General features: G+C 43.2%; 40 protein-coding genes (2 of these 40 cut by a window edge). 23 read left to right on the top strand and 17 right to left on the bottom strand.

Annotation, left to right across the window (positions count from 1 at the left end; translation table 11 throughout):
• Together ACEN82_RS18000 and ACEN82_RS17995 are read left to right on the top strand one after the other, a co-directional pair.
• On the top strand, positions 1-1,192 hold the end of the coding sequence (locus ACEN82_RS18000; protein ID WP_413320380.1) for a glycoside hydrolase family 2 TIM barrel-domain containing protein. Its footprint begins 1,241 nt before the window's first position; only the last 1,192 of its 2,433 coding nucleotides appear in the window; the start codon falls outside the window, past its left edge; its stop codon occupies positions 1,190-1,192.
• Positions 1,193-1,241: 49 nt separating this feature from the next.
• Entirely contained in the window at positions 1,242-3,080 is a 1,839-nt protein-coding gene (locus ACEN82_RS17995) for a glycoside hydrolase family 35 protein (RefSeq protein ID WP_413320382.1), read from the top strand.
• Between the two features lie 82 nt (positions 3,081-3,162).
• Here the strand turns inward: ACEN82_RS17995 and ACEN82_RS17990 are convergent, their stop codons facing one another.
• From ACEN82_RS17990 to ACEN82_RS17970, 5 genes are all read right to left on the bottom strand, one after another.
• Entirely contained in the window at positions 3,163-4,005 is an 843-nt protein-coding gene (locus tag ACEN82_RS17990) for a hypothetical protein (RefSeq protein ID WP_413320384.1), read from the bottom strand.
• Between the two features lie 21 nt (positions 4,006-4,026).
• Positions 4,027-4,608, bottom strand: coding sequence for a cupin domain-containing protein (locus tag ACEN82_RS17985; RefSeq protein ID WP_413320386.1), 582 nt, complete (start codon positions 4,606-4,608; stop codon positions 4,027-4,029).
• A gap of 283 nt (positions 4,609-4,891) precedes the next feature.
• Positions 4,892-5,071, bottom strand: coding sequence for a BF3379 family histone-like protein (locus ACEN82_RS17980; protein ID WP_090532015.1), 180 nt, complete (start codon positions 5,069-5,071; stop codon positions 4,892-4,894).
• 153 nt (positions 5,072-5,224) lie between these two features.
• Positions 5,225-7,627: a glycoside hydrolase family 127 protein gene (locus tag ACEN82_RS17975; RefSeq protein WP_413320388.1), complete on the bottom strand. Its 2,403-nt coding sequence runs from the start codon at positions 7,625-7,627 to the stop codon at positions 5,225-5,227.
• 27 nt (positions 7,628-7,654) lie between these two features.
• On the bottom strand, positions 7,655-10,024 hold the full coding sequence (locus ACEN82_RS17970) for a beta-L-arabinofuranosidase domain-containing protein (protein WP_413320390.1): 2,370 nt from the start codon (positions 10,022-10,024) through the stop codon (positions 7,655-7,657).
• Positions 10,025-10,371: 347 nt separating this feature from the next.
• Between ACEN82_RS17970 and ACEN82_RS17965 the strand changes: the two genes are divergently transcribed.
• The 13 genes from ACEN82_RS17965 to ACEN82_RS17905 all read left to right on the top strand — a co-directional run bounded on the left by ACEN82_RS17965 (position 10,372) and on the right by ACEN82_RS17905 (position 34,964).
• Entirely contained in the window at positions 10,372-13,398 is a 3,027-nt protein-coding gene (locus ACEN82_RS17965) for a SusC/RagA family TonB-linked outer membrane protein (protein WP_413320392.1), read from the top strand.
• A 25-nt stretch (positions 13,399-13,423) separates the two neighbouring features.
• Positions 13,424-14,821, top strand: coding sequence for a SusD/RagB family nutrient-binding outer membrane lipoprotein (locus ACEN82_RS17960; RefSeq protein WP_413320394.1), 1,398 nt, complete (start codon positions 13,424-13,426; stop codon positions 14,819-14,821).
• A 121-nt stretch (positions 14,822-14,942) separates the two neighbouring features.
• Positions 14,943-15,881, top strand: coding sequence for a dihydrodipicolinate synthase family protein (locus ACEN82_RS17955; RefSeq protein ID WP_413320396.1), 939 nt, complete (start codon positions 14,943-14,945; stop codon positions 15,879-15,881).
• A gap of 6 nt (positions 15,882-15,887) precedes the next feature.
• Positions 15,888-16,889, top strand: coding sequence for a 4-hydroxyproline epimerase (locus ACEN82_RS17950; RefSeq protein WP_413320398.1), 1,002 nt, complete (start codon positions 15,888-15,890; stop codon positions 16,887-16,889).
• 167 nt (positions 16,890-17,056) lie between these two features.
• Complete coding sequence (locus ACEN82_RS17945) at positions 17,057-18,301, top strand: NAD(P)/FAD-dependent oxidoreductase (protein ID WP_413320400.1); 1,245 nt, start codon at positions 17,057-17,059, stop codon at positions 18,299-18,301.
• Positions 18,302-18,726: 425 nt separating this feature from the next.
• Entirely contained in the window at positions 18,727-19,629 is a 903-nt protein-coding gene (locus ACEN82_RS17940; protein ID WP_091162996.1) for an AraC family transcriptional regulator, read from the top strand.
• A 39-nt stretch (positions 19,630-19,668) separates the two neighbouring features.
• Entirely contained in the window at positions 19,669-21,468 is a 1,800-nt protein-coding gene (locus ACEN82_RS17935) for a DUF885 family protein (RefSeq protein ID WP_413320402.1), read from the top strand.
• 65 nt (positions 21,469-21,533) lie between these two features.
• Complete coding sequence (locus ACEN82_RS17930; RefSeq protein WP_413320404.1) at positions 21,534-22,967, top strand: APC family permease; 1,434 nt, start codon at positions 21,534-21,536, stop codon at positions 22,965-22,967.
• 27 nt (positions 22,968-22,994) lie between these two features.
• Positions 22,995-25,217 carry a putative Ig domain-containing protein gene (locus ACEN82_RS17925; protein WP_413320406.1) on the top strand — a complete coding sequence of 741 codons (2,223 nt, stop codon included), beginning with the start codon at positions 22,995-22,997 and terminating at the stop codon, positions 25,215-25,217.
• 196 nt (positions 25,218-25,413) lie between these two features.
• Complete coding sequence (locus ACEN82_RS17920) at positions 25,414-26,898, top strand: aldehyde dehydrogenase (NADP(+)) (RefSeq protein WP_413320408.1); 1,485 nt, start codon at positions 25,414-25,416, stop codon at positions 26,896-26,898.
• Positions 26,899-26,988: 90 nt separating this feature from the next.
• On the top strand, positions 26,989-28,392 hold the full coding sequence (locus ACEN82_RS17915; RefSeq protein WP_413320410.1) for an aminopeptidase P family protein: 1,404 nt from the start codon (positions 26,989-26,991) through the stop codon (positions 28,390-28,392).
• Positions 28,393-28,990: 598 nt separating this feature from the next.
• Positions 28,991-31,288 carry a S9 family peptidase gene (locus ACEN82_RS17910; protein WP_413320412.1) on the top strand — a complete coding sequence of 766 codons (2,298 nt, stop codon included), beginning with the start codon at positions 28,991-28,993 and terminating at the stop codon, positions 31,286-31,288.
• A gap of 97 nt (positions 31,289-31,385) precedes the next feature.
• Positions 31,386-34,964 carry a family 43 glycosylhydrolase gene (locus ACEN82_RS17905; RefSeq protein ID WP_413320414.1) on the top strand — a complete coding sequence of 1,193 codons (3,579 nt, stop codon included), beginning with the start codon at positions 31,386-31,388 and terminating at the stop codon, positions 34,962-34,964.
• Positions 34,965-35,058: 94 nt separating this feature from the next.
• Here the strand turns inward: ACEN82_RS17905 and ACEN82_RS17900 are convergent, their stop codons facing one another.
• From ACEN82_RS17900 to ACEN82_RS17855, 10 genes are all read right to left on the bottom strand, one after another.
• Positions 35,059-35,964, bottom strand: coding sequence for a PepSY-like domain-containing protein (locus ACEN82_RS17900; RefSeq protein ID WP_413320416.1), 906 nt, complete (start codon positions 35,962-35,964; stop codon positions 35,059-35,061).
• 248 nt (positions 35,965-36,212) lie between these two features.
• Positions 36,213-36,833, bottom strand: coding sequence for a tetratricopeptide repeat protein (locus tag ACEN82_RS17895; protein ID WP_413320418.1), 621 nt, complete (start codon positions 36,831-36,833; stop codon positions 36,213-36,215).
• Complete coding sequence (locus ACEN82_RS17890) at positions 36,821-37,999, bottom strand: tetratricopeptide repeat protein (protein ID WP_413320420.1); 1,179 nt, start codon at positions 37,997-37,999, stop codon at positions 36,821-36,823. The genes ACEN82_RS17895 and ACEN82_RS17890 overlap by 13 nt, the downstream gene beginning before the upstream one ends.
• Complete coding sequence (locus ACEN82_RS17885) at positions 37,981-40,137, bottom strand: urea transporter (protein ID WP_413320421.1); 2,157 nt, start codon at positions 40,135-40,137, stop codon at positions 37,981-37,983. The genes ACEN82_RS17890 and ACEN82_RS17885 overlap by 19 nt, the downstream gene beginning before the upstream one ends.
• Positions 40,134-41,489, bottom strand: coding sequence for a type III PLP-dependent enzyme domain-containing protein (locus tag ACEN82_RS17880; protein ID WP_413320423.1), 1,356 nt, complete (start codon positions 41,487-41,489; stop codon positions 40,134-40,136). The genes ACEN82_RS17885 and ACEN82_RS17880 overlap by 4 nt, the downstream gene beginning before the upstream one ends.
• Positions 41,490-41,498: 9 nt before the next feature.
• Positions 41,499-42,554, bottom strand: coding sequence for an ATP-grasp domain-containing protein (locus ACEN82_RS17875; RefSeq protein ID WP_495643990.1), 1,056 nt, complete (start codon positions 42,552-42,554; stop codon positions 41,499-41,501).
• Between the two features lie 2 nt (positions 42,555-42,556).
• A complete protein-coding gene (locus ACEN82_RS17870) occupies positions 42,557-42,799 on the bottom strand; it encodes a PqqD family protein (protein ID WP_090531431.1) in 243 nt (80 codons plus the stop codon).
• A gap of 72 nt (positions 42,800-42,871) precedes the next feature.
• A complete protein-coding gene (locus ACEN82_RS17865) occupies positions 42,872-43,249 on the bottom strand; it encodes a response regulator (protein WP_413320427.1) in 378 nt (125 codons plus the stop codon).
• 104 nt (positions 43,250-43,353) lie between these two features.
• The gene (locus ACEN82_RS17860; RefSeq protein WP_413320429.1) at positions 43,354-44,049 is read right to left on the bottom strand and encodes a LytR/AlgR family response regulator transcription factor; all 696 of its coding nucleotides are present in this window, start codon (positions 44,047-44,049) and stop codon (positions 43,354-43,356) included.
• A 10-nt stretch (positions 44,050-44,059) separates the two neighbouring features.
• Complete coding sequence (locus ACEN82_RS17855; RefSeq protein WP_413320431.1) at positions 44,060-45,253, bottom strand: sensor histidine kinase; 1,194 nt, start codon at positions 45,251-45,253, stop codon at positions 44,060-44,062.
• Positions 45,254-45,734: 481 nt separating this feature from the next.
• On the opposite strand from ACEN82_RS17855, the gene ACEN82_RS17850 reads away from it, so the two are divergent.
• Positions 45,735-46,430 (top strand): Type 1 glutamine amidotransferase-like domain-containing protein, encoded by a 696-nt coding sequence (locus ACEN82_RS17850; RefSeq protein ID WP_413320433.1) that lies wholly within the window; start codon positions 45,735-45,737, stop codon positions 46,428-46,430.
• Here the strand turns inward: ACEN82_RS17850 and ACEN82_RS17845 are convergent.
• Both ACEN82_RS17845 and ACEN82_RS17840 read right to left on the bottom strand, forming a co-directional pair.
• Positions 46,427-47,041, bottom strand: coding sequence for a hypothetical protein (locus tag ACEN82_RS17845; protein WP_413320435.1), 615 nt, complete (start codon positions 47,039-47,041; stop codon positions 46,427-46,429). The genes ACEN82_RS17850 and ACEN82_RS17845 overlap by 4 nt on opposite strands.
• A gap of 47 nt (positions 47,042-47,088) precedes the next feature.
• The gene (locus tag ACEN82_RS17840) at positions 47,089-47,808 is read right to left on the bottom strand and encodes a 2OG-Fe(II) oxygenase (RefSeq protein WP_413320437.1); all 720 of its coding nucleotides are present in this window, start codon (positions 47,806-47,808) and stop codon (positions 47,089-47,091) included.
• 115 nt (positions 47,809-47,923) lie between these two features.
• Between ACEN82_RS17840 and ACEN82_RS17835 the strand changes: the two genes are divergently transcribed.
• The 7 genes from ACEN82_RS17835 to smc all read left to right on the top strand — a co-directional run.
• Positions 47,924-48,277, top strand: a complete 354-nt coding sequence (locus tag ACEN82_RS17835; RefSeq protein WP_413320439.1) for a DUF488 domain-containing protein — start codon at positions 47,924-47,926, stop codon at positions 48,275-48,277.
• 97 nt (positions 48,278-48,374) lie between these two features.
• Entirely contained in the window at positions 48,375-49,226 is an 852-nt protein-coding gene (locus tag ACEN82_RS17830) for a methylated-DNA--[protein]-cysteine S-methyltransferase (RefSeq protein ID WP_413320441.1), read from the top strand.
• Positions 49,227-49,824: 598 nt separating this feature from the next.
• Positions 49,825-50,490, top strand: a complete 666-nt coding sequence (locus ACEN82_RS17825) for an ATP-binding cassette domain-containing protein (protein WP_413320443.1) — start codon at positions 49,825-49,827, stop codon at positions 50,488-50,490.
• 61 nt (positions 50,491-50,551) lie between these two features.
• Positions 50,552-51,526, top strand: a complete 975-nt coding sequence (locus ACEN82_RS17820; RefSeq protein ID WP_090531448.1) for an aspartyl protease family protein — start codon at positions 50,552-50,554, stop codon at positions 51,524-51,526.
• 1 nt (position 51,527) lies between these two features.
• Positions 51,528-52,961, top strand: a complete 1,434-nt coding sequence (locus tag ACEN82_RS17815; RefSeq protein WP_413320445.1) for an early set domain-containing protein — start codon at positions 51,528-51,530, stop codon at positions 52,959-52,961.
• A 180-nt stretch (positions 52,962-53,141) separates the two neighbouring features.
• The gene (locus tag ACEN82_RS17810) at positions 53,142-53,927 is read left to right on the top strand and encodes a PhzF family phenazine biosynthesis protein (RefSeq protein ID WP_413320447.1); all 786 of its coding nucleotides are present in this window, start codon (positions 53,142-53,144) and stop codon (positions 53,925-53,927) included.
• A 323-nt stretch (positions 53,928-54,250) separates the two neighbouring features.
• Positions 54,251-57,671: the 5' portion of a chromosome segregation protein SMC gene (gene smc / locus ACEN82_RS17805; protein ID WP_413320449.1), read on the top strand. Its footprint extends 122 nt past the window's final position; the window shows 3,421 of its 3,543 coding nt (coding positions 1-3,421); its start codon is at positions 54,251-54,253; its stop codon lies beyond the right edge, outside the window.

The following is a 57,671-nucleotide window of genomic DNA, read 5'->3' as shown; positions in this document are numbered from 1 at the left end:
ACTGCGAGCGCGTAACCATCCATCTATCATTATGTGGAGCATTGGTAACGAAATAGATTACCCCAACGACCCATATACCCATGAGGTGTTAAACACGGGCCGCAACCCGCAGATCTATGGTAAGGGCTACCTGCCTGATCATCCAGCGGCAAGCGGGCTAACACCGATAGCCAAACAATTAGTTAAAGCTGTAAAAGCCGTTGATCAAACCCGCCCGGTAACGGCCGCGCTGGCCGGTGTGGTGATGTCGAACGAAATAGGCTACCCTGATGTATTAGATGTTGTGGGCTATAATTACCAGGAATACAGGTACCCTGAAGATCATAAAAAATACCCCAACCGGATCATTTACGGCAGTGAGAACGGCATGCAAAAACAAGCCTGGAACGCTGTTGACAGTAACGAATATATTTCGGCCCAATACCTGTGGACTGGTATAGATTACCTGGGTGAAGCCGGCAAATGGCCGCAACGCAGTAACGGAGCAGGACTTATTGACCTGGCCGGCTTTAAAAAGCCTGAATATTTCTTCAGGCAAAGTCTTTGGTCGGACAAGCCCATGGCTTATATAGGTGCACGTCCTATAACCGGGACCGATGACAAAGGGATCTGGAGCCACCGTACTGCCGAGCCTGTTTGGAATTGGCAATCTGGCAGTAAAGTAAAAGTTGATTGCTTTACCAATTGCCAGGAAACAGAATTGTTCCTGAACGGCAAATCCCTTGGCAAACAAACACGCGGCGCTGCAAGAGGGCAAGTTCCATCATGGCAGGTTGACTATGAGCCGGGCGAGCTGGTTGTTAAAGGTTTCAACAACGGCATTGAAGTATGTACCAATAGCATAAAAACAGCCGGCGATGCTTATCAACTTAAAACGGTAGCTGATAATACCCTGTTTAACCATAACACAAAAGGCTTGAGCCAGATTGAGGTTTACATTACCGATAAAAACGGGAACCCTGTATTTACTGCTACCGATGAGATAACAGTAACAATTAACGGTGCGGCTAAACTATTAGGCCTTGAAAGTGGCAGCAACAGCAGTCATGAAAGCTACCAATCAAATAAACGTAAAGCATTGCATGGGCGCTTGTTGGCCTACGTGCAAACTACAGGTAAACCTGGCGTTGTACAGGTTCAGTTTAGTGCCGGTAATCTTAAATCATCAACTATAAAATTAACCGTAAAATAGTCAACCCCTTTATACAAATAAAAACTAAAACCCTGCATTTTTTCAATTTATGAAACTTATAAAACTACTGTTCCTCTTTGTTATCCTGTTTGCATCCGCAAAGCTGCAGGCGCAAAATGCCAAGCATACTTTTGCTCTTGGCGATACCACATTTCTGCTTGATGGTAAACCGCTGCAGATCATTTCAGGCGAAATGCACTATACCCGCGTTCCGCGCGAGGCTTGGCGCCAGCGTATGAAAATGGCCAAAGCAATGGGTTTAAATACTATTGGCACCTATGTTTTCTGGAATGTTCACGAGCCACAAAAAGGGCATTATGATTTTACAGGCAATCATGATATTGCTGAGTTTGTTAAAATAGCAAAGGAGGAAGGCCTTTGGGTGATACTGCGCCCAAGCCCGTACGTTTGCGCCGAATGGGAGTTTGGCGGCTATCCTTACTGGCTTGAAAAAGAGCAGGGCTTAGTGGTGCGCAGCAAGGAGCCTAAATACCTGGAAGCTTATAAAAAATATCTTACCCAGGTAGGTAAGCAGCTGTCACCCCTGCTGGTGAACCACGGCGGCAATATTTTAATGGTACAGATAGAGAATGAATACGGGTCGTACGGCAGCGATAAAGATTATCTGGCCCTTAACCGCAAAATGTTTATAGACGCCGGTTTTGACGGCCAGCTTTACACCTGCGACCCTGAACCAGCTATAAAGGATGGTCATTTACCGGGCTTGCTGCCTGCTATAAACGGTGTTGATGATGTAACAAAAGTTAAAAAATTGATCGGCGAAAATTATAATGGCAAAGGCCCTTATTTTATTGCCGAATGGTACCCGGCCTGGTTTGACTGGTGGGGAACCGCGCATCATACTGTACCGGCGGCTAAATTTATACCAAAGCTTGATTCTGTATTGGCAGCAGGTATTTCCATTAACATGTATATGTTTCATGGCGGTACAACACGCGGCTTCATGAACGGTGCAAACTATAATGATCAAAATCCATATGAACCGCAAATCAGTAGTTATGATTATGATGCCCCGCTTGACGAGGCAGGTAACGCTACCGACAAGTTCATGAAGTTTAGAGAGGTGATTAGTAAACACCTTCCGGCAGGCGTAACCCTGCCCGAAGTTCCGGCTGCTAAACCTGCTATGGGTTTGCCTGCAATTAAATTTACCAAATCAACCAGTTTGTTTAATGTGTTGCCGCTCGCGAAGACCAACAACACTCCGCTTACTTTTGAAGACCTGAACCAGGCTTACGGTTTTGTGTTGTATCGTACAACCATTAACGGCGGCAAATCTGGTCTGCTTAAACTGAAAGACCTGCGCGATTATGGTATGATCTTCGTAAATGGTAAACGTGTAGGGATACTCGACAGGCGCAAATACCAGGACAGCTTGATGATCAGCTTACCAAAAGGAAAGGTGACACTGGATATTTTGGTTGAAAACCTTGGCCGCATCAATTTTGGGCCTTATCTGCTGAAAAACAAAAAGGGTGTTACCGAAAAAGTACTTTTTGGCGGTACTGAGCTGAAAAACTGGAAAATGTATTCACTGCCTTTTGATGATATCAATAAAGTGAAAACAAATCCGGCAATTAAAAAGGTTGCAGCTAACAACACACCACAATTGAAAAAAGCAGTTTTCAAGGTTGATAAATTGGCCGATACCTATCTTGATATGAGTACATGGGGTAAGGGCATTGTTTGGCTCAACGGACACAACTTAGGCCGCTATTGGAATTGCGGTCCGCAGCAAACCCTGTATGTGCCGGTTGAATGGCTCAAAAAAGGTAACAATGAAATTACCGTACTTGAACTGATAAAACCATCAGAAAATACATTGAATGCTATTGATCACCCTGTTTTGGATGTTTTAGGGAAATAGGGCCAGGGTAGTCAATTAAAAAGAGGGGGCTGTTACTTTAAAGAAAAAGTAGCAGCTCCTTTTTTTTTATATTACAATTCAGCTAATCAGCTTTAGCATGCTTTAACAGGTGTATACCAATGAGGTATGGCATTATAAAAGGAATGGCCGGTATAGCAACAAGAAAACCGGCGGTGCCGAATGGCTCGGGCCAGTAGGATGGTAATAAAACCAGCACCATGCCGATTAAACCGAAGATGATATAATACCGGCAGGCAACCGGATTAAAAAGCCCGGTGACTTTAAGTGAAACGGCAAAAAATACGGTACCAAGGTACATCAGTAATACTTCGGCTATACTGATCACATAAAATAAACTTTTTATTGGCCCATGCAAGTCCGGACGTTTTGAAACACCTGATTGTATAAACACCCGGAATGCATCGGTTAGGTAATACCCCCAAAAAGCCATGTTGATGATAAAGAGTGGCAATGAAAGATTAATCGCTGCTGAAGCCATTACCGAATATAGATTTTCGCCTGCCGCCTGTAATTTTACTTTCAACAATGCCGAACCCAGCGCGAATAAAATACCGCCGGCAATGAGTATAGTATACCGGATCTGCTGCTCGGCAGCGGAATTAACCCAACCTTGTAAGGTTGCAGGAGGTGGCCCCATTCCCGCGAAAATGGAAAGGAATAGCCAGGGCATAAACAACATTAAAGCTGTAACTACCTGATGTTTTGTTTCCCGGTTATCACTACTAAAGTTGCGCGCACCCAGGTTCCATATCGCGGTTATCATGAAACAGGCGTTAACAATCCAAACCGGTAAATAAATTTTATAGCTTATATGGCCCACGCCAAAGCCAATAGCCATAACTACTAATGGCACCAGGCATAAGTAAACCAGGCTCAGTTTCTGTTTAAAAGTAAGCGACTTCATAATCGTTAGTTAAACGGGTAGTTAAAATTTTTTATAAACATCAAGCGGTGGGCCCACCCGCTCAAAACCATGTTGTTTCCTGAATTCATCAAGTTCGGCTTCGGATTTACCTTTCATCAAACCATCGCTCAGTGCCTGGAAACAAGCTTCCATTTTACCGGCCGGCTGAAACGTGGTAATCATTTTGGCAGGCGTATCATCGCCTATTTTCGTAAACGCATGCGGAACGCCCCGCGGTCCAAATACGCTGTCGCCCGGTTTGGCATGGAATAGCTGGTCGCCTACTTTTATTTGAAATTCACCTTCTAAAATATACCACCATTCGTCCTGTTCATAATGTACGTGCAGGTTAGGCCCGCCTTTTTTAACCCGGGTTGATTCATAAACATACATATCACCATCAGTATCCCTGGTTGAAACTTTGGTATAGAAAGTATCACCATCAAATAAGTGCATTGGATTTTCAGCGCGATCAGCTCCTGCATCGGTTTTACAGCCTTTCTTTTCCCTGGTTTTGAGTATGTTGTCGGCAACTCCATCAAATGGAATGGCTAAAAATGTGGCAGCGCCCATCAAAGTGCGTACAAATGTATTCCGTTTCATATCGGATTGTTTTGATTATAAATATTGCTTCAGAAGGTATACAAAGAAAGATCAGCGGGAGTGAAAATACTTTTGAGTTTGTTACAAATACTTTCTGGTTCGTAACATTTTAAACCTGTGTGTTGGGCAGTCGGTTGTACTTGCTATGCCTTGTTGCGCTTTAGGCAATTAGCCGGGGTGGAAAAACCAAAGCGAGTCATTGAAATGGCAGTGGGATCAAAAAAAATAAAGCGGGTACATGGAAAACCAGCCCCGCTTTATCTAAAAACATTTTTAACAGTGATTAAGCTGCTGCGTTTTTCTTTTCGGTAACTTCTTTACGGATATCCGTAGCTAATACTTTTAATTGTTGCATAGCGTTACGCAACCTTGTACCGGCAGCTTTGTTACCTTTTTCATAAAAGCTTGCCGCATCAGCTTCAGCAGCTGCGATTACTTCTTTCACTTTTTCGAAATTTATCATTTTTTTATTTTTTAAGGCCGCAAATGTAGGGAATATAAGTTTATAGGTAAAATGGGCTTTTCATACTTAAAGTATTCCGTTGCGGTGTAATTAAAATAGTAAAGCCTTTCGCATAAACGGAAAGGCTTTACTGTTATTATGGATAACAAGAGGTTATTTAACCGCCCATTCATGGATCCCGGTAGAATTATCGACCGGTAACTGGATTTCCATCCGTAAAGCTGTAGTGGCAACCGGTTCAAATGTAACCACGTTAAAACTGTCTTTACTTATGGTATAAGGTGTGGTGTTTTTCACCGGAACCCACTGCCCGTCTTTTTTATACAGGATCTTGTACGATACCGGGATGCGGCAGCCACCCCATGGGCCGTCATCATACCAGTAAACTTTTGATTCACTAACGGTGTGTTCAGTATCAAAATCATACTGCACAAACTCATTGGTGTTTTTTGCAGGCCACCAGTGCAGGTATGGGTAGTTGGTATCTTTGGAATCGGCGGGTTCATACTGGTCTTTTATTGCAGCAAACATCCTTACGTTTTTTAACGACGCGCTTACTTTGCTGGTGCTGGCAATGGTAGGTGCCGGTTTTGGCCGCACTGCCGAAGTTTCATAAGGGATCCAAACGGTCATTTCGCTGGGACCGCGATTGGCCCAGGCATAGTAGGGGATAGCCTTCACCATTTGGTCGGTTTGTAAAATGCTGTCGGTTTTTAGTTGGCGTTTGGCGCTTTTTCCTTCGGCACTGATTACATCAACGCCGTTGAGCAGGTCGGCATGATAGTTGGCATCGGCAATGGCGTTTTTATCAATCAATATGTTTTGCACCAGGCTGTCTTTGTTATCCGGGCCTTCAAGACAATAAACAATTGGGCCACGCTCAAAGGCAAATCTGCCGCGGTCATCTTTAACCTGTTGATTGGCCAATACCTTTTCAGTTTCCATCGGTAATAAAAGTGAAACCTTATCGCCTTTTTTCCAGGTGCGTTTTAATACGGCGTAGCCTTTTTCTGTTTCAAATGATTTTGCCTGCCCGTTGATCATCAATGTAAGCGGGAAAGACTTCTTATCCATGAAGGTATACAGATCGCCGGGTACAGGTTGTTGCTTTGCCCAGCCCGGGATACGTACCCTTAATGTAAATTCACCCGCTTTATCCGGGTTAACAGTGATATCCACCCTGCCTTTCCATGGGTAATCCGTTTGCTGTACTATGTTCACGTTACCCTCAGTAAGTTTGATATTACTTGAGTTGCTCATAAACAGGTTAACGTACAGGTCGTTTTTGTTTTTGGCATACACATAACCCGGTAATGAAGGTAAAAATCGGGTCATGTTGCTGATACAGCAGGCGCAGCTGATCCATGCGCTGCGCTGGTGCTGGAACATGGAAGCCAGCGGATTTGGATAGAAAAATCTGTTACCACTCAACGAGACGCCCGATAACAGGCCATTATAAAGCGTACGTTCAAGCACATCAATATATTTCGAATCGCCATGCAGTAAAAACATCCTATTGTTCCAGTAAACGTTGCCAATGGCCGCACAGGTTTCTGCATAGGCCGACATATTAGGCAATTGATATGCCTCGCCAAAAGCTTCACCTGCCCCGGTTGCACCGATGCCGCCGGTGATGTATAATTTCTTGGTTACCACATCGCTCCAGATATCATCTATGGCTGCCAAATATTTGGTATTACCTGTCAATGCAGCAATATCGGCCATGCCGGTGTACATGTAAGCAGCCCGTACCGCGTGCCCTTCGGCTTCATGCTGGTCAACTACCTTTTTATCGGCCTGGTTGTAAGCATCTCCTTTTGGTCCGCGTACATCTAAAAAGAATTTAGCCAGGTCAAGGTATTGTTTGTTGCCGGTAACCCGGTACATTTTTGAAAGACCGATCTCCACTATCTGATGGCCCGGATACTCCTCAATTTTGCCCGGCCCGAAGGTTTTAACCAGCAGGTCAGCATTTTTTATGGCAATGTTGAGCAATGTGCGTTTACCGGTTGCCTGGTAATGTGCTACAGCGGCTTCATAAAGGTGGCCTGCGTTATATAGCTCATGACTTAGATCTTCTTCCTTTTCCCAGCGTTTGGAACCTATCCATTCATGCGGCTTTTTGGCGTTAACAGTCCTGAAAGTGTATAGATAGCCATCTGGCTCCTGGGCCGCGCCAATAATGGAGATGAGGCTATCAATGGATTTATCAAGCTGCGGGTTCCTTTTATTCTGCATAGAATAGGATGCACCTTCAATGGCCTTATAAACGTCTGTATCATCAAACGGAAACTCACTTAGTTTATCGCCACCCAGTTTTTTTGCCGCACGTAAAAAGTTATCCATACGCCCGTTTGCCTTACATTGCGCCAGCACATACGGAATGGTAACGGTGGCATTTACTTCCATTTTGGGCTGCCAAAAGTTGTCATTTACATGCACGCTGGTGAAGACAACAGGTTGAATAGGGTAATCTTTTTGCTGTGCCAATACCGGACTTGTAAGTGCAGCCAATGAAAGGGCAAGCACACCGACAGCTTTTTGTTTATTGATCATGATATTCAAGTTCTTTTACTTTTAAAATTAGTTTTTAACCATCCGGCTGCCGTAAACCGGGCCTGCGCTGTTCTCTTTTTGCGGCAGCAGTTTTACGGTTACTTTTTGTTTGCCTTTTGTCAGTTCAATAGGTAAGATGTAGCTGATATCATAAAAGCGGCTTTCTTTGTACTGGTTCAAATCTTCAGAAGCCAGCTTAACGCCATCAATCAGGATATCAAATTTTCTGCCGCGGTTATCCATGCCCCAATAGCTGTTAATTAGCGTGTTTTGTGCATTGGCATCAACCTTCATTTCGTATTGAAGGTAGCCGCCGTTCTCTGTGGAGCGCCATTTCTTTTGATGATCTTCGCCGGTGGTGGCGTTTTCACTGCTGAAGTTATGATCGCGCTCGGGCTGCATTTCGCCTACACGTAAAATGTCCATGGTGCGGGCTTCTAACTCCTGTTGTTTTTTCCTTTGCTCGTCATACGCTTTTTGCTGCACAATCCAGGCCTGTGGTGTAAATACGTCCCAGTAAACGGAATAGTATTGATTTTGGGTTTGATTAAAAGGGATCAAAGTAACTTGTTCGGGTTTTGAAATATTCACCGTGCGGAAACTTAGCTGTTTTTTATCAACCATCTGCAGCCATTGGTTAGGGTCAGTTTCGCTGGTTACAAATACAGGTACACCTTTCAGTGGATCGGGCTCTGTGTCACCTAAAACACCGGCAAGCAATACAGGGCCGTAAAACACAGCGCGTCTGTTGGTATTATCGGGCATAGCTTCGGTGTAAAGCTTTTCGGGTGTGGTAAATTCAATTTTATCGTTGTTGTTCCATTTACGGTTTAAAACGATATAGCCATGGTCATCAGTTGTTGCATTTTGAGCTTTTCCGTTAATGCTGATGGTTGCAGCGCTGGTCCATTTGGGTTTACGGATACGGATAGCCATGATAAGCGGCTTTTGGGTGTTTACCGTAAACGAGATATGATCATCATTAGGGAAGCTGCTTTGCTGTTTTACAGAAAGGCCTTTTGCTGCCCAGTTAAGCACTGAAGGTATAAACAGGTTTACGTATAAACTGCCATCAGCCCCTTTAAAATAAATGCTTTCGTTGTATTTTACATGGTTTTCCATGCCCGAACCAACACAGCAGGTAAAGTCATCAAACGGAGTGCTGTAATGTTTGGTGCCCCCCATTCTAAGCGGTACAAAATAACACATCATTCCGTCAGAATGATTTTGCGAAGCAAGGATGTGGTTGTACAATGCTTTTTCATAATAATCCATCAGCATTGCCGAAGGTGCTACTGCAAACAAGTGCCGGGTTAATTTCAGCATATTGTAAGTGTTGCAAGTTTCGGTAGTGTTTTCGGTAAGCTTATCGTTCAGCTTGTCGGCATCGCTCAGGTATTCATAATTGCTGTTACCTCCTGTTGCGTAGGAATGGTGGTTAACAATGGTTTCCCAAAAGAAATCGGCTATAGCCTTATCTTTTTTATCGCCGGTAAGCTCGTATCTGCGTGCACTGGCTATTATCTTAGGGATCTGGGTGTTAGAATGCTTGCCGGGCAGTATATCCTGTTTTTGTGATAGCGGATCGAGGATCTTTTTATCATAAAACTTATATGACAGTTCGAGGTATTTTTTATCACCAGTAACAGCATACAGGTTAGCAAGCGTTTCGGCCATACCTCCGTATTCGCACAATAACATCTTTTGAAGCTTTTCGTCATCAAGGTTTTTGATGGTTTCCCCTGTCCAGTTGGCCATACCTTTGCACACTTTTAAGGCCTCGGTGTTATTGCAATATAAATAGGCATCAAGCAAGCCTGCCATAACCTTATGCACCGTATACCAGGGCGACCAGCCACCATTTAAATCGAAACCCCGTGAACGGATATCGCCTTTGGCAACTTCGGCCCAAACGGTATCTTCTTTAGGGATAGCGCCTATGTAGCCGGTTTTGCGGGCAACCTGGCATTCATTAAGTTCTTTAACTATATAGTTTACACGTTTTAAAAATTCAGGATCGCGGGTTGATGCGTAGTGCATGGAAATGGCCGACAGGTAATGCCCCAGTGTGTGGCCGGCCAAGCCTGATGATTCCCAGCCTTCGTACATTTTGCCTTTAGGTGCAAGGCCCGAGTGAGAGCGGAAGGCCGAAAGTAATCTGTCGGGCTCTATAGATAATAGATATTTAACATCAGCATCCATCGCTGTTTTAAAAGGGCTCTCCAATAATTGAACATCCTTTAAATTAAATGAATAAGCTTTAACCGGAACTATCGGTTTTATCTTTATCCGTGTATCGTTTAACTCGGGTACATAGGATTGTGCCTGGATAGTTTGTGCCCCCGCTAAGCAGGCTACGAGGCATAAGTTCAATTTAAACCACTTTTTTATTAGCATGATATGTTTGTGTAACGGTAAGAATAACTTTCAACTAAATTAGTGTGCTTTGCACAATTATTTTGAATAATATTTTGCAGTTGATAGCAGGATTTTATCCGTTTTTTTAACGTGCAGGTTATTTACAGTGAGTTTATTAACGATACTGCGAATTAACTATCAATATATTAACGTTTTAATTGGTTTTTATATAAATATAATATCAAATTGATGCTATTGTAACAGTAATGTTAAGATACGGGCAGTATTGGCAAATTTCATAAAAAAATAAGGGGCAGCTCGCGGATAGTTTTACGTGTCTGAAATACAGCATGTAATATATAGTTTTTAACCCCAAAATTTAATTTATGAAGTTTAAACAATTACTAAAGAGGTTCATTTTGCCTTTACTAAGTGTATTTGTGTTTTGTTACAGCACCTACGCGCAAACAGTAACATTAAAAGGAAAGGTAACCGACGAGAAGGGCGAGCCCATAGTTGGCGCTTCCGTTAAAATAAAAAATACAAGCGCCGGCTCTGTTACCAACGGTAGTGGTATGTTTAGCCTTAATTATCCCGGACAGGGTACACTTATGGTAACCGCTATTGGTTTTGCAACCCAGGAAATTAAGTTAACAGGACAAGCTCAGGTTAATGTAGCTTTAGCCGAGGATAATAAACAGCTGAACGAAGTTGTTGTTACCGCTCTGGGGATAAAACGCGACAAAAGGATCTTAACTTACAGCTCCCAGGAGGTAAAAGCCGAATCGATTGCGCAATCGAAAGAGCCCAACCTTGTAAATGCGATTGCGGGTAAGGTGGCAGGTGTGCAGGTTACAAGTTCATCGGGTACGCCGGGTAGTTCGGCAAGGATTGTGATTCGTGGAGGATCATCAATTTACGGTATTAATGAGCCTTTAATGGTTATTGACGGTGTGCCGGTTGATAACGCTGAAACAGGTAACCTTAATTCAGGGCCGGGTACGAACAGGTTAGCAGACATTGATCCATCTATTATTGCCAGTATGAACGTATTGAAAGGAGCGGCAGCAACAGCCCTTTATGGTTCAAAGGGTGCAAATGGTGTTGTTATTATTACCACAAAAAACGGCGCTTTGAATCAAAAGCCGCTTATCACTTTTTCGTCCGACTTTTCTTTTGAAAACCCGTTGTTGCCTCAAATTCAAAATAAGTATTCGCAAGGTACAAACGGTATTTATTATGATGGTGTAAATCAAAAAACAAGTACATCATGGGGTGCGCGCATGGACACCCTGAAAATAAATGGGCAACCCGCGAAAGTTTATAACCAGTCTGATCTGTTTTTTAAAACCGGCCACACGTATAATAATACTGTTAACATCGGCGGTGGCGGTAACAATTCTACTTACCTGGTTTCATACGCTAATTTTAACCAACAGGGTACAGTACCAACAACCAAGTTTTTGCGTAATACTTTTTTTGCAAAGTATAGCGCGCAGGTGCTAAAAAATCTGAACACTACTTTTCAATTAAATTATTCAAACTCGCAAAATGACAGGCTACCTGAAGGGTATGCCCTGGAAAGCCCGGTTTGGACAATTTTTACAGCGCCGGTATCATACAATTTGCAACCTTATTTAAATGCAGATGGTACACAGCGTTTGTACCGTTTTTCACGTAATAACCCATATTGGGTTTTAGATAACATCAAAAACCACTCTGGTGTTAACAGGTTTTTACCAACGTTTACTGCGGATTATAAACCTTTTTCATGGTTAACTATTACCGAAAGGTTTGGCGCCGATGTTTATACCGAAATGGACAGGTACCATGAATCAACCCAATCGGTATCAAACCCCAATGGAAGACTGGTTGATCAGAACCTTACTTACCGTCAGTACAATAACGATTTATTGATTAGCGCTAACAAGCAGTTTGGCGATTTTAATGTCGATGTTGTGCTTGGGAATAACCTGATCTCAAATTATACAGAAAATACATATGCAAATGGTGTAGGTTTAACTGTACCTGGCTTGTACAATATGTCATCTGCTTCAACAGTAACTTATAAAGAGGCTTCATACTTGCAACGTAAGGTTGGTTTTTATCTGCAGTCAAACATCGAGTATAAACGCTTCCTGCTATTATCATTAACTGGAAGGTATGATGGTAACTCAGTACTGTCAAAAGACCATAGCTTTTATCCTTATGGCTCTGCTGCCGGTAGCTTCATCTTCTCAGAATTTTTTAGCCCGGAATTTTCTAAAGTAATGAACCTGGGTAAAGTAAGGGTATCATATGGTACTGTTGGTAATGACGGCGGCATAGGTCCTTATACTTTATTAACACCATATAATAGCGCAACTATACGTAATCTTATATTCCCTTATGCAGGACAGGCAGGCTTTTTGAAAAGTGATGTGCTTGGTAACCCCAATCTGAAAAACGAACGCATTAACGAGTTTGAAGCAGGCTTTGAAGCAGGCTTTTTTAATAATCGAATCAGCCTTGAAGCCTCATTCTACAGCAAAAAAACAATTGATGGGATCATCCCCACAGTGGCCCTTGCGCCATCAACAGGTTATGCTTATACAAGTGTAAATTCGGCTATAATGCGTAATAAGGGTATCGAATTATTATTAAATGTTACGCCAGTAAAGAGCCGTGATTTTAACTGGGACCTTACCTTGAATTTTACTCGTAACCGGAACAAAGTACTTTACCTTGATAAGGACCTGTCATTGATTAGCAATGGTTTTACTAATGTTATAGTTGGTCAGCCTTATGGAGTGATATACGGTACCCGTTATGCACGTAACGCGGCAGGTAAGTTATTGATTGATGATTCAGGCCTGCCATATGCGGACGATACACAGGGTATAGTAGGTAATATTAACCCTAACTGGCTTGGCGGTATCAACAACAACTTCAGGTATAAACAATTTAATTTCAGTTTCTTTTTTGATATCAAACGCGGCGGTGATATCCAGAATAATGTTGATGGCTACGGCTATTTTTACGGAACACCAAAAGTGACCGAAAACCGTGGTTTAAGGGTGGTTGACGGTGTAAACGCTACTACCGGACAGCCAAACACCGTAGCGGTTAACGGTCAGGCTTATTATCAGCGTGCAAACGGTGTTTTGGAATCGGTTATACAGGATGGCAGCTATGTAAAACTGCGCAACGTTAGTTTGGGCTATACTTTAAAACCATCATGGTTAAGCAAAAGCCCTTTCAAATCGGCAACATTTAGTGTAACGGGCCGCAACCTTTGGATCCACGCTCCGCATTTTACCGGCGGCGACCCGGAAGTTAGCTCGTTTGGTTCATCAAATGGTTCACAGGGGATCTATTCATTCTCAACCCCAACCTCAAGATCAGTTGATTTTAGCCTGAAAGTTACCCTATAATTTAAATCATTAATAAGAAATTGTCATGAAAAATAAATATATCACGTTAATAACATGCGCGTTGGTAAGTTTTACGGGCTGTAAAAAATACATTGATGTAAACCAGGACCCTAACAGGCCTATAGATGTTAAAGAAGCACAAATCCTTGCACCGGTTGAGGCTGCCATATCACAAAATATCACTGCCGCGGGTGGTGCTAATCTGGCCATAGTACTACAACAATACCTGCAGGTCATAGCCTTGAACCAGGTACCACCTAACTTTGGCACCTACCTCATGTATCACCAGGATATGGATAGTGATTGGTACAATTTTTACACGCAGGTAATGAATAACCTTGTGCTGTTAAACAAAAAAGCGGAAGCCGATGGTAATGCCAATTACGCCGCCATATCAAAGATTTTGCTGGCTTACACGCTTGGCTCAGCTACTGATGTTTGGGGCGATGTGCCGTATTCAAAGGCTTTTCAAGGTATAGATAATCGTACCCCAACTTATGACAGTCAGGAAGCTGTTTATACGCAGATACAAACCCTGCTTGATAATGCTGTTGCCGATATTGCCAAAAGCAGTGCCACGGTGCCGACTGGCGATGATTTTTACTACACCGGTGATATGAGCAAATGGAAAAAGGCGGCTTATACATTAAAGGCGCGTTATTATATGCACCTCACTAAAGCTCCGGGACATACAGCTGCCGCCCAGGCACAACTGGCCCTAACCGCTCTTGAAAACGGCATGACAAGTAATGATGATGATATGAAAATGCCTTTCGCCGGTAGTGCTGGGGCAGAAAACCCGTGGCAGCAAAACTTTTTACCGGGCTCAACACTGGTATTAGCTTCAACGTTTGTTGATGGTTTTGCAGCCAGGAAAGATCCCCGCGTATCAAAAATGGTGGCCCCGGCAATTGAAACGGGTTTGTATACTGGTAGAGTAATCGGCTCGGACGATATTGGTAGTTTGGAATCGTATTCATTAGGTGGTTCTTTTTATGCAAGTACAAGCTCAAATAACTATATTGTTACTTACTCGGAGGCGTTATTTTTAAAGGCTGAAGCTACATTTGTAATATCGGGAGCAACCGCGGCGCAACCGGTATATATGCTGGCTGTTAAATCGCATATGTCAAAACTGGGTATTGCCGATGCCGTTGCGGATAATTATTTAACTTCAAGGGGAACGCTTACCAGTGCCAACGCCATGAAGCTTATTATTGAGGAAAAGGTTGTTGCTAACTTCTTGTCGATGGAGAACTATACTGATTGGAGGCGTACAGGCTACCCGGCGTTAACTAAGGTTAAGAATGCGTTGTCGGACATTCCACGCAGGGTGTTATATCCGCAAACAGAAATGACTGCAAACCCGCAGCCGCAGCAAAACGCCAAGCTTACCGACAGGGTTTGGTGGGATGCGCAATAGGCGTTATTTAGCAGGCAATTGGCATCTATTAGGCTATATTGGTTAAAATATGGTTAGTGTCTGCTAAATTGTTAAATATTCGTAATTATTACTATTTTAATTTTGTGAAAAATAATATACAATGATAAATTTTGATTGGAAAGGCGTACTCCCTGCAGTAACTACTAAATTTACAGATAATGACGAACTTGATTTTGATGCTTTTGATATAAACCTGAACGCCCAGCTTGAGGCCGGTGTTGACGGATTTATATTAGGCGGCTCATTAGGCGAAGCAAGCGTTTTAAGCGATGATGAAAAATTCGCGCTGCTTGCCCACACCGTTGACTTTGTTAAAGGAAAAGTTCCGGTTATCTTGAACATTGCAGAGCAAACTACCAAAGCGGCTGTTGCGTATGCTCAGAAAGCCTTTGATAAAGGTGCCGATGGTTTGATGCTGTTGCCCCCTATGCGTTATAACAGCGAAGCTCGTGAAACCGTTGCTTACCTTACTACTATTGCAAAAAGTACCGAATTGCCAATCATGATCTATAACAATCCTGTTGATTACAAAGTTGAGGTTACTTTAGATATGTTTGAACAACTTGCTGCTTATGACAACATCCAAGCGGTAAAAGAATCAACCCGTGATATATCAAACGTTACCCGTATGATCAACCGTTTTGGCGAAAGGTTCAAGATTTTTACCGGTGTTGATCCGCTGGCTATGGAAAGCCTTGTGATGGGTGCAGATGGCTGGGTTGCCGGTTTGGTTGATGCCTTCCCTAAAGAAACCGTGGCTATTTACCGTTTGGTTAAAGCAAAACGTTACGACGAGGCTTTGGCTATTTATCGTTGGTTTTTGCCGGTACTTGAGCTGGATATCCATCCTAAATTGGTACAGTACATTAAACTGGCTGAGGTTGCAACCGGTATAGGTACCGAAAATGTACGTGCGCCTCGTTTGCCATTAATTGGGGCAGAGCGCGAAAAAGTTCAAAAGATTATCAATGATGCACTTGCCGCAAGGCCTGAATTGCCTGTAGGTAGCTGGGGTAAATTAACCGAAGTAGCGTTATAATAACATATGGCAAGTAAAACTTTCTTTTGTGTTGACGCCCATACCTGCGGCAATCCGGTAAGGCTGGTTGCAGGCGGTGGCCCTGAGCTTAAAGGCGATAGCATGAGCCAGAAACGTCAGCACTTTTTAAAAGAGTATGATTGGATCAGGACGGGCCTGATGTTTGAACCCCGCGGTCATGATATGATGTCGGGCAGTATCCTGTATCCGCCTCATGATCCGGAAAACGATGTTGCTGTGTTATTTATCGAAACAAGCGGTTGTTTACCAATGTGCGGGCACGGAACTATCGGCACAATCACCATAGCTATTGAGGAAGGGTTGATCCAGCCTAAAACTCCGGGTATTGTGAGGATGGAAGCTCCTGCCGGTCTTGTATTGATTGAGTATAAACAGGAGGGCAAAAAAGTAACCTCTGTAAAGTTAAGGAATGTTGCAGCCTACTTGGCTGCAACTGATTTAGAGGTTGAATGTCCTGACCTTGGCACACTTACTATCGACGTTTCATATGGCGGTAACTATTACGCCATTGTTGATCCTCAGCCTAATTTTAAAGGCATTGAGCATTACACAGCAGGTCAGCTGATTGCCTGGAGCCAGGTGTTGCGCAAACGTATTAACGAAAAATACCAGTTTGTGCATCCGCAGGATCCTACCATAAATACCTGTACCCATATTCTTTGGGCGGGTGCTACCTTATCGGCAGATGCAACTGCACGTAACGCGGTATTTTATGGAGATAAAGCTATCGACAGGTCGCCTTGCGGAACTGGCACATCAGCGCGTATGGCGCAGTGGTTTGCCAAAGGTAAGTTGAAAGTGGGTGAGTCTTTTGTTCACGAAAGTATCATCGGCAGTAAATTTACAGGCAGGGTTGAGGATGTGGTTAAGATCAATGATATCGACGCCATTATACCAAGTGTAGAAGGCTGGGCCAAAGTTTACGGTTACAACACTATCAAGATAGATGATGATGATCCGTATGCTCACGGTTTCCAGGTGATCTAATATATCACCAAACGTCATTGCGAGGAATGAAGCAATCCCAAACTATACAGGGCGAACTTGCTAATCAGGGATTGCTTCGTTCCTCGCAATGACGTTCTCATTTAACAGATTTAAAAATATTAACAAGCTTTCGGCTTTCCGCCTTAAGCTTTCAGCTTAAAATAAAAATGGCAAAGGTGCTGATAATAGGAGGTGGGATAGTAGGACTTAGTTCGGCTTATTACTTACAAAAGGCCGGGCATGAGGTTACTGTGCTGGATAAAGGCGATATGACCGATAGCTGCTCGTATGGTAACGCTGGTATGATAGTGCCAAGCCATTTTATCCCGCTTGCAACGCCGGGTATGGTTTCGCAGGGGATTAAGTGGATGTTTAACAGCAAAAGCCCGTTCTACGTAAAGCCATCCTTAAACCCCGAACTGATATCATGGGGATTAAAATTTTTAAAGAAAGCAAATGCCGCGCACGTTGAAAAATCGGCAGTTCCTTTAACGGAGCTTTCCTTGCTTAGCAAAAAGCTTTATGAAGATCTGAGTAAAGAGCCCGGCTTTGATTTTGACCTGGTTGAAAAAGGCATCCTGATGTTTTACAAAACCGAAAAGGCCGGCGAGGAAGAAGCGCACATGGCCGAGAAAGGCAGGGAATTAGGCCTGGATATGGCTGTGCTTAGTGTTGATGATTGTAAAAAGCTGCAGCCAAAGCTTGAGCTTGATGTGTTGGGTGCGGTTCATTATCGTTGTGATGCACATCTATCGCCAAATAAACTGATGGCCGCTTTAATTAAGCATTTAAAGGCTGTTGGTGTAAAATTGCTTACCAATAAAGAGGTTACCAAAATTGAAACTAAAGGTGGTAAAGTTAGCTGTGTATTGTCAGGTAATGAGGAGTTTACTGCCGATGAATATATTATTGCGGGTGGCTCATGGTCGCCGGCTATTGGCAGGTTGTTAGGTTTAAAGATCTTGCTGATGCCGGGCAAAGGTTATTCTTTTAATGTAAAGGAGAACAGTGAAACCATGCATATTCCGGCATTGTTAGCCGAAGCGAGGGTTGCCATTACTCCAATGAATGGTGGTTTACGCTATGGCGGTACTATGGAACTTGACAAGATCAACGACCGTATCAACATGAACCGTGTGAAAGGTATAGTTGAATCAGTGCCCAAATACTTTCCAGGTTTAAAACCTGCTGTTCCCGAACAAAAGGATATCTGGTTTGGTTTCCGCCCTTCGTCTGCCGATGGCTTGCCATACATCGGCAGGAGCAAACAGTATAACAACCTGACTGTGGCTACCGGTCATGGTATGATGGGGCTTAGCCTGGGGGCAGCAACCGGATTGCTGGCAAACGAAATCATATCTGGCAAACCAACCTCTATTGATATTAAAGATTTTGCTCCCGAAAGAGCTTAATTTAAATTACTGCCCCCCTTCCGGCATGCCGGAAAAATAGAGCCGTTCATCAACCCCGATGAGCGGTTTTTTGCTTTAACAGGAGCTTGTTTTATTACCTGCATCATAAAAAACAGGTTGAGAAATGGGTTTTCTGCGTAAAAAGCATTGTTAGTGTAAAATGTACAATAGTTGTATTCTGTATAATTAAAAATATTTTATTCGGCCAAATAGCGACTGTAGTGCCTATAATTTTGATTTTAATTGTTTGTATAACATTTAATTTACTTTCTATTTGTTGGGTAAAAAAGGATTTTTCGGTCAATTTTGGTACCTGTATCAACCATAAATTATCAAATATTGCCCGTATTTTATCCTTTTAACTTCATTTATTAGCAAATTAAGTTAAGTAATTGTAAATTCAACAAGTGATAATCAAGTAGCAGATGAAAGTTTTACAATTTACTATCCCGGTTCCGCACGATAAAAGTGTGATAGCAGAAAAGGTTAGCTTGCCTTACCATTACCCCTACCTGCACCGTCATAAAGAAATTCAGCTCACCTGGATCCAGCAGGGTGAGGGGACTTTGATTGCAGGAAATAACATGCATGATTACTCTGCAGGCGATTTGTTTTTAATTGGTGCAAACCTGCCGCATGTGTTTAAAAGTAATCCCGAATACTTTGCGCCCAATGCCAACAAGCAAATAGAAGCACTTACCATATTCTTTAACCCGGAAGGGGCTTTGGCACCGTTGTTTAATTTGCCCGAGCTTAAACCAAGCCTGATATTTATGCAGCAGCACCAGCAGGGTTTTAAATTGCCGCATTCTGTGGTTGATAAAGTATCGCAGATTATGATCGCATTGCAAAAGGCATCCGGCCCCGATCAGCTCATTCAGTTTTTCCATCTGCTCAAGGGGCTTACCAATATCAAGAGTAAATTGGATCCTTTATCAACCTATGGCAACCTGCCGGGCATAACCGAAAATGAAGGGATCAGGATTGGTAATATCTATAACTACATTATGCAGCACTATAGCGAGCCTATTACGCTTGAGGACGTTGCTAAGGTAGCCTATATGACGCCGGAGTCGTTTTGCAGATATTTTAAAAAGCATACCGGTCATACTTTTATTTCGTTCCTGAACGAGATCAGGATCAACGAAGCCTGCAAAAAATTGATTGCCCATAAATTTGAAAGCATTAACACGGTAGCTTACAAGTGCGGTTTCAAGAGTATCACCAACTTTAACCGGGTGTTTAAATGCGTAATTGGCAACTCGCCACGTGGCTATCTCGACTCATACAACAACAATCTGATAAGCCTGAACAGGGCTGCAAGCTAATAGCTACTTTAATTTTCTTACCTCAAACCAAAATATATCGTGTTAATTAATACTAAAACAACCATAAAAGGTTTAGCCCTTTATGCCCTTACTTTTGGTTCCCTGACTGCAAATGCACAAACTGCTCCCGCCGGCAATTTGTATGAGCAAAGCAGCGAAGTAGCCAGTACCATTATCAGGTACGGGCAGGATATGAACGCTATTCATGACTTTTATTCGCCGTATAACGTTAATGATCGTGCCGAAGAACAATACAAACAGGATGTCATTAACTCGCCAGAACAACGTAAAAGATTAATTGAGGTTGACAATGATTATCTGAAACAGCTGGAGCAAACCGACTTTAATGCCCTGAGTATTTACGGCAAGGTTGACTATATCCTGTTGAAGAAACGCATCAACTTTGATCTGAAAGATCTGAAGAAAGAAGAAGACCTGTACAGCCAGGCTGCTAAATACATTTCATTTGCCGATGAGATTTACGCGCTTGAACAAAAACGCCGTCGCGGAACGTTTGTTGATGGAGAAAAAGTTGCTGGCGACCTGAACAAGATCCTGAAAGAACTTAAAGCAGATACGACGGCATATCGTAAGCTTCCATTTGTGGATATGCCGGTGGCTAAAGTAACTAAAGCTGCCTTATTAGGATTGAAAGGCCGTTTAAAGGACTTTTTTGGTTTCTATAATAAATACGACCCATCGTTTACCTGGTGGGTGCCTGAGCCTTATAAAGCCCTTGATAATGCGCTGGAAAGGTACAGCGAGTTAGCCATTAGTAAAGGAAAGCTGAACACCAGCCAAAAAAGCGATAGCAGCGGTATAAAAGGTGTACCTATTGGCAGGCAAGAGCTGATTAACCAGTTACAGACCGAGATGATCCCTTACACGCCCGAAGAGCTTATCAAACTGGCTAACAAAGAGTTTGCCTGGTGCGATAAGGAAATGCTGAAGGCATCGCAGGAAATGGGTTTTGGCAGCGATTGGAAAAAAGCACTCGAAAAAGTAAAGAACAGCTACGTACCTGTAGGCCATCAGCCCGAGTTAATCGTTAAACTATATAATGATGCACTAAGCTTCATCAAAGAGCGCGATTTGATCACGATACCGCCATTGGCCGAGGAGACCTGGGGCATGGTGATGATGTCGCCGCAAAGGCAATTGGTTAACCCGTTTTTTACCGGTGGCAAGCAGATCAGTATCTCGTACCCAACCAATACCATGCAGTACGACGACAGGCTGATGAGCATGCGCGGCAATAACCCATATTTTTCAAGGGGAACTGTGCAGCATGAGCTGATCCCCGGTCATAACCTGCAATATTTTATGAACAGCCGTTACAAAGCTTATCGTCAGGATTTCGGTACCCCATTCGCTGTTGAAGGTTGGGCTTTATACTGGGAACTATTATTATATGATAAAGGCTTTGCTAAAAGCCCGGAAGAACGTGTAGGTATGCTGTTTTGGCGTATGCACCGTTGTGCAAGGATCATCTTTTCGCTCAACTACCATTTAGGCAACTGGACACCACAGCAGTGTATCGACTTTTTGGTTGACCGTGTAGGCCATGAACGTGCCAATGCTGCGGGCGAGGTAAGGCGCTCGTTTGAAGGCGGCTATAGTCCGCTTTACCAGGTGGCTTACCTGTTGGGTGGTTTGCAGTTGACAGAATTGAGGAAAGAACTGGTTGACAGTGGAAAAATGACCTATAAGCAATTCCACGATGCTGCCATTAAAGAAAACCTGATCCCGGTTGAAATGCTGCGCGCCACATTAACCAATCAGGCTTTAACTAAAGATTTCACAACAAGCTGGAAGTTCTACGACTTCGGAGGCAAATAGTTAATAAAACAGCATTAATGGCAAGCTTTAAGCTTTATGCTTTCAGCTTTTAGCTAAAAAAAATTATGGAGAACAGCACTTCTTTTAAGCCTTCGTTGCGGTTGATGGATGCCACCATGCTGGTGGCGGGCAGTATGATTGGCTCCGGTATTTTTATTGTGAGCGCGGATATTACCCGCAATGTGGGCAGCGCAGGCTGGCTGCTGTTTGTGTGGCTAATCACCGGTTTTATGACCCTTACTGCTGCCTTAAGTTATGGCGAACTGAGCGCCATGTTTCCAAGGGCGGGAGGCCAATATGTTTACCTGAAGGAAACTTACAGTCCTTTGGTGGGCTTTTTATACGGATGGAGCTTTTTTACAGTAATACAAACGGCTACCATAGCGGCCGTGGGCGTGGCCTTCGCTAAGTTTACAGCTTACCTCATCCCCCAATTAAGTGAAAGCCTTGTTGCTATTGATCTGGGTTTCGTTACCATATCGCCGGCGCAACTGCTTTCAATTTTGGTGATCGTGTTTTTAACTTACATCAACACACGCGGCGTAAACAGCGGCAAAATTGTGCAGACTATTTTCACCATGGCCAAGCTGCTGAGCTTGCTGGGTTTAATTGTTTTTGGCTTATTTGCTTTAAAAACTTCGGTATGGAATGAGAATTGGAAAAACGCCTGGAGTATGCACCATCTCAGCGGTGATGGTACGATAGCATCTTATACTACTATTGCGGCTTTAGGCGCGATAGCATCGGCTATGGTTGGCTCCATATTCAGCAGCGATTCCTGGAATAACGTAACTTTTATTGCCGGTGAGATTAAAAACCCTAAAAGGAATATCGGTTTAAGTCTGGCGCTGGGTACCTTGATCGTGACGGTGATTTACATATTAACCAATGTAATGTATACCGGCGTACTTTCCCTGCATGATATTGCCAGTGCCGATAAAGATAGGGTAGGCGTAGTTGCATCACAGCACATTTTTGGCAGTTCGGGCACGGTGATCATTGCTTTGCTCATCATGGTATCAACCTTTGGCTGTAATAACGGGCTTATCATGTCGGGTGCGAGGGTTTATTATTCAATGGCTAAAGATAGGCTCTTCTTTAAAAAAGTAGGAACGCTGAATAAAAACTCGGTACCGGGTTTTGGTTTGTGGTTGCAATGTGTGTTTGCATGTCTTTGGAGCCTGAGTGGTAAATATGGCGATCTGCTGGATATGATCTCGTTTGTGGTAGTAGTTTTTTATGTGCTTACCATCATCGGGATCTTTATCCTCCGCAAAAAAATGCCCAATGCCGAGCGACCTTATAAAGCCTTTGGTTACCCGGTACTGCCGGTTATTTATATCATTATGGGCATTGCTTTTTGTCTGTTACTTATTAAATATAAACCTGCTTATACTTACCCAGGTTTGATCATTACTTTAACAGGCATCCCGGTATATTACCTGATAGGCGGCAGCAAGCAACGCAAGGCTGCTGAACTCCCGGTTGAAAGTTTATAGACCGGGGACATTCCATTATCTCAATTCATGAAAAAGATCTTATTGCTGCTATGGCTTATGACTATCGCCATAGCAGCTTTCGCTCAAAACGAAAATTTTATAAAGCTGAGCACTGCAAAATTCTCTACCGGGAATGATGCTGCCTGGAAAGACGCAGCTTTCAACGATACGCAGTGGAAAAGCATCAAAGTTGGCGATGTATGGCAGGAGCAGGGCTACCCGGATTATCATGGCTTTGCCTGGTACCGGATTCATGTGGTAATTCCATCATCGTTGAAAAAGCAGGCGGTTTGGGGCGACAGTTTACGGGTATTTCTTGCCCATGTTAACGATGTTGATGAAACTTATTTTAACGGCAAACAGATCGGTAAAACGGGCGCTTTTCCTGAAGATAAAGGTGGGTATATAAGCAAGTGGCCTGCCGTGCGTAATTACTGTATTGCGGCAGATGATCCGGCTATTAAATGGGATGGAGAAAATATCATAGCCATCAAGGTATACGATGGCGGAGGCTCAGGGGGGATTTTTATGGGCGCTCCTTTTATTGATATGCTGGAGAAATTTGACGGTATTGTTTTCACTCAAAGGGATATCAGCTTTTTACCAAATACACAATCTGTTCGGAAATTAACTGTAGGCAATAGCCTTAAAACTAATATTTCAGGCAAGTTTCACTATAAGATAATCGATGAGGTTACTGAAAAAACAATTGCCGAAAAAACAGTAAGCGCGAACCTGCAGCCCCTGGGCAAGGAAACTTATACGCTTACCTTCCCGCACCGCGAGGGCATTAAACTGTTTTACGAGTTTACCGAAGCAGCATCGGGCAAGACCAAAGCCTTTGCCGAAATAGCGCCTTACTTGCTTACTCCTAAAGCATCCTTAAAGCCAATGATTAATGGCGCTTCGGTTTTAGGCGTTCATCCCGGTTCACCCATGCTTTACAAAATTGCAGCAAGCGGGCAAAAGCCGCTGAAATATGCAGTTAAGAATTTGCCAGATGGTTTAGTCCTTGATCATAAAACAGGCATTATAACAGGGGAAGCTCCTAAAGCGGGAGATTACAAAATATCTGTTTCCGTTAGTAATACTTTAGGAAAAGATGAAAGAGTCCTTACCATTAAGTCGGGTAAGCTATTAGCGCTTACCCCGCCCATGGGCTGGAACAGTTGGAATTGCTGGGGATTAAATGTAAGCGATGAAAAGGTAAGGCTTTCGGCTAAAGCCATGGTTGATAAAGGCCTTACCGATTACGGTTGGAATTTTATTAATGTGGATGATGGCTGGCAGACACCTGCAAGGTTGCAAAGCGGCGAAATAGCCGCGAACGAAAAGTTTCCCGACATGAAAACACTTGGCGCGCACCTGCATCAACAGGGATTGAAATTTGGTATTTATTCATCGCCTGGCGCTAAAACCTGTGGCGGATACCTGGGCTCGTTAGGGCATGAAGGGCAGGATGCTGCCACCTATTTTAACTGGGGCGTTGACTATTTAAAATACGATCTGTGCAGCTACTCAGACCAAACGGCAGGTGATACCACATTATTCGCCCAGCAAAAGCCATATATGGTCATGCGCGATGAATTGGCAAAGCAACCACGGGATATTATTTACAGCATTTGCCAATATGGTATCAAAGATGTTTGGAAATGGGGCGCGCAAATGAACGGCAACCTGTGGCGCACAACTGAGGATATTACCGATACCTGGGAAAGCCTTTATGGCATAGGCTTTAGCCAAACCAATAATGCAGCCTATGCGGGGCCTGGAGGCTGGAACGACCCGGATATGCTTACTTTAGGCAGGGTAGGCTGGGGCGAAAACCTGCACCAAACCAATCTGACACCTTATGAGCAGTATACCCACATGAGCCTGTGGAGCCTTTTATCGGCACCGCTGCTTATTGGTTGTGATATGGATAAGCTTGATGATTTTACCCTCAACCTGTTAAAAAACCATGAAGTAATTGCGATTGATCAGGATGTAGCAGGCAAGCAGGCCGAGAGGATGATCAATTATAAGCAAATCCAGGTTTGGGTTAAACAGCTGGCAGACGGCAGCAAAGCCATAGGCATCTTTAATCTTGGTGAAAAATATGCAAAGTATGATCTGCAGTTTAAAAGTATAAAACTGGGTAAGGCCAAAACAGTGCGGGATCTCTGGCAGCAAAAAGATATCGCTAAAAATGTTGCCGCTATATCCTGTAACATCCCGCCGCATGGGGTAAGGTTTTATAAATTGATGTAAACAAGACTGTTATTTGCCTGTTGGGTATAGGATGTCTTGACCGTTTTTTAATCTGTTTTAAGATTGTGCTGTTTAAATAAGATAAAATCCTGCTATAACTGGTTAGGAATCTTCAGTGTGTATCATAAAAGGTTAAATATATTTGCTCTTGCATATTAATGGCGTAAGCCGTTCATTTTTTATCAAAATATCTGCCATGGCTAACAACTTTAAAGAGGAAAGCGTTGAAGAAATAAATATCATTATGCAGCAATCGCAAAGCGCGTTTGAGGCTTACCAAAAAACAAGCGCCGAACAAAAGGCCCTGTTTTTAGAAGCTATTGCTGATGAGATAGAAGCAGTAGGCGATGCCCTACTGCAAAAAGCAGCTGAAGAAACTAACCTCCCGTTACCGCGTTTAAGCGGAGAACGTGCCCGTACCACCGGTCAGCTGCGTATGTTTGCAGGGATGCTGCGCGAGGGCAGCTGGGTTGAGGCCAGTATTGATACCGCCTTGCCCGATAGGAAACCGTTACCGCGTCCTGATCTCCGCAAAATGCTTGTCCCGCTGGGACCGGTTGTTGTTTTTGGCGCAAGTAACTTCCCGTTCGCATTTTCAACAGCTGGTGGCGATACTGCAAGCGCGCTGGGTGCAGGCTGTTCTGTAGTAGTAAAAGCGCACCCTGCCCATGCCGAAACTTCTGAAATGGTTTATCAGGCTATCAAAAAAGCTATTGTAAGCAGCAAGATGCCTGAGCATGTTTTTCAACATGTACATGGTACATCCTTTGAAAGCGGTAAAGCATTGGTTCAGGCAGATGATACCGCTGCAGTTGGCTTCACCGGTTCAACTGTTGGTGGTTTAGCCCTGCTGCAATATTCGTCTGAGCGTAAAAAGCCAATCCCTGTGTTTTCGGAAATGGGCAGTATCAACCCGGTTATATTTTTACCGGATACTCTAAATAAAAATGCCGCCGATCTGGCTGCACAATATGCAGGTTCCATTACTTTAGGTGTTGGTCAGTTTTGTACCAATCCGGGCTTAATGCTTGCTATTGAAGGTGAAGGCCTTGATAATTTCTATAAACTTTTGGGTAATGGTATTGGAGCTATTAAACCGGCCAAAATGTTGCATGCCGGCATCCATTCGGCTTATGAAAAAAAGAGCCATGCGGCTTTGGAACAGACTGGTGTTACCAGTGTTGTAAAATCAACAACCGAAGCTATCGACATCGAAGCCCAGCCAACCATCGCCCTGGTAAGCGCCGAAACTTTTCTTGAAAATCATTTATTTCATGAAGAGGTGTTTGGCCCATATTCATTAATGGTAAGCTGTAAAGACGAGCAGGAACTAATCAAAGTTTTAAAATCGGTATCGGGACAACTCACTACTACAGTAATGGGTACCGACGAGGATTTTGCGGGCCATTCCAACCTGTTGCAATTATTGCCGACCATAGCAGGCAGGGTATTGTTCAACGGTGTGCCGACTGGTGTTGAGGTTTGTGCCAGTATGGTGCATGGCGGCCCGTTTCCGGCCACTACCGATAGTCGTTTTACAGCGGTAGGTGTTAATGCAGCTAAACGCTGGGTACGCCCGGTTTGCTACCAAAACTGCCCGGATGCTTTGTTGCCTTTAGCTTTGCAACAGGCCAATCCAGCAAATATTTGGCGTTTGTTTGACGGCGAATGGAAGAAATAGTGAGCCGTTAATCATCATCAGATAATCAAATATAAATTATACTTGCACATGCCGGTTCCTCAACAGAGCCGGCATGTTTAATTTTGCATTATGAAACTTCAACTTTTTGATCAGCAGGTTTACGTACAGCGCCGCAATGTTTTAAAACAGAGTATGGGCGCCATCGGTATCATCGTTTTGTTAGGGAACGAGGATAGCAGCATGAACTATAAAGACAATACCTACCTGTTTAGGCAGGATAGCAGTTTTTTATATTATTTCGGACTTGATGTAGCAGGTTTGGCAGCCATTATTGATACAGACACCGGTGAGGAAGTGATATTTGGAAACGACCTTACTATCGATGATATCGTCTGGACAGGCACCTTACCATCTGTAAGTGAGATGGCTGCACTGGTTGGCGTTTCGCAAACAAGGCCTTATGCCGATGTAAAGCATTATATTCATAAGGCGGTTACCGGCAGTCGCCCGGTTCATATCCTGCCGCCTTATCGCCCGGAAAATAAAATCAAGCTGGCCGATTGGTTAAACACGAGTCTGGAAGATGTGGCCGGTCGCGTTTCATTGCAATTGGTAAAAGCGGTAATAGCTCAAAGGGTGATCAAAACTCCGCTTGAAGTTGCCGAGATAGAAAAAGCCGTATCCATAAGCGTTGATATGGAACTGGCGGTAATGAAATATGCCCGTCCGGGTATCAGGGAATACGAACTGGTAGCCAAAGCGCATGAAGTGGCCATTGCCAATGATTCGCGCTTAGGTTATCCGGCAATCATCACCAAACACGGTCAAACACTGCACACGCACTATTACGGCAATATCCTGGAAGAGGGCGATATGGTACTGAGCGATATCGGCGCCGAAAACGCCATGCACTACGGCGGTGATTTGACCCGTACCTTCCCGGTAGGCAAGCAGTTTAGCACCCGTCAAAGGGAGTTGTATGATGTGGTTTTGAACTCGATGGATCATGCTATTAGTATGCTGAAACCCGGCGTACGTTATAAAGATGTACATATGCAGGCTTGTCAGAAACTGGCCGAAGGTCTTAAACAGGTAAACCTGATGAAAGGTGATCCTGCAGAGGCTGTTGCAGCCGGAGCACATGCTATGTTTTTTCAATGCGGCTTAGGTCACATGTTGGGTATGGATACCCACGATATGGAAGATTTAGGCGAGCAATACGTTGGCTATACCGATACCTTGAAAAAGGAAACTGCTGTTTTCGGTCTAAAATCATTGAGGTTAGGCCGCGAACTGGAAGCCGGGTATGTGCTTACCGTAGAGCCGGGTATCTATATCATCCCCGAATTGATAGATCGTTGGCAGGCCGAAAAGAAATTCGCTGAGTTTATTAATTACGATGTGTTGAATACCTATCGTGATTTCGGCGGCATCCGTATCGAGGATAACTTTTTAATAACCGATACAGGTAGCCAGTTATTAGGTAAATATTTGCCTAAAACTCGTCAGGAGATTGAGACTTTGAGAGGATAGCGGATAAATAAGAGTGATATGGCGCATAGTTGACTCACCCGGTCTGCGCTATGCTGGACCACCCTCTCTTCGCCTTTGGCGGAAAGAGGGTAAAGGAAAGAAGAGTAAAACCCCCTCTTTACGCTTGCGTAGAGAGGGGTGAAGAGCGCAGCGATGTCGGGGTGAGTCGATACGGCGTTTAATTCTTTACTCGTGTCCAGTCATGGGTTATTGTTCTAAAGAGATGATTTTTTAAATCCTTTGTTCGTTTAATTTCTTGAGCTAACGGCCACTCAGCTTTAACTGAATAGTGGATTCATATGTAACCCTGTATCTTGTTTAATTAATTGATCGTTAGTTGTTTATATATTAAAAATTGAATTTCTGTTAACCCTGTTAACCCCCTCGACTGCCTTGTTGCTCTGGTGTGGACACTTCCTGATTTTATAATTCAAGCGAAGCGCGCTTGGACTTGCGTGAAATTTCATAAGACATTTGCCAGGCAAATCGGCCCGTATCAAAAAGATGCGGGCCGATTTGTTAAATGTCTGCTATGATGTGTTAATTTATGTAAATATAAACTGGTGGTGTTAGGTAACTTTACGCAACACTATAACTTATGGCAAGGTACCACCAATATTTACTATTAACGTTTTTTTTAGCAGCTGCAGGTCAATCAGCCAAAGCTCAAACTAAAGCTACTCCATATTATCCTACGCATACAGAAGTACTGCAAAGCTATAAAGCAGCTGATGCGCTTGATTCAGCCTTAAAGAAGCTTCCGATTATTACCGGCGTCAGGCCCAACTGGCAAGCAGGAGGCAATGAATTCTGGTATGGTAAAAAGATTGCCGGAAATCAAACAGTTTATGTTTTGGTTGATCCTGAAAAAGGAACGAAGAAAGCCATTTTTGAAAGCGGTCAGTTAAGTAATGAGGTAAGCAAAGCAACAGGCAAACCCGTAAAAGATGGCAGCTTCCGGATTGAAGATATGTTTTTTAGTGCCGATAAAAAGCAGGCTACATTTAAAACAGGCAATACCTGGCTTAAGTGCGATCTGGGTACACTGCAATGCAGTAAAACCACTGATACTGTACATCAAAGTTATGATAACGAGAAACCGCTGCAGGAACGCCATTACCGTTGGGAAGGTGTTAGCGCTGATTCTGTATCGCCCGACAAACAATGGGCTGCTTTTGTAAAAGGCGGAAACATTATTGTTAAATCGTTAAAGAATTCAACCGAGATCAAGTTAACTACCGATGGTAATTTAGATAAACCTTACGATGAGCTCACGTGGTCGCCGGATAGTAAGCACATTGTCGGTTACCGCATCGACCCCAAGAAAACAAAAGAAGTTTATTACCTGCTGAGCTCGATACCGGGGACTACGCGCGCGGTGCTGAAATCGCATGAATATGATCAGCCGGGCGATGAGTTTACATCCTATCAGCAGTATATATTCAACATCGCTGATAAAAGCGCGATAAAAACCGACGCCGAAAAGATAGATTTTTTTGGCGCGCCGCGGTTACACTGGCGCGATGGTAACAGTCGTTACTTTACCTATGAAAAGGCAGATCGTGGTCACCAGCGTTTCAGGGTTATTGAGGTAGATGTTACCACCGGTAAAACCCGAAACATCATTGATGAAAAAACAAACACTTTTATTTACGAGCAAAGAATCTTTACTTATTACGCCTCCAAAACGCATGAGATAGTGTGGATCACCGAGAAAGATGGATGGCGTCATATTTACCTGATTGATGAATTGAGTGGTAAAGAAAAATTGGTAACCAAAGGCGATTGGGTAGTACGCGATATTGATAGCGTTGATGTTAAGAAAAGGCAGATCTGGTTTAAAGGAAGCGGTAAAAATACCGGTGAAGACCCTTACTTCATGCACTATTACCGTATTGGCTTTGATGGTAAAAATCTTGTTGACCTTACGCCCGAAAAAGGTAACCATAGCCTAAGCTTTTCGTCCGATAGAAAATATTATATCGATACTTATTCAGAAGTTAATGTTGCTCCCCGCATTGTGATCAAAAGCACTGCCGATCTGAAAACGGTTATGGAGCTTGAACATGCTGATTTGACCGGTCTTTTAGCTACCGGCGTCAAACTCCCTGAGGTGTTTGTTGCCAAGGCGAGGGATGGCAAAACCGATATCTGGGGCGTGGTATATCGCCCGGCCAATATGGATCCCAATAAAAGCTACCCGGTAATTGAAAATATTTATGCCGGTCCGCAGGACTCATTTGTGCCTAAAAGTTTTTCCGCTGTGAATGAGATGCAAAGCATAGCCCAACTGGGTTTTATTGTGGTACAAATGGATGGCATGGGCACAGCCAACCGGTCAAAAGCTTTTCATGATGTATGCTGGCATAATCTTGCCGATGCCGGTTTCGCCGACCGTATTTTATGGATGCAGGCGCTTGCTGCCAAATATCCGCAGGTTGATATCAGCAGGATAGGCGTTTACGGCACATCTGCAGGCGGGCAAAATTCGGCTGGGGCCTTGTTGTTCCACCCTGAATTTTATAAAGCTGCGGTATCTGCCTGTGGCTGTCATGATAATCGAATAGATAAACAATGGTGGAACGAGCAGTGGATGGGTTACCCTGTTGGGCCGCATTATGAGCAGCAATCAAACATCACTAACGCCGGTAAATTGCAGGGCGATTTGATGCTGATAGTAGGTGAAGCTGATAACAATGTTCCGCCTGAGTCAACCTTCCGTTTTGCGGATGCGTTGATCAAAAACAATAAAATGTTCGACCTGCTGGTGGTGCCGGGTATGGGCCATAGCGATGGCGGTCCTTACGGTCGTAAAAAGAAACGGGACTTTTTTGTAAAGCACCTGCTTAACGCAGAGCCGCCTGCAAGAAACACGGATGAGTTAGCACATAATTAAATAAAATCCTCTACAGGTATTTTAATATTTGATAAAGGGTAGTTAGCTTTTGGCGTTGTGCCTTCAGCTTTTAGCTTTACCTATGTAACAAGGTACAATGCATAAACTTCAATTAACGGTTTTTCTTTTCTGGTATATGTGTTTGGCTGTTTTAAACAGTTCTGCACAGCAACAATCAGCAACAGTGCCGGGTAATGGTAATCCCATTATTCCCGGCTACTTTGCCGACCCAACTGTACGCATGTTTGGTGATACCTACTACATTTATGCTACCACCGATGGCAACGGTGGCGGGCACGGCCCATCACAGGTTTGGACATCCAAAGATTTTGTGAACTGGACCATGCATGATATGAACTGGCCAACCTCCAATTACTATTGGGCTCCCGATGTAATTAATGGAAACGATGGCAAGTATTACATGTACTACTGCCAGCCGGTTGACATTTATGGCGCATCGTCAGCAAGCCCCACCGGGCCATGGACTCCCTTGCTGCCCGACGGCAAATCAATGATCCCCAATTACTTTATCCCCGGGGTGATTACGCTGGATGGACAAACCTTTAAAAATGATGACGGAAAGATCTATATGTTTTGGGGTACCTGGGGCATCTATCCTGATCATGGTTGCGGCGTAGGTTTGTTAAACCCGGATATGCACACCTTTGCCAAAACGGCAAAGATTCCCAATACTATTGCGAAAGATTTTTTTGAAGCGCCCTTTATGTTTAAGCGGAAGGGCATTTATTATTTCACTTACTCGTCCGGTTTCTGTGAAGATTCTACTTATCGGGTGCAGTATGCCATCAGTAAAACCGGACCAATGGGGCCATTTGAATTTGGTAAAAATAACCCGGTGCTAAGTACCAACAGTGATGGCACTATTCACGGGCCAGGGCATGAGTCGGTAGTGCAGGTAGGGGATGATTTTTATATGGTATATCACCGGCATAACAACCCGCACTCCAACGGGGGCTATCACCGGCAGGTTTGCGCGGATAAGATCGTGTTTGATGCGGACGGCAATATCGAAAAAATTATTCCTACCCATCTTGGTGTTAGGTTATTAGGAAAAAGTACTATAAATGCTCCAGATGAGGCTTATCAGAAAAAGGTGATTGCCTCATCTTTTTATAACGAAAATTATAAGACCTCATTTGCGGTTGATAATAATAATGGCACCTTATGGAAACCGGCTGATAATGGTCGTAGCCCGGCCTGGATCACCATTGATCTGGGATCCGTAAAAAAGGTACAACAGGTATTAACCCAATTTGAATATGCAACCTGGTACTATCAATACCTGGTAGAATCATCGGTAGATGGTAAAACCTGGAAGTTGTTTGCCGACAGGAAGGAGAACAAACAACATGGTTCCCCGATGGTAGATTCAGGAAATGCCCAGGCCAGATTTATCCGCTTAACAATTACCGGGACAGAATATCCGGGCTTATACAAAGCGATTTGGAACGTGAAAGTTTATGGCGAACGGGTAGTAACCGGAGACATTACTTCTGCCGGTAAAAAAGAAATATCAAAAGCGGTAGCTCCAAATGAGAGAGAAGGCTTATTGGTAAACCTAAATGCCGATAATTTTCAGGTAGGCGAAGCCGTATCTCAGTGGGCTAATAAAGGTGTGTTGGGTGGTAATTTTACTGCAACTGGTAAACCTCCCGTTATTGATATTATAGCCGGTAAAAAGGCATTACTGTTTAACGGTACGCAATCACTCGAATCAACGGTAGCCGTACCCCGTTCACTTGCGGGTAACAACAGTTATACGGTATCGTACGAGGTCTACACCGATCAGATCAAAGATGAAAACCCGGTACTAAGCTGGACAAACGGCGAGTCAGATCATCGCAGCGCTACTTTTGGTTTCGGAAGCAATAAAACGGCCGGTGCGGTGCAGCATTTTGGCGTTTCCGACTTTCAATACAAAACAATGCCCGCTGCCGGGAAATGGCACCAGGTTGTAGTTACGTTTGATGGATCGTTCGAAAAACTATTTGTAGATGGCGAGCTGAATAATACAGAAAACAAGATGCTGTTTTTACAGCTTGCAGATAAATTCATCATCGGTGCAAAAACAAATCGTTCAGCATATTTTTCGGGTGCTATTTCTTCCCTTAAAATTTATGATCAACCGCTTGCGGATAGTGTGATAAAGCAATGGGCTTTACATCCTGCAAAGTCAGATATCTCCCTTTACCTCGATGCCGCAAAACTTAACTATGGTCCGCTTCAAAAATGGATAAACAACGGAGGTGCAGGCGGGGCGTTTCAATCTGCTAATGGGCGGGTAGCAGAAGTAAGGGATATTAAAGGAAAAATAGCTGTTAGTTTTAATGGCAAAAGCCCGCTTATGTTTAATAACGATGTTGCTGTTAATAGCGAAGAAGGTTACAGCGTAGCATTAAGCGTTTATCAAAGTGCATCAACGCAAAACGGTTCGATACTGAGAGCACAATCGTTGAAAGAGCCTTTCATCAATGCCGGTGAATATTTAGGTACGGGCAAATGGCACTATGTTATAAAAGCTGTTAGCGGAAATGTCGCTAAATTATATGTAGATGGTGCTCTGGTTGCAACAACATCAAATACAGACAAGCTCACCGGCAAGCTTTTACTGGGCGATGGTTTTAATGGTGCGGTATCTAATCTTGTGGTCTATAAACATAGCTTATCATCAGCAGAAATTAAACAATTGAGCCTGGGTTGGAAACAGAACTATCATCCGCCTATAGCAGGTTCGTTTGCATTTAAAGCTGCTCCGACGGCTGTAACACCCGGCATGGTTGAAATGGAGGCGCCCGAATATGCTTCTGTAAAATCAAACCTGCAATATGATTTTATTAACGAGACGGATAACCGCAAATCAAGCGGCTGGCAGGCTAATCCGCATTATATTAGTTATGGGCTTGCAGCCGATAAAAATTATAGCTACTCTTTTAAAGTTAAAGATAATTATGGCAATGTAAGTTCAAAAACTGCCGCATTGCCGGTGAGCACATCATCAGCATTATTTAATGTTATTGCAGATGGGTTTACGGTTAAAAAGGATTTTGTGGTTGATGGCACAACCGGCACAATATGGAATGGTTTAATTAGCGGCGGGGATAAGCAGGAAGATAAGGTATTTATCGGCGACAACGTGTTAACCCTGGAATCAAAAGGTTCAAACTGGGATGGGAATTTGCCTTATGGGCCATTTTTATACAGGAATGTTTCGGGTGATTTTGTGGCCGAGGTAGAAGTAGCTGACGTAAGTGGCCTTAAGGAAAAAAAGGTGGCCGGTAACAGTGATATGGGCTTGATGGTACGCAAAGCAAAACGACCCGGTACTGAAGGCAGCGAAAACCTGATCCAGAACAGTATTTTTCCGGCCTGGAATTGTGGCAACATGCTCACCAATTTTAAAACCGGCGACCGGATGCAAACCAATACCCAAACCGGCTGGAATTATAACCGTTATCTGCAGATCCAAAAATCGGGCGACGTATTTTACATCAGAAGCAGCAACGACGGCATACATTGGACCGATCTGCCCGGAAGCCCGGTTGTTAGGTCTGATTTAATTGGTGCTGATCTGCAAATCGGCCTTTACCATAGTACCTACGGGCCGCACCGCTCGTATGTTAAATTCTCCAATTTTAAACTCATCAGCAGGAAATAAATATGTAATCCGCTGTTTGGGGCTCTGAAATTAAGCAAGTAAGCCATGTTTAATTAAAAACATGGCTTACCAACAGCGCTATAATTTCGATTGTTTAGTGGATAGGCAGGACTCTGACAAATGTACCAGACGCATTAAAAATTAAAGCGTATTTGGTATTGTTTGATGTAATCAACACAACGTAACCTTGCAGGGTTCCGCCGGGGCTTTCAGAAAATGCTTTATCAAATACGTAGCCCGGATAAGTAGCAGTAAGATAAGTGGTAATAGCAGCCGGTAAGTTAGCTTCAGCTACTACAGCATGTTTTAAATCGTGTTTTTCTATCTGAATACGTTTTACAAGTTTGCCTGCCGCGGTTACCGTTGTTGAGTAAAGTACCCCGTTCTGGCTTATCAAAATGTATACGTTATCAGGTGCGATAGAGGCATGCAACAAAGTATCTGTTGGATAGGTTGTTGAAAAATAGCTGCTTACAGCAGCAGGAAGGGCCGAAATAGCAATGGTATCGCGGTGTTTACTGTCACGATTATCAAAGAATCCGCCTAAGTGCCATCCCGGTCCTTTGAGGTCAACACCCTCACGTTGCTCAAGGATGCTTACAAACGTACCAGCAGCAGTGAATTTGAGGCCAACCAAAGCGCTGTTGTATTTGATAACTACAATGTAGTTGATAGCTGTTTTAGTACTATCAGTAATGGAGTATGCTTTTTTGAATGTATAACCGCTGTAATTAGCTGTAAGGTAAGTGCCGATAGCTGTAGGTAATGTGCTAAAAGCAACGGAGTCTTTGGTATCATGCTTGCCATAGCAGCCAACCATATAAACGCTGTCGGTAGTAGTTCCGGACGATGCAAGGCTAATAGCGATGGCGCCGGTTGATGTGACGGCTGATGACGAAACGCTGGCGGCCGAAGCTGATTTTGAAGCGTTTTCCTTTTTACATGATGCCAGGCCGATTATTGTGCCGACCATCAATAGTGAGGCGTAAAATGATTTCATTTTCATAGAATTAATTTAAATTGATAATTAGCGCTGCCTTTTTTCGGACAGGTTTAATTAAAATTAATTTGGAAAATCGGGCCGTCGGGAAATGTGTCGACAAATGAGTGATTTAAATCGACGTATGAAGAATATGTTTTTTGTTGTAGAGACGCATCACATGCGTCTTGCGCATGAAGGTATTTAATGCCCAAATTTGCTGTCGGAGACGCATGTGATGCGTCTCTACGCGAAAAATTTAAACCGGGCTAATTACATCTGGCTAAGCCATCGGTGCTGGAAGCATCAGCAGGTTTGATGATCAGTGCTTTTTCAAAAAAAGGTTTCGCTTCAGCTTTTTTTCCAGCCATAAGCATCGACCAGGCCAGCATATGGTTGCCGTCATAATCAAAAGGGTAAAGCGTTACTACTACCCTGAAAAGCTTAATAGCGGGTTCGTATTGTTTGCGGTTATAATAAATTACGCCTCCCCAATAATTCGCCTGCGTGTTTTGTGGGTCTATTTTAAGGATAGCAAGATATTGTTCCAGCACTTTATCCCAGTTTTGCAAAAAAGAGAGTGGCTTTATATAACCAAACTTAGCCTCAATAGCGCCAGGCTTCAGGTTAACTGCTTTTTGATAATAAGTTTGCGAAGCAGTGTAGTTTTTATTGAGGTAATGGAGCCAACCCAGCCTGATGGTTATCTCATAATTATTTTCCGAATAGTAGGGATAGATATCGGCAATGGCGGCAACGTAATTTTTGTTTAATTCATTGGTATAACTGTTGTGAAAAGCTTTTTGAAGCACCACATTTGTCTGTGCCTGCAATTGTGCTGCAAATACAAATAAAAAAATGGGAATAAACGTCTTCTTTAAAATTTCCATGTTATACCTAACGTAACAGAGTTTTGGTTATAGTTAACAGCACGGTAAATGTCTGTTTTCTTTTCATAAAAGTAATTTAAATTCAATAAGGCATGGTTACCTAACTGATAAAAAACGCTTTCACCGCATTTAAATTTTGTAGGATCGATAGCGTTATACACATAAAGCCCGTCTGCATCCAGGTAATCATCCTGGTTGCCAAAAGTAGCGGCTGTTTCCAGCCACGTTTTATTTAATACTTTAAATCCTACCGACTGACTATAAATGAAATGAGTTACTCCGCTCAAATCCAGTATCGATGCCCTGCTTGTGGTGTATAGATTCAAGTTTCCCAGTGGATAAAAATCCACTTTGGCATCATATTGTTTTAAGGTTTTATTAATGAGTTTGCCAAAATTAACATCGCCTTGCAAATCAATGTAACGGGTATCATATTTTATTCCTAACAGCCCAAGGTTACTTTGGTAAATATTGCTCCGGTAGCTGGTGTGTAAATAATGGTACGCGCCAAGTAAACTTATATTTTTAGTCAAAGAATATTTCGCTTTAGCATAATATTCAAGCTGACGGTCGGTTTTGCCTGTTTGGTTAATGTAATCAATATAGCCCGATCTGAATATATTCTGTTTGAAAAACATGAATGATTGGTCCAACTGCAAACGCCACGATAATCTTAAACCGATACCCGCGCGTTCAAAAAAGCCGTTGTCGCGTTCGTGGTTATTCGGCAATTTTATGCCGCTTTCTAAAACCGCATCAGTTAAACCAAATGTTGATAACTTGATAGCACGCAGGGTTGCCGTGTCTAAATGCGATGCATTATAAAACGCGGCGTTATTGTTGTTGATATAGGTGTTGCAGTAGTAAGCATACAAATATGCCGTGACATTTTGGGGTTCTTTACGTAAAACCTGGTTAAACTGATAAATGGCAGCTTTGTAATTGCTGGTAAGCATATAAGCGTACCCTGCCTTAAAGCGTAAAGCGGGCGAGTCTACACTATCGGCAACCGATTGATTTACAAACCTGATAAGTTGTTTCCAGTTGCCGGCATTGTACAATTGTTCGGCGGTACTATCGGCCATGGCAAGTTTATTGTCTTGTGCGCGGGTTACAAGAGCAGCAAATAGCAGGGCAAAAAGTATGGTTAATTTTCTGTACTCCATTGTGCTTCAATATGCTGACCGTTTGTATTTATAATGAGGGCTTGCAGGCTGCTATGATCTACAAAAATGGTTGCCTCTGTAAGGGACAATGTTCTACCTGCAATTTCCTGGTATTGTTTGGATATAATATTTAGCCCTGTTTTTTTTAGCTGGATCCCGCTTTTATATTTTATGCTGATGAACCGGTAAAAAGGTGCAATAAAATCCTGCAGCCAAAGCAATGTTTTGTTATGAGTAAGTGATACCGGGAACTCATCATTAGCCGGGCTATACCCAGCATCGTTAAAAATAACTTTATATGCGGCAAGGTAAAAATAGTAGAGGAGCGACTTTTTATCGCCATAAAAGCTGGTGAAGTAAAACATAGTTCCATTGTTAATAAAATAAGCAACGGCACCCGTTGTTTTGCAGTAGATGTATGACTGTCCTAATTCATCTTTAAAAACTTCCCATTCTTCGGTTGAGCCGTTTCCGTTAACTAATTTAGATACGAAGCCCGGTTGCAGGTCGAATGCTTTTTTGAGTGGCGTATTGATTTCGGGGTTGCTTATTAATTCGTTTTCATTTGGGATATTGTAGCTTACAAGGATGGTTTGATCAGCTTTTTTGGTAAAATAATAGGCGAGCGGATAAGGCAGTGTTTTAGATCCTATATAAGGCGTAGTCTGCAACTGGAAATGCAAATGCGGCTCTGGCGAACGCCCCGAATTACCGCAAAACCCCAGCAGATCACCTTGTTTTACAACATCGCCAGGTTTAACTTTTATCGAGTTTTTTTTGAGGTGCGATAGTTTGGAATAAAGCCCCGCGGCATGGCGGACCACTACCGTATTACCCCAGTTTTCTTTCAGGTTTTCTTCGCCAATATCATTATCTTCTACATGGTTTACAACCAGTTCTACAACGCCATCGCCGCAGGCCAGTACCGGCTTATTGAAACAATAAAAATGTTCAGGAAGGGAGCCGGGATGCTGAAACGTTTTTTGTTCATCATCCGTGATCACAAAATCAAGCGCCTGACCCCATTCACCTTTGTGGGTAATGGCACCATTGTAGCCCTGCGAAACCGTCCAATAGCCCATAAACGGCAAATTGAGCCTGAAGTATTTCAGATCGTTCAGCCTGTTTTGCAGGTTTAAAACATGGTAAAGATTTTTTTCGGGCGAGTAATGCTGTACTATGGTTAAATGCAATTTGGGGTGATGACCGGTTAACTTTAAAAAATAAAGCAGGCTGATATTTATCACGCAAAACGGTAACGAAAAAACAGGCAGCGCATGCAAGGCCATGAGTGTGGTAAGGGCATTAATGAGTATGAAACCCAAGGGGATGCAAAGAATTGCCAGCAGGTAAGAGCGTAACGATGGGATGGTGAAAAAGCTGCCGATGGCCATTGAAGCCATCATTAAATTGGCACCAAGGTGGTAATAGCTGATACCCTCAGGGTAGGTATTTGTGATGTTGTTAAACCCGCAGGCCGTTAAAAAGCTAATGATAAGCAGGCTGAATGCAATGCGCGAATGCACAAGTATCCCCATAGTAATAAGCATTCCGGTTATGATATTATGCTGAAACAGAATTGCGCTTAATGAACGGAAAAATAAGCTCATCAGTTTTGGCAACGTTGTGGCAAGATAACCTTCGGCGCCGGCCAGGTTACCCGGGCCGGTGTAAATTTCTTCGAGCAGGGAGCTGCTTTTTTGTGATAATCCAGTGTTGAAGATGCTGTTGGACGCCAGCAGTACAAGCCAGAAAACCAGGATAAACGGCAGTGAAAGTATAGGTAAACCCGGTTTACTCATGCGCTTTGACATAATAATAGTAGCAAGCACTACAAGGCAACAGGCAACCGCCAGCCAGGTCACAAACATGACGTTAACCTGGAAAAAAGTACCAAATGCTATCCCTAATAATAAACAGTTAAAGCTGTAAATTCCTACCCGGTAATCTTCGTTACCCTGTTTTAGCAATTTTGTTATCAGCAAAGAGAAAATGACACAACCCAACCCTGCAAAGCCGGATACAGGGTTGAAAAATGATACCAGCAGCAAAATAATCCCCAATACCCGGTTTTGAGAAAAAAACAGAACCGAATAGGAATTGATGACGGTTTTTATGAATGCTGGAATTTGCTTCACTTGTTGTTATTTAAATGAGCGGGTACTAACTCTGGTTCGGCAGTATATTCCAATGTTTCGTTTTTGCGGATGAGATGCGTACGCAACTTCTCGTCTATCAACACAACAGCAGGCCTTAAAGTGATGAATTGCATCCATTGGGTCATGTTGTAAGCGCCAACCTTGTGCACTACTACCTGGTCGCCGGGATTTAGTAGGGGCAGGTTAATGCTTTCCCTGATCACATCAATGTTCATGCAAAGCGGTCCGTATATCACCATGTTTTCGGTATGTGCAGCAAAATCCTGGGCTGGGCTTACCTGGTGTTCATACCAAAAAGATGTAAACAGGATATTGACCCCAAAATCAACAATGGCGGCGCCTTTGCCATTGGCTAAACGTTTGTTGGCGATAACAGTGCCCAATAGGTAACCGGCATCATCTATCAAAACGCGCCCACCTTCCAATATCAGCAGCGGCAGGTCATCATTGGCAAAGCCAAAATTGAGCAAAGCCGAAGTTATGACTTCAGCAAAGTCATCAATCGTCGGCACGGTATCATTTCCCGGCAGGTAAGCACCTTTCAATGTATTGGTTGAGGGGAAACCGCCTCCCAGATCAAGATATTCTATTTTATGATTAAGCTCGGTCTGGCAGCGAACAGCCAGTTCGGCCAGTTTATTAGCCGCTATACCATAAGCATCGGCAGAGAGCATATAGGTACCGATATGGCAATGCAGGCCAACCAATTGCAGACTTCCCGAGCCTGTGATCTTTGTAACTGCCGACCAGGCTTCTCCATTTTCATAGTTAAAACCAAAGCGGTCCCAAAGTGGGTAAACGCCGGTGTCCATATTTATACGGATGGCCACACGCGGTTTATTGGCCAGGTTTTTACCTAAAGTAAGTAATTGGTTAAGCTCATCAAAATGATCAATATGGATCAGCGAATCATGTTCGATGGCCAGCTGCAAATCGTTCAGAGATTTACCCGGTCCGTTAAAAATGATCTTGTTGCCCGGTACGCCATTACCTAAGGCTTTACGATATTCAAAGCCTGAAACTACCTCGGCCCAACTGCCTTCCTGGTGAAAAATCTGACAAACGGCGTTGAGGTAATTGGTTTTATAGCTCCATGCAAATTGTACTTTTGGGTAGCGGGTACTAAAAGCGCGGTATGCAGCCCGGTAGTTTTTGCGGATCTGTTTTTCGGACAATACGAACACCGGCGAACCGTAGTTTTCGATAAGGCTTTTTACAGAAACGCCATCGATGCTTTTAACGGGCTGCACCCCGGTGCGGGAGCCGAATTTGTTAAGGGCACCGGCCTGTAGTTTTTTTATATATGGTTTCTCGTATGGCAGCTTTTCCATCGTTATAAATTATAATTCGCCAAACGCCGAAATCTGCTGAAAATCGGCGATGTCGGCGATATGGTCCCACGAATACCGGACAAACAGTTTGCCGGCCTGGTAATCGGCATAAGGCTCAACGGTTTCACCCATCGCTATTTTAGCTAATGCCGCAGGCTGGTTTTGGCCTGCGGCGGCAGTTAAATAAACCCATGCCGGAAACCGGGGGTTAATTTCCAATATGTATAAATGCCCTTCGGCATTGCTCATGACCTCCATTTCGTAGCCCCCTTTCCAGTTGCTTGCGCGGGCAAAGTTGTCGGCCAGTTGGGTAAGCTTATCATCTTTAATGGTAACGCCCGCCCAGGCCTTCCCTTTATCGGTAATATAAAGCTTGCGCATAGCCACCAAGCTGATGTTGCTGCCATTACCATCGCCAAGTGCCGCGATGTTGATTTCGTTGCCCTTGATGTATTGCTGGGCTATTACCGGCACGCCCCAGACTGCATACAATTGATGAAAGGCTTTCAATGCCTGATCCATCGTGTATACAACATAAGCCTCATAAAACTTGCCTTTTATTACCATAGGAAAGTTGAACTCATCAGCCGCTTTTTTAATATCGTCGGTAGTGTAAAGCTTATGATCGGCAGGCACATAAAAGCCATTTTTTGTGCCGAAATTTTTTAGGTTCAGCTTATCTCTTAACGCCAGTTGCTGATGTGTTGGGAGATAAGTTGCTATGCTCATTTGCTGCAATTGCGGCGCTATCTTTATAAAATTGAACAGCTCCGAATCAAAGTTGGGGATAATGAGATCAAGTTTGTCCTGTCCGTTTATATATGCCAAACGTTCAACAAGGGCTGTCGTACCTTCGGTTGGATAGGGGACCTGGTAAGTTTTATTTACCCAATCCCGCAGATAAATCCCGGGCTCCAGCGATTCGTACGACAGGCCAATTATGCGCAAATCATCTCCAAAACACTCTTTTAAACAACGGATGACCGCCATCCCAGGACCCGGATTGTCATTGGCGTTAAGCCCGGTAACAGCAATACATAAATTAGCGTACTTGTTTGCCATCATCCTTAAATTTCGAGCAGGTTTGCTTCTTTTAGCTGCAGCATCCAATTATCCCAATCCCTGTTAAGCTGGCTTTCGCTCACTTCATATCTGCTCAGAATATCCTGCTTGATATCATCTTCGGTTTTGCCGCTTTTCATAGCCTCAAGCAGTTTTGCCGCCATACCGTTGCCGGAAAATGAATCGCCGGTGGCAGGGTTAAAAATAAACCCGTTTTCGCTGGTGGCTATGTTGCTCTTGAGTTTCATTTTATAAGTGCAGAGTTGTTTAATTAATAAAAGCTAAACTTAGCAGGTTTATATGAGTTTACAAAACCAGCTTTAGGATGCCATCAGGTATTCTATCCTTGATGCAAGCACTTCCATATCCAGCGGTTTTACAAACAAGGCATCGCATTTATAAGAGTCGGCCTGTGCTTTTTTTGTTTTAAAAGCGGTTACAATAATGATAGGTACATTGCATAGTTGCTTATCATCCTTAAAGTCCCGGCAAACCAGTTCACAATCGTTATCTACCAACAAATAATCCAAAATGATCAAATCCGGATTAATCATTTTAGCTTTATCATATATAGCATTAGGGTCAAAAGTTAAATGCACATTAAATTCACCATAGTACATAATGTCATCAATTACCGATAACATCCGGCTGTTTTTATCAAGTACTAAGATGGTTTTTTTATCGCCTGCTGTTTTCATGACTTTAGGGGATTAGTATCAATTTTAATAATATAAAGTTGAGGCTATTTAAGGGGCTGTAAAATAATGTGTCGTTCAACGCCTTTAATGTGCCGATGAATTGATTATTTGTGCCAGTCTTTGATAAAATCGGTATAGTTTGTACCTACAGGAAGCTCTACGTTGGTTAGTTTTACCTTGCGGTTGTGGATAGACCTGATCTGATCACGCGCTACCACGAAGCTGCGATGAATGCGGATAAATTTTGATGCAGGCAGTTTTTCAATTGCACTTTTCAGGGGCATCAGTGTCAGTATGGGTTTGGCTACGCCCAGCACATGGATCTTGATGTAATCCTGCATGCTTTCAATGTATTCAATGTCTTTAATGTTGATCTTGATCAGTCTGTATTCTGAATGCACATACAGGAAATCGCTTTCATTTGGGGTATCGGTATGTTTGTACTGGTAATAGCCAATTGCCTTTTGAACCGCTGTGCCAAAGCGCAGGTTATTGATCGGTTTCAGCAGGTAATCAACCGCTTCCAGTTCGTAACCTTCATATGCATAATTTTTGTAGGCAGTGGTAAAAATAATCATTGGCTTATCAGTCAATGATTTTACCAGGTCGATACCGGTAATATCAGGCATGTTAATATCTATGAACAGCACATCCACCTTGTTCATTTTCAGGTATTCCCCGCCCGATATCGCATCCTCAAAAGTATTAACCAATGTTAGCGCGGGATATTCGGCTACATATTTTTCAATTATTTGAAGGGCCAGCGGCTCATCATCAATAGCTACACATTTTAATTGCATTATAAATAGTTTAAGCGTTAATCTCCAATTCAACAATGTAATTACCATCGGCCACGCTAATGTCAAGCCGGTGTTTGTTAGGATAAATATGTTGCAGGCGCTGGCGGTTATTGGCAATGCCGATCCCTTTCCGTTCGGTGGCAGGTCGTTTTTCGAAAATGGTATTTTTACAGATGAACAGCATTTGGTTGCCGTTTACCCTTAAGAAAATATTAATAACTGATGGCTGGTGTTTACTTACGCCATATTTAAAAACGTTTTCAATAAAGGTCATTAGTATCAGGGGCGGAATTTTTTGATTGTCAATCTTGCCCGAAACTTCAAAATCAAGCTTTGTTTTTTTGCCGAGGCGCAGGCGTTGCAGATCGATATAATCATCGATACAATCAATTTCGTTTTGCAGCAAAACAAAATCCTCCGTTACCTCATCGGTTACATAGCGCATGATGTTCGAGAGTTTCATGATGCTCTCGGAAGTATGCTCGCTATTGGTAACCGATAAGGCATAAATATTATTCAGCGTATTGAATAAAAAATGAGGATTGATCTGGGCTTTAAGAAAAGAGAGTTCGGCATGGGCTTTTTCGGCTTCGGCACGGGTAACCATCTGCTCGGTAAGCTGCCATTTTTGAACCGTGGCAATGGCAACGCTCAGCCCCATCACAATGATAAAAATAAATAAGCCTACCATATCAATATTACCGGATTGATGAATAAAAATAATGCGGTTGGTGGGTTTAAGGCTGGGGTCCTGCATCCGCAGATCTTCGTGCGGCAACGGGCCGAAAGGCATATTTTGCTGATTAGGTGCTGAGCTGTCAATCCCCGTTGGTGTAATTTGCGGTACTATAGGCTGCGGATTGGGGGCTGTTGTTGCTACTGGTTTATTCCCTTTAATGAGATTGTGAAGAAGCAGGTTATCAAAAGGCTGCAAAAAGTAAACACAGCCTGAAAGTAATAGCACAATAATCCCATACCAGAGATATCTTTTACGGAACACGAACTTTGGCACCAGGTACCAGGCGTTCAGGTAAAACATAAATATATAGGTGAGACAAAACAGCCAGTAGTAAGGCGAAAACAGGACGGCATAGGTGCCGGCGCTGCTTTGCTGTGTGCGGTTCATGAATAATAGCGGGAACCCTAAAAACACAAGCCAGCCTGCAGCATGAATAAAAAAAGTGGTTGCTTTTGAGCGGATCATTTTATTTTAAGATTCTTTTATTTATCAATACCGGAGCTACTGGCTGGCACATATTTTAGCGTCTAATTTAAAAAAAGCACCTGTACATTGCACAGGTGCTCCATCTATACGAAAAAAATTATAATTCAGTGTCCCTGCTTCTGAATTATAAATCAAAGGTGAAGATGAGTGGGAGTTTTAACAACCATGTGTCGGTGAACCGGGAAATTGTATAGATGAACGAGAGGAGCGGCGTGTTTTACCAAAAAATAGGGATGCGTGGATTATATAAGAAAGCCCCCTTGCACTCGCTGCTTGGGGGCCATCACCTAAACCTTATCACTGATCAAATTATTATTTGATGGTGTAAAGGTAGCCCTGAGGTTTTAATCTGAAATTTTGTACCGACGAACGGGGTAATTGAATGGATGGAGGGGAGTTTTGGATATTTTACGAATTTAATTCAGCGTTTTTATTAACATTGATTATAATCCAACAAATTATGAAGCTACTTCTTACATCTGCCGGAATCAGTAATATGAGTATTCAAAATGCTTTGATAGAGCTGTTGGGCAAACCGTTTGCCGAAGCGAACGCCCTTTTTATCCCTACCGCGATATACGCTATACCCAACGGTGGCGACATAGTACGAAGGGTTATTTGCGGGTCCTTAGGTGATCCCTTTTGCCAATTGGGTTGGAAGTCGCTGGGCTTATTGGAACTTACCGCCTTACCCAGTATCAAAAGAGAGTTATGGGGTGACATGCTCCGGGAAACCGATGTTTTACTGGTAGGTGGTGGAGACTGCCAGTACCTGACCTATTGGATGCAGCAATCCGGGCTGGCGGATCTGCTGCCCTCGCTTTTACAAAAGATGGTATATGTTGGCCTGAGTGCCGGTAGTATGATCATGACCCGCTTTGGTACTACCTATGGCAACCATATGCTGCCGGCTGATAGTGATAAGTCGTTAAGTTTTGTTGACTTTGCTATCCACCCGCATTTGGATCATGAGTGGTTCCCGAACAATTCCCTGGCCAATATTGAGAAACTGGCTGCTTCCATACCGGTACCATCATACGCTATTGACGATCAAACCGCGATTAAAGTGATTGACGGAGCTGTCGAGGTTATTTCTGAGGGGAATTGGAAATTATTTACTCCCCGAGATTATGGCAGGCCGCTAAAAAATATTTAATAAATCCCTATTTGAGGCACATACCCTGCACTGAACATATTCACAATTGACCGGGGAGTTAGTACTGTGATTATATCCACATTGGGGAGCCTTATTCCTTTTTGGTATCCGGCAGGGCTCCATAAGTACAACAGGTTATCTTTGAGTAAATGTGATTTGTCATCATAAATTACAAATGTGCCGTTAGGCAGGGCTTTTAATTTTTCTTGATAGGTAACTTTTAACTTATCAGCTGTGATGCGCTCTGCCTGCAAAATGTCATCTATTTTGGCTACCGGCGTTTTCATGTCAAAACCGTATTGAGGGTTGCCTTTTAGCCAAAACTCTTTAAATCGCTGATGATCCTTATACCTGCATTGAAAACAAGGCCGGTGCCCTGCTGAAAATGCCGTGGCTTCATCAAGGAAGAAGAGTTCAGTCCAACGGTCGGGCTGCATAATTTCGCGATGCCGGCCCCTGAACTCCAAAACGCAGGTTATCCAGGCTTTAATTTTGAAAGCGCGTACAATTTCCTTGTCCTCATTATGGATTACGCCGCGGTTACCAAGCCAGGCACCCCGCGCTGTTGTTTTAATAAGTTGTCCAAATGGATTTACGCGGTTCTGTAGCATGTCATATGTTGTTTTCAATGGTGAGGATCAAAGTCACATCAATCTGTTTAAGACAGCGCGTCATGAAATATAATGCCCAGGCTATGGCGCTTACCGCTGTGAACCGGGCTTACGCCGTGCTTCATATTTAACCTGTAATAACCTTTACTTCCCTTTACCGGCCTAAAGTTAGTGGTAAATAAAACCATATCACCCATGCCGGGGGTAAGTACATTAACTTTTGATTGCGCCCGCGGAATTTGCTCGGTGATTACAAATTCGCCGCCGGTATAGTCTCTGTTGTGTTGATCGAACATGAAAACCATTTGGATGGGGAAATATACCTCGCCGTAAAGGTCCTGGTGCAGGGTGTTAAATCCGCCTTCTGTGTATTGCAATATCAGGGCTGTGGGTTTGGTTTGCCCGGCTTCATGGCATAACTGTTTCATTTCTTCATGGGTGCCGGGGAATTGTTTGTCAAAACCAAGTTCATTCATCCATTTATTGGCCACAGGTACGATGTACGGATAAACGCTCTCCCTTAAATCGGTTATAATTGCAGGAAGCGGGTAATTATAATATTTGTATTCGCCATATCCAAATCTGTAGAGCTCCATGCTGACGGTTTTGCGATAAGCATCTGCGCCATAATCGCTGATTAATGTATCGCAGTAGCGTTCACCTAAAACCTGTTTAACAATTGCAAAACCGTTGTCATGTAATGTTTTATTAATTTGATCCCAATCAAGATTTTTGATACGATCTTTAAGTGTTTGTTCCGGTGTCATTTTTGTTATTTTGAATAGGATCAAAACTATCATTAGGAAGATTGGTGGGCAATCCGATTCTTGCGGAATTTATACTTTCAGTTCCATCGAAGAAAAAGTATTAAAATACATTATCATGAAGATTAAACTTAAACGGGCTTATGAGCCTTATGCCGAGGCAGATGGCGTTAGGGTTTTGGTGGACCGCCTTTGGCCGCGGGGGATAAAAAAGGAAGACCAACGAATTGACAAGTGGTTTAAAGATGTAGCTCCATCTAACGAACTAAGAAAATGGTACAACCATGATCCTGAAAAATTTGAAGCCTTTAACCAAAAATACCGCGCCGAAATTGAGGGTGCAAAGGCTTTGGATGAATTGGTAGATTATATCAGGCAGCACAAAACAGTGACGCTGGTGTTTTCTTCAAAAGAGCCGAAATTAAATAATGCGGTAGTTTTAAGCAAGATAATCGAAGAGCATATCGCCTGAAAACTCCGCAAGAATCGGATTGTTGAGCATAGACGAGGCTGGTACTTTTGTGTTATAAATACAAAAAACACAATTGGATTTATTAAAAAAAGGCTTTATGAAAACTCAACAAGAAATAGATTATACCCGCATAGCCGACGCGATTGGCTTTTTCAGGGAGAATTTTAAGGCACAGCCTAAACTGGACGAAGTTGCGGAACATGTTAATTTAAGTCCCTTCCATTTTCAGCGGATGTTTAAGGATTGGGCAGGGGTAACCCCAAAACAATTCCTGCAGTATTTGAGTGTGGAGCATGCTAAGGAAATCTTGAAACATGAAGACGCGAATGTTTTTAATACCGCGCTGCAGACAGGTCTTTCGGGAGGTGGCCGGCTGCATGACCTTTTTATTAAGGTAGAAGGTATGACCCCCGGCGAATACCGTAACGGCGGAGCCATGCTGCATATCAACTATTCGTTTGCTGATACACCATTTGGTAAGGTGATCGTAGCATCCACGGCTAAAGGGATTTGCCACATGGCGTTTGTTGATGAGGGCGAAGAGAAAGCATTGGAGCAACTGAAGATAAGTTTTCCTAATGCGGTATTCAATCAGTTAGTTGACAGGATCCAGCAGAACGCACTGTTTATTTTTACGCAGGATTGGAGCCGTTTGGACGAGATCAAGCTGCATTTAAAAGGAACCGATTTCCAGATCAAGGTGTGGGAGACGTTATTGAAAGTACCCCCCGGCGGATTAACCACTTATGCCTCACTTGCCAAAAAAGCAGGCAGCGAAAATGCTTACCGAGCAGTCGGCTCAGCGGTAGGTAGTAACCCTGTAGCGTTCCTGATCCCTTGCCACCGGGTAATCAAATCAACCGGCGAAATAGGCCAGTATCATTGGGGCAGTACCCGTAAAAACGCAATCATAGGCTGGGAAGCAGCGCTAAAGGAGCGGGTTGAATAAGGTTTGTGAGCAAAAGGGATGTGCAATTGCTCTCAAGCGTCCGCGCTTACATAGCAACGCTAAAGTAAGCGTGGACGTAAACATAGAAATGAGTATGTCCGGTTTTACAGATCACTGGAACAACACATCAGTATGGAGTAAGTGCCGGGCTCATCAAAAACTGTATCTGCAGTTACCGCATCTCCGAACCTGTTCGCCAGGAGAACCAGCAGGCGAACAAAATAGAATTACCTGCGAGGAAAATTTTAATCCACAATTGGCGTTATTTTAGCTTACCTGTCATGATTAGCTAAATGCGTAACACCATAAAAATTACGTGGTATTTTTATAAGTCGATGTTGTTATGGTGTATGTCTATCAACATGATCTGTATCTACTATTTGCTTCGCGGAGAGGTCAACGTTGCAGGAGCATATATATTAAAAATAATGAGCTATGGGTTAATCATTGGCTTTCGGTATTATAATTACAATTCAAATAAAACTTTCTTCTACTTCCGTAATGCGGGTTATGGGATTGACAGATTATACCTGTATGCCCTTACATGCGATGCCCTGGCCTACGGTATATTGCTATCACTCTTAAAACTGGTAAGATATTGGGTCAGCATATTTTAAAAACCGACAGCGTTCATCTTGAGTTTGATGGGCGCAAGATTTTACAGGATATCTATCTCGATTGCCGCCAGGGCGAGGTGGTAGGTTTGCTTGGCCGCAACGGCTGCGGTAAGTCGTCTTTGCTTCGAATTATTTTCGGTAGCCTAAAGCCAACTTACAAGCACGTCAGCATCGACGATAAACACATTTATAAAGGTTATGACGATGGTCGGGTAGCTTATTTGCCCCAGCACAATTATCTGCCGCAAAATATAAAGATCCAAAGCCTTGCTGGTACCATTATCGACCCTCAATTTACTGATGAATTTACCTCATTGTCAATTTACCAGGATCATCATCACAAAAAGCCCGGCCAGCTATCCGGCGGAGAACTCAGGCAATTGGAAACCCTGATGTGTATTTACAGCCGGGCAGATTTTATTTTGCTCGATGAGCCATTTACTCATGTTTCGCCGGTGCAGGCAGAAATGTTTAAGGGCGTTATTCGTAAATGCGCTGAGGTAAAAGGTATCATTGTTACTGATCATCAGTATTATAACATTCTTGATGTGGCTGATAGGATAGTCCTGATCACTGACGGAAGCACTAAAGCCATCAAAAGTCCTGATGATCTGATCAGGTACGGGTACATCAGTCACATTATTTAATTGTTACACTGTGTAACTTAAGGCATAAAATGAGGGTCTATTAGGTATAGTATTTAATACGATGCCTAAGGTTTATCTGTTGATCTTTTTTTTAGTTTTCTGTTGCTTCAGTGCGGCGGGCAGCGAGAAAGTGACTATCAATGGCATCACCTTTAAAAATGCAAAACCCGATCCTGATCCATCGCCCACCGGTGATTTTAAAACTTTAGTCATTCCGATAAAAAGGGCTGGGAACCTAATTCTTATTGAAGCTCAGATCGATACTCTTGAAGGCAACTTTGTACTGGATACAGGCGCACCCTATCTTGTTTTAAATGAAACCTATTTTAGAGATCTGCCACACGTGGCTGAACAGGAATCTGCCGGGATTAACGGGGTTGCCGGCAGCTCTTTTACTACTTATATCCGTAATTTTAACATCCTCGAATTGCACTATCCAAAGCTCCGGGCCGATGTTACCGACCTATCATCTATCGAAAACGGTAAGCGTATCAAAATATTGGGATTGCTGGGTACCGGGCTATTTTCCGATTTCGCGATTACAGTTGATCTTTTCAGAAATACGTTATACATCCAAAAACTTGATGAGAATGGTAACATCCCCGAAACCGAAAAGGTATTTCACGATCGTTTTATGGTAAGTCCTTTCCGTATGCTCAATGATGTTATTTTAATGAAGGGTACTGTTAACGACAATGCGCTTTGGTTTGCTTTTGACAGCGCCGCCGAAACCAGTTTACTCGACTACCGGCGTTCAAAAAAACTGGTTCCTGATATGGAGGTTATCAGCCGCTCAAAAATTATGGGTATTGGTGGCACTTCCATCGAGGTGATTTATACGCGCTTTGATAATTTGGTTGTCGGCGACCGAAAGTATATGAAAAACCGTATTTTAATAACCAATCTCGAAAAAATGGGGAATGCGTATGGCTACAAAATTGATGGTGTTTTAGGATATGACTTTTTTGTGCGCGGCATATTCACCATCAACTTTGTTAAAAAAGAATTTGAAATGTACATTTACAGTAACCAGTAATATGAAAAGGCGCGGGCGTATAGTTATTGTTTTTTTTGCGGTGGTTTGCGTGGCCATTCAGGCAAGAGCACAAAAGCGAAATAACCTGATCATGGGCAAGGATAATCTCGTACTGCTTATTGATATGCGCTCATCCAAAACAGAAGTGGATAGCTTGCTCAGAAAAGCCGGGTTAAAAGATGCAAATGCCGCTACTGTTTTAAAAGGCGATTTTACCGCCCTGCAAAAAGACGGCTGGGCAATGGCCGGAAAGCGGGGAAATATAATAGAGTTCGACAGGCCGCTTGAGACTCTTAACCTTAACCCGCAAGCCACCCCTTACCTGATAACTACTAAAATAGATAACAATGATAATGAGTCGCCGGGGTATCCGGCTGATGTTAACTTCGGTATCAATAACTTTGCTAAAGTCACTGTTCATGAATTAGCATCTGGTTTAACCCGGTTCTTTTTGCCTGGGTATGCCCAAAGTAAAAGGGTACTGCTATCAGGCAACTTCAATAACTGGAGCACCCTTAAAGGTATCATGGCCAAAACCGACAGTGGTTGGATTGCCGACATAAAGCTGAAACCCGGCAAGTATGAATATAAATTTATTGTGGATGGCCATTGGATCAGCGACCGTTATAACAACCTGGTGAGCGATCATGACGATAATTCGATATACTTTCGTTATAACTACACCTTTAAGCTGAACGGATACGTCAATGCCCGTAAAATAACACTGGCGGCGAGCTTTAATGATTGGGACGCTAATAATATCGTCCTCGATAAAAGCCCCAAAGGCTGGCAAAAACAGCTTTACCTGCACGAAGGCACACAGGCGTATCGTTTCCTGGTTGATGGCAAATGGATCACCGATCCTGCTAATCCCAATAAGATCCAGGCCGCTGATGGATATACAAACTCAATACTGAACCTTGGCGAAACGGTTGTGTTTAAGCTTGATGGTTATACCAGCGCAAAGAAAGTGTACGTAGGCGGAAGCTTCAATAATTGGGAGCATGGCTTGATCCCGCTTACCAAAACCAAAACGGGCTGGGCATCGTCCTTAATTATTCCGCCGGGCAATTATGGCTATAAGTTTGTTGTGGATGATAACTGGATCACCGACCCCAAAAACCCTCGTAATATGATGGAGGGCGGCGTTGTTAATTCATATATTTCGGTGAAGCCAAATTATACGTTTAAGCTAAGCGGATTTAATAATGCTAAGAGCGTTCATTTAGCGGGCAGTTTTAATAACTTTGATGATTTTGGTTACACACTCGCTTTTAACGGTAAAGAGTGGACTGTAAGTGTTTACCTGAAACCAGGCAAGCAACTGTACAAGTTTATTGTGGATGGTAAATGGATGATAGACCCTGGCAATAAACTTTACGAACCTAACCAATATAATTCGGGTAATTCCGTTTTATGGATCGAGCAATTATAGAAGCAGGATTGCAAGAATCAAGATATAAGAATAAAGAAGCAAAAAAATTAAAGAAGCTGGATAAGAAAGATCTTGATTCTCATAGTCTTGCATCATGATTCTCGTATTCTCGCATCTTGATTCTCATATTCTTGCATTTTGACGCTCACCTCGTTATATTAGCTAAAATACAATATTTTTATGACCATCCCTATATACCAGGCCGACGCATTTACCGATAAGCTTTTTGGCGGTAACCCGGCGGCAATTTGTCCGCTTAATGAATGGTTGCCCGATGTTACCATGCAAATGATAGCCATTGAAAACAACCTTGCCGAAACCGCTTTTTTTGTGAAAAACGACGATGGTTATAAGCTTCGCTGGTTTACGCCCGAGTATGAGATAGATCTTTGCGGGCATGCTACCCTGGCATCTGCTCATATTCTGTTTTCGGAACTGGGCTATGAGGGTGATACCATTCATTTTGAAACTGTAAAAGCCGGAACGCTCACCGTAAAGCGTGATGGGGATAAATATACGATGGATTTTCCATCGCGCCCGCCAATCCCCATTGAGGCTCCAAACGGATTGGCCGAAGCGCTTGGTGAAAAGCAACCGGTAGCATTTTTGCGCTCGCGTGATTATTTCATTGTTTATGAAACCGAGCAGGATATCAGGGAGCTTACGCCTGATTTCTTCGCCATGTCAAAAATGGATACGGTAGGGATCATAGCTACCGCACCTGGCGAAAACTCTGATTTTGTTTCACGCTTTTTTGCGCCCGGCGCAGGCATCCCCGAAGACCCGGTTACCGGATCAGCACATTGTAACCTGATCCCGTACTGGGCAAAACGCCTGGGTAAAGATATGCTTCATGCCTATCAGCTCTCAGCCCGCCGCGGTGAACTTTGGTGCGAGCTTAAAGGTTACCGCGTGTTGATGAGTGGCAAAGCGGTTACTTATTTGAAGGGGGAGATAAGGGTTTAAATTATAAATTGTCATTGCGAATATGTAAAAGTCCGGGCCGCTAAAGGTAAATGGCAAAAAAGGAGTTGTCACCCTGAGTTGCCGAACGGTCGTGTGCAGGGGCCTGCCCACCATACTTCGATGAACTCAGTATGACACCCTTTTTGAGTTGTCATCGGTAGGAACAAAGCAATGACGTTATACAAACCCTGCCAGTAACCTTTTGCCTTTATCCTTTTACCTTTCGCCTTTTCCTTTCGCCTCAAATCAAAATATACTTTCAAAACTCAATTATTTATAATTACTTTGGAGGTTTGGACTTTGCAAGGTACTTAATAAATTAAATGCAGCTTACCCGTTTAGAAATCAAAGGCTTCAAGAGTTTCGGCGACAAAATAACCATCAATTTTAATGAGGGTGTTACCGCTATTGTAGGGCCTAACGGTTGTGGTAAGTCGAACGTTGTTGACAGTATCCGCTGGGTTTTGGGTGAGCAAAGCACCCGGATGCTCCGTTCGGAGAAAATGGATAACGTTATTTTTAACGGCACCAAAAGCCGTAAATCGGCTAACCTTGCCGAAGTTTCCCTCACTTTTGATAATACAAAAAACGTACTGCCAACCGATTATTCGCAGGTAACACTTACCCGTAAGCTTTACCGCACGGGCGAAAGCGAATACCGACTTAACGATGTACAGTGCCGTTTAAAGGATATTACCGATCTTTTTTTGGATACGGGTATCGGCTCCGATTCCTATTCTATCATCGAGCTCCGGATGATCGACGAGATCATCACTAATAAGGAGGGCTCACGCCGTAACCTGTTTGAGGAAGCATCGGGCATCTCTAAATACAAGCTCCGCAAAAAGCAAACTTTCAGTAAGCTGAAAGAGACAGAGGCCGATTTGGCCCGTGTTGATGACCTGCTGTTTGAGATTGAGAAAAACCTCAAATCGCTGGAGAACCAGGCGAAGAAAACTGAACGATACTATCGTCTCAAGGAGCAGTATAAAACATTGAGCATTATGCTGGCTTCGTTCAGGATCGTGGCTTTTAGCGAATCATTGAAAAAGATAGAGGAGCAGGAGCTAAAGCATAAAGCCGAGAAAGGCGATATTATTATCCAGATAGATACTTTGGAAGCAACGTTGCAACAACAAAAGCTGGATAGTATCACCAAAGAAAAGAACCTTTCGGTTCAGCAAAAAACAACCAATGAGTTTGTTTCAAAGATCCGGGCTTACGAAAGCGAAAAGAAGATCAAGAATGAACAGTTGAAGTTTCAACAAGATAAAGAATCGCGTCTGACTGAAGAGTTAGAACGTGATAAAAACCAGCTGAACCACGTTTTATATAACATTAAACGCTTAAACGAGGAAAAGGCCACCGAGGATGAAGCGCTGCAAACCATCCAAAGCAAACTTTCTGATTTAAAAGAAGCCGTTGATGAATTACGTGCACAACAAACCGAAGCCCGTAATGAGCTCAACGAGCTTAATAATATCAATACCCGCCTGCAAAATCAGGCTTATAAGGCAGAAAAAGACCTGGATATATTGCAAATTCAGCAACAGGCTTTGGAGCAGGAAAGCCAGCGTAATATGGAAGATACCACCAATAAAGAGGTGGAGCTTTCGCACTTTAACCAGGTGGTTGCCGAGCTGCAATACCGCAAGGAAACACTTGATGATGAATTTCAGCAGGCTGTTGAGTTTGAAAATAAGCTAAAAGAACAAATTGCCGAAACCGATGTTGAGTTGAACTCGGTTAAGGATACCATTGTAAAAGAGAGCCGCAAGCTGGATGCCAAGCAAAACGAATACAACCTTACCAAAAGTATGGTTGATAGTTTGGAAGGTTTCCCGGAGTCAATCAGGTTCCTGAAAAAGAATACCGATTGGGCTAAAAATGCCCCGCTGTTTAGCGATGTGCTTTTTTGTAAGGAAGAGTTTCGTGTAGCCATCGAAAACTACCTTGAACCGCTCATGAACTATTACGTAGTTGAAAGCTATGACGATGCCGTGAAGGCTATTAACCTGTTGAGCAATTCGGCAAAGGGCAGGGTAAATTTCTTTGTGCTGAACAACTACGCTGATGAAGCGCCCGCACAAATCAGCTTCGAAAAGGAGGGGGCTATCCCTGCGCTGAGTGTTATTGAGGTTGATAAACATTACCTGCCGCTTTGTAATTACCTGCTTAAGGGTGTTTATTTGGTTGATGACGATAAGGAAGGCCAGATCAATAGCGAAACTTTACCGCAGGGCGTTGTGTTGATCGGCAAGAGCGGTAAGTTCAATAAATCAAAACATACCATGGCCGGTGGTTCGGTTGGTTTGTTTGAGGGTAAAAGGATCGGTCGTGCTAAAAACCTGGAGAATTTAGCTAAAGAGATCCGGGGAATAGAGAACCAGGTGGGTTCATTTCGTACGAAGTCTGAAGAATTACAGAACAAGCTTGCAGCTTTACGTTCGTCAACCAAGGCAGCTGAGATTAATGAGCAGCAACAGATCCTGAACCGTTTAAATAACGAGTTGATCACTGTAAAAACGCGCCAGGAGCAATATCAAACTTTTATTGAAAACAGCCTTAACCGTAAAGAAGATATCGCCCGTAAAATTTCCGGGATAAAAGATGAAATGGCTGCCCTACAACCGCAATTGGCCGAGCTAAAAACCCAGCGGCAGATCCAAAGTGATTTATTGGCCGATAAGCAGATGGCTTTTAACGAGCTGAACGAATACGTTTCCGTACAGTCAAACGCCTACAATCAGGAAAACATCCGTTTTCATCAGCAACAAAATAAGGTATCGGGTTTAATGAAAGACCTTGACTATCGGGATACCCAGCAGGAAAGCCTTGAAACACGTATAAGGCAAAATAGCAACGAGCTTGAAAAAGTAAAAGTTGCTATACAGGAAAACCTGAAGCTGGCCGATAACTCCGACGATAACCTGCTCGAAATGTATGAGCAGAAGGAAAACCTGGAAAAGGCCACACAACAAGCCGAACAGGAGTACTATCAATGGCGCGGCCTCATCACCGAAAATGAGAGTCAGGTAAGCTCATTGAGGCGCAAAAAAGAGAACAGCGAAGTTATTGAGAATGAGCTGCGCGACGAACGAAATAATTTAAAGATAGACCTGAACGCGCTGAAAGAGCGTCTTTCGGTTGAGTTTAATATAGATATTGAAGACCTGCCCGAAAGCGAAGTACCCGAAGGTGAAAGTGAGCAGGACCTGCGCGAAAAAGCTGAAAAGCTGAAAAAACAGCTTGACGATTTTGGTGCTATAAATCCAATGGCGGTAGAGGCGTATAACGAAATGAACGAACGTTATACCTTTATCCAGGCGCAAAAGAAAGATCTGAGCGAAGCCAAAGCATCATTATTGGCTACCATCCAGGAAATTGACGATACCGCTAAAGATAAGTTCATGACCGCGTTTATTATGGTGCGCGAAAACTTTATTAAAGTATTCCGCTCGCTGTTTAATGAAGAGGATTCATGCGATCTGATCCTGACCGATCCCGAGCATCCGCTCGAATCAGATATCGATATCATCGCGAAGCCAAAAGGTAAACGACCATTATCCATCAACCAACTATCAGGGGGGGAAAAAACCCTTACGGCAACCGCTATACTTTTTTCGCTGTATCTGCTAAAACCTGCGCCTTTCTGTATTTTTGATGAGGTTGACGCGCCGCTTGATGATACCAACATTGATAAGTTCAATAACATTATCCGTACCTTCTCCAAAGATTCTCAAT

The organism is Mucilaginibacter sp. Mucisp73 (genome assembly GCF_059491465.1).
This window is presented reverse-complemented; position numbering and strand designations above follow the sequence as displayed.

Coding starts and splice junctions, on each gene's coding strand:
- ACEN82_RS17995 (WP_413320382.1), top strand. CDS start 1,242: ATGAAACTTATAAAACTACTGTTCCTCTTTGTTATCCTGTTTGCATCC.
- ACEN82_RS17990 (WP_413320384.1), bottom strand. CDS start 4,005: ATGAAGTCGCTTACTTTTAAACAGAAACTGAGCCTGGTTTACTTATGC.
- ACEN82_RS17985 (WP_413320386.1), bottom strand. CDS start 4,608: ATGAAACGGAATACATTTGTACGCACTTTGATGGGCGCTGCCACATTT.
- ACEN82_RS17980 (WP_090532015.1), bottom strand. CDS start 5,071: ATGATAAATTTCGAAAAAGTGAAAGAAGTAATCGCAGCTGCTGAAGCT.
- ACEN82_RS17975 (WP_413320388.1), bottom strand. CDS start 7,627: ATGATCAATAAACAAAAAGCTGTCGGTGTGCTTGCCCTTTCATTGGCT.
- ACEN82_RS17970 (WP_413320390.1), bottom strand. CDS start 10,024: ATGCTAATAAAAAAGTGGTTTAAATTGAACTTATGCCTCGTAGCCTGC.
- ACEN82_RS17965 (WP_413320392.1), top strand. CDS start 10,372: ATGAAGTTTAAACAATTACTAAAGAGGTTCATTTTGCCTTTACTAAGT.
- ACEN82_RS17960 (WP_413320394.1), top strand. CDS start 13,424: ATGAAAAATAAATATATCACGTTAATAACATGCGCGTTGGTAAGTTTT.
- ACEN82_RS17955 (WP_413320396.1), top strand. CDS start 14,943: ATGATAAATTTTGATTGGAAAGGCGTACTCCCTGCAGTAACTACTAAA.
- ACEN82_RS17950 (WP_413320398.1), top strand. CDS start 15,888: ATGGCAAGTAAAACTTTCTTTTGTGTTGACGCCCATACCTGCGGCAAT.
- ACEN82_RS17945 (WP_413320400.1), top strand. CDS start 17,057: ATGGCAAAGGTGCTGATAATAGGAGGTGGGATAGTAGGACTTAGTTCG.
- ACEN82_RS17940 (WP_091162996.1), top strand. CDS start 18,727: ATGAAAGTTTTACAATTTACTATCCCGGTTCCGCACGATAAAAGTGTG.
- ACEN82_RS17930 (WP_413320404.1), top strand. CDS start 21,534: ATGGAGAACAGCACTTCTTTTAAGCCTTCGTTGCGGTTGATGGATGCC.
- ACEN82_RS17925 (WP_413320406.1), top strand. CDS start 22,995: ATGAAAAAGATCTTATTGCTGCTATGGCTTATGACTATCGCCATAGCA.
- ACEN82_RS17920 (WP_413320408.1), top strand. CDS start 25,414: ATGGCTAACAACTTTAAAGAGGAAAGCGTTGAAGAAATAAATATCATT.
- ACEN82_RS17915 (WP_413320410.1), top strand. CDS start 26,989: ATGAAACTTCAACTTTTTGATCAGCAGGTTTACGTACAGCGCCGCAAT.
- ACEN82_RS17910 (WP_413320412.1), top strand. CDS start 28,991: ATGGCAAGGTACCACCAATATTTACTATTAACGTTTTTTTTAGCAGCT.
- ACEN82_RS17905 (WP_413320414.1), top strand. CDS start 31,386: ATGCATAAACTTCAATTAACGGTTTTTCTTTTCTGGTATATGTGTTTG.
- ACEN82_RS17900 (WP_413320416.1), bottom strand. CDS start 35,964: ATGAAATCATTTTACGCCTCACTATTGATGGTCGGCACAATAATCGGC.
- ACEN82_RS17895 (WP_413320418.1), bottom strand. CDS start 36,833: ATGGAAATTTTAAAGAAGACGTTTATTCCCATTTTTTTATTTGTATTT.
- ACEN82_RS17890 (WP_413320420.1), bottom strand. CDS start 37,999: ATGGAGTACAGAAAATTAACCATACTTTTTGCCCTGCTATTTGCTGCT.
- ACEN82_RS17880 (WP_413320423.1), bottom strand. CDS start 41,489: ATGGAAAAGCTGCCATACGAGAAACCATATATAAAAAAACTACAGGCC.
- ACEN82_RS17875 (WP_495643990.1), bottom strand. CDS start 42,554: ATGATGGCAAACAAGTACGCTAATTTATGTATTGCTGTTACCGGGCTT.
- ACEN82_RS17870 (WP_090531431.1), bottom strand. CDS start 42,799: ATGAAACTCAAGAGCAACATAGCCACCAGCGAAAACGGGTTTATTTTT.
- ACEN82_RS17865 (WP_413320427.1), bottom strand. CDS start 43,249: ATGAAAACAGCAGGCGATAAAAAAACCATCTTAGTACTTGATAAAAAC.
- ACEN82_RS17860 (WP_413320429.1), bottom strand. CDS start 44,049: ATGCAATTAAAATGTGTAGCTATTGATGATGAGCCGCTGGCCCTTCAA.
- ACEN82_RS17855 (WP_413320431.1), bottom strand. CDS start 45,253: ATGATCCGCTCAAAAGCAACCACTTTTTTTATTCATGCTGCAGGCTGG.
- ACEN82_RS17850 (WP_413320433.1), top strand. CDS start 45,735: ATGAAGCTACTTCTTACATCTGCCGGAATCAGTAATATGAGTATTCAA.
- ACEN82_RS17845 (WP_413320435.1), bottom strand. CDS start 47,041: ATGCTACAGAACCGCGTAAATCCATTTGGACAACTTATTAAAACAACA.
- ACEN82_RS17840 (WP_413320437.1), bottom strand. CDS start 47,808: ATGACACCGGAACAAACACTTAAAGATCGTATCAAAAATCTTGATTGG.
- ACEN82_RS17835 (WP_413320439.1), top strand. CDS start 47,924: ATGAAGATTAAACTTAAACGGGCTTATGAGCCTTATGCCGAGGCAGAT.
- ACEN82_RS17830 (WP_413320441.1), top strand. CDS start 48,375: ATGAAAACTCAACAAGAAATAGATTATACCCGCATAGCCGACGCGATT.
- ACEN82_RS17820 (WP_090531448.1), top strand. CDS start 50,552: ATGCCTAAGGTTTATCTGTTGATCTTTTTTTTAGTTTTCTGTTGCTTC.
- ACEN82_RS17815 (WP_413320445.1), top strand. CDS start 51,528: ATGAAAAGGCGCGGGCGTATAGTTATTGTTTTTTTTGCGGTGGTTTGC.
- ACEN82_RS17810 (WP_413320447.1), top strand. CDS start 53,142: ATGACCATCCCTATATACCAGGCCGACGCATTTACCGATAAGCTTTTT.